The organism is Sphaerisporangium dianthi (genome assembly GCF_042654065.1).
GTDB classification, from domain to species: domain Bacteria; phylum Actinomycetota; class Actinomycetes; order Streptosporangiales; family Streptosporangiaceae; genus Sphaerisporangium; species Sphaerisporangium dianthi.
The window spans coordinates 1-55563 of the sequence record NZ_JBHSFP010000043.1; the positions used below are offsets into that span (position 1 = coordinate 1).

General features: G+C 71.1%; 51 protein-coding genes. 21 read left to right on the forward strand and 30 right to left on the reverse strand.

Going from position 1 to position 55563, the window contains the following annotated elements:
- A partial coding sequence (gene groEL, locus ACFO60_RS36495) for a chaperonin GroEL (RefSeq protein ID WP_380850494.1) occupies positions 1–1204 on the forward strand: 1204 nt, incomplete at its 5' end.
- Between the two features lie 356 nt (positions 1205–1560).
- On the forward strand, positions 1561–1728 hold the full coding sequence (locus ACFO60_RS36500; RefSeq protein WP_380850497.1) for a hypothetical protein: 168 nt from the start codon (positions 1561–1563) through the stop codon (positions 1726–1728).
- Between the two features lie 153 nt (positions 1729–1881).
- Here the strand turns inward: ACFO60_RS36500 and ACFO60_RS36505 are convergent, their stop codons facing one another.
- Positions 1882–2325, reverse strand: a complete 444-nt coding sequence (locus tag ACFO60_RS36505; RefSeq protein WP_380850499.1) for a phage tail protein — start codon at positions 2323–2325, stop codon at positions 1882–1884.
- Between the two features lie 137 nt (positions 2326–2462).
- On the opposite strand from ACFO60_RS36505, the gene ACFO60_RS36510 reads away from it, so the two are divergent.
- Entirely contained in the window at positions 2463–3086 is a 624-nt protein-coding gene (locus ACFO60_RS36510; RefSeq protein ID WP_380850502.1) for a hypothetical protein, read from the forward strand.
- A gap of 121 nt (positions 3087–3207) precedes the next feature.
- Here ACFO60_RS36510 and ACFO60_RS36515 read toward each other — a convergent pair whose 3' ends face one another.
- The 8 genes from ACFO60_RS36515 to prcB form a co-directional block, all read right to left on the reverse strand.
- Entirely contained in the window at positions 3208–4785 is a 1578-nt protein-coding gene (locus ACFO60_RS36515) for an N-acyl-D-amino-acid deacylase family protein (RefSeq protein WP_380850505.1), read from the reverse strand.
- Positions 4785–6038 carry an amino acid deaminase gene (locus tag ACFO60_RS36520; RefSeq protein WP_380850508.1) on the reverse strand — a complete coding sequence of 418 codons (1254 nt, stop codon included), beginning with the start codon at positions 6036–6038 and terminating at the stop codon, positions 4785–4787. The genes ACFO60_RS36515 and ACFO60_RS36520 overlap by 1 nt, the downstream gene beginning before the upstream one ends.
- Before the next feature lie 199 nt (positions 6039–6237).
- A complete protein-coding gene (locus ACFO60_RS36525; protein ID WP_380850511.1) occupies positions 6238–6723 on the reverse strand; it encodes a DUF3291 domain-containing protein in 486 nt (161 codons plus the stop codon).
- A 32-nt stretch (positions 6724–6755) separates the two neighbouring features.
- On the reverse strand, positions 6756–7391 hold the full coding sequence (locus tag ACFO60_RS36530; RefSeq protein ID WP_380850514.1) for a helix-turn-helix transcriptional regulator: 636 nt from the start codon (positions 7389–7391) through the stop codon (positions 6756–6758).
- 131 nt (positions 7392–7522) lie between these two features.
- Positions 7523–8467, reverse strand: a complete 945-nt coding sequence (locus tag ACFO60_RS36535) for an FKBP-type peptidyl-prolyl cis-trans isomerase (protein WP_380850517.1) — start codon at positions 8465–8467, stop codon at positions 7523–7525.
- A 297-nt stretch (positions 8468–8764) separates the two neighbouring features.
- The gene (pafA, locus tag ACFO60_RS36540) at positions 8765–10123 is read right to left on the reverse strand and encodes a Pup--protein ligase (protein WP_380850520.1); all 1359 of its coding nucleotides are present in this window, start codon (positions 10121–10123) and stop codon (positions 8765–8767) included.
- Positions 10124–10325: 202 nt separating this feature from the next.
- Positions 10326–11117: a proteasome subunit alpha gene (prcA, locus tag ACFO60_RS36545; protein WP_380850633.1), complete on the reverse strand. Its 792-nt coding sequence runs from the start codon at positions 11115–11117 to the stop codon at positions 10326–10328.
- Positions 11118–11156: 39 nt separating this feature from the next.
- Positions 11157–11972: a proteasome subunit beta gene (prcB, locus tag ACFO60_RS36550; RefSeq protein ID WP_380850636.1), complete on the reverse strand. Its 816-nt coding sequence runs from the start codon at positions 11970–11972 to the stop codon at positions 11157–11159.
- Positions 11973–12219: 247 nt separating this feature from the next.
- On the opposite strand from prcB, the gene ACFO60_RS36555 reads away from it, so the two are divergent.
- The 6 genes from ACFO60_RS36555 to ACFO60_RS36580 all read left to right on the forward strand — a co-directional run bounded on the left by ACFO60_RS36555 (position 12220) and on the right by ACFO60_RS36580 (position 21311).
- Positions 12220–13605: an extracellular solute-binding protein gene (locus ACFO60_RS36555; protein ID WP_380850523.1), complete on the forward strand. Its 1386-nt coding sequence runs from the start codon at positions 12220–12222 to the stop codon at positions 13603–13605.
- A 406-nt stretch (positions 13606–14011) separates the two neighbouring features.
- Positions 14012–14896: a carbohydrate ABC transporter permease gene (locus ACFO60_RS36560; protein WP_380850526.1), complete on the forward strand. Its 885-nt coding sequence runs from the start codon at positions 14012–14014 to the stop codon at positions 14894–14896.
- Positions 14893–15780, forward strand: a complete 888-nt coding sequence (locus tag ACFO60_RS36565; protein ID WP_380850529.1) for a carbohydrate ABC transporter permease — start codon at positions 14893–14895, stop codon at positions 15778–15780. The genes ACFO60_RS36560 and ACFO60_RS36565 overlap by 4 nt, the downstream gene beginning before the upstream one ends.
- On the forward strand, positions 15777–16841 hold the full coding sequence (locus ACFO60_RS36570; protein WP_380850532.1) for an ABC transporter ATP-binding protein: 1065 nt from the start codon (positions 15777–15779) through the stop codon (positions 16839–16841). The genes ACFO60_RS36565 and ACFO60_RS36570 overlap by 4 nt, the downstream gene beginning before the upstream one ends.
- On the forward strand, positions 16838–18073 hold the full coding sequence (locus tag ACFO60_RS36575) for a CehA/McbA family metallohydrolase (RefSeq protein WP_380850535.1): 1236 nt from the start codon (positions 16838–16840) through the stop codon (positions 18071–18073). The genes ACFO60_RS36570 and ACFO60_RS36575 overlap by 4 nt, the downstream gene beginning before the upstream one ends.
- Positions 18074–18170: 97 nt before the next feature.
- Complete coding sequence (locus ACFO60_RS36580) at positions 18171–21311, forward strand: glycoside hydrolase family 38 N-terminal domain-containing protein (RefSeq protein WP_380850538.1); 3141 nt, start codon at positions 18171–18173, stop codon at positions 21309–21311.
- 13 nt (positions 21312–21324) lie between these two features.
- Here ACFO60_RS36580 and ACFO60_RS36585 read toward each other — a convergent pair whose 3' ends face one another.
- Positions 21325–21783 (reverse strand): MarR family winged helix-turn-helix transcriptional regulator, encoded by a 459-nt coding sequence (locus ACFO60_RS36585; protein WP_380850541.1) that lies wholly within the window; start codon positions 21781–21783, stop codon positions 21325–21327.
- A gap of 159 nt (positions 21784–21942) precedes the next feature.
- Between ACFO60_RS36585 and ACFO60_RS36590 the strand changes: the two genes are divergently transcribed.
- Positions 21943–22707, forward strand: a complete 765-nt coding sequence (locus ACFO60_RS36590; RefSeq protein ID WP_380850544.1) for an SDR family NAD(P)-dependent oxidoreductase — start codon at positions 21943–21945, stop codon at positions 22705–22707.
- 162 nt (positions 22708–22869) lie between these two features.
- Here ACFO60_RS36590 and ACFO60_RS36595 read toward each other — a convergent pair whose 3' ends face one another.
- Positions 22870–23079 (reverse strand): ubiquitin-like protein Pup, encoded by a 210-nt coding sequence (locus ACFO60_RS36595; protein ID WP_189167324.1) that lies wholly within the window; start codon positions 23077–23079, stop codon positions 22870–22872.
- Positions 23080–23470: 391 nt separating this feature from the next.
- Between ACFO60_RS36595 and ACFO60_RS36600 the strand changes: the two genes are divergently transcribed.
- The gene (locus ACFO60_RS36600) at positions 23471–24355 is read left to right on the forward strand and encodes a serine/threonine-protein kinase (RefSeq protein ID WP_380850547.1); all 885 of its coding nucleotides are present in this window, start codon (positions 23471–23473) and stop codon (positions 24353–24355) included.
- 143 nt (positions 24356–24498) lie between these two features.
- Here ACFO60_RS36600 and dop read toward each other — a convergent pair whose 3' ends face one another.
- The 3 genes from dop to ACFO60_RS36615 all read right to left on the reverse strand — a co-directional run bounded on the left by dop (position 24499) and on the right by ACFO60_RS36615 (position 29042).
- Positions 24499–26016 (reverse strand): depupylase/deamidase Dop, encoded by a 1518-nt coding sequence (dop, locus tag ACFO60_RS36605; protein WP_380850550.1) that lies wholly within the window; start codon positions 26014–26016, stop codon positions 24499–24501.
- Between the two features lie 181 nt (positions 26017–26197).
- Complete coding sequence (gene arc, locus ACFO60_RS36610) at positions 26198–27961, reverse strand: proteasome ATPase (protein WP_380850553.1); 1764 nt, start codon at positions 27959–27961, stop codon at positions 26198–26200.
- Between the two features lie 220 nt (positions 27962–28181).
- Entirely contained in the window at positions 28182–29042 is an 861-nt protein-coding gene (locus ACFO60_RS36615; protein WP_380850556.1) for a tRNA (adenine-N1)-methyltransferase, read from the reverse strand.
- A gap of 150 nt (positions 29043–29192) precedes the next feature.
- Here ACFO60_RS36615 and ACFO60_RS36620 point away from each other — a divergent pair, with 150 nt between their 5' ends.
- Positions 29193–30368: a GNAT family N-acetyltransferase gene (locus tag ACFO60_RS36620; protein ID WP_380850559.1), complete on the forward strand. Its 1176-nt coding sequence runs from the start codon at positions 29193–29195 to the stop codon at positions 30366–30368.
- A gap of 52 nt (positions 30369–30420) precedes the next feature.
- On the opposite strand, the gene ACFO60_RS36625 is transcribed toward ACFO60_RS36620, so the two are convergent.
- A complete protein-coding gene (locus ACFO60_RS36625; RefSeq protein WP_380850562.1) occupies positions 30421–31653 on the reverse strand; it encodes an aminotransferase class III-fold pyridoxal phosphate-dependent enzyme in 1233 nt (410 codons plus the stop codon).
- Positions 31654–31659: 6 nt separating this feature from the next.
- Complete coding sequence (locus ACFO60_RS36630; RefSeq protein WP_380850565.1) at positions 31660–32619, reverse strand: carbohydrate kinase family protein; 960 nt, start codon at positions 32617–32619, stop codon at positions 31660–31662.
- Positions 32620–32729: 110 nt separating this feature from the next.
- On the opposite strand from ACFO60_RS36630, the gene ACFO60_RS36635 reads away from it, so the two are divergent.
- The 3 genes from ACFO60_RS36635 to ACFO60_RS36645 all read left to right on the forward strand — a co-directional run bounded on the left by ACFO60_RS36635 (position 32730) and on the right by ACFO60_RS36645 (position 36105).
- Positions 32730–33320 carry a TetR/AcrR family transcriptional regulator gene (locus tag ACFO60_RS36635; protein WP_380850568.1) on the forward strand — a complete coding sequence of 197 codons (591 nt, stop codon included), beginning with the start codon at positions 32730–32732 and terminating at the stop codon, positions 33318–33320.
- A 70-nt stretch (positions 33321–33390) separates the two neighbouring features.
- On the forward strand, positions 33391–34014 hold the full coding sequence (locus tag ACFO60_RS36640; RefSeq protein ID WP_380850571.1) for a class II aldolase/adducin family protein: 624 nt from the start codon (positions 33391–33393) through the stop codon (positions 34012–34014).
- A gap of 132 nt (positions 34015–34146) precedes the next feature.
- The gene (locus ACFO60_RS36645) at positions 34147–36105 is read left to right on the forward strand and encodes a cation:proton antiporter (RefSeq protein WP_380850574.1); all 1959 of its coding nucleotides are present in this window, start codon (positions 34147–34149) and stop codon (positions 36103–36105) included.
- Between the two features lie 90 nt (positions 36106–36195).
- On the opposite strand, the gene ACFO60_RS36650 is transcribed toward ACFO60_RS36645, so the two are convergent.
- The 4 genes from ACFO60_RS36650 to ACFO60_RS36665 form a co-directional block, all read right to left on the reverse strand.
- The gene (locus ACFO60_RS36650; RefSeq protein WP_380850577.1) at positions 36196–37647 is read right to left on the reverse strand and encodes an FHA domain-containing protein; all 1452 of its coding nucleotides are present in this window, start codon (positions 37645–37647) and stop codon (positions 36196–36198) included.
- A complete protein-coding gene (locus tag ACFO60_RS36655; protein ID WP_380850580.1) occupies positions 37644–38087 on the reverse strand; it encodes a hypothetical protein in 444 nt (147 codons plus the stop codon). Before ACFO60_RS36655 ends, ACFO60_RS36650 begins: the two co-directional genes overlap by 4 nt.
- 13 nt (positions 38088–38100) lie before the next feature.
- Positions 38101–39636 carry a hypothetical protein gene (locus ACFO60_RS36660; protein WP_380850583.1) on the reverse strand — a complete coding sequence of 512 codons (1536 nt, stop codon included), beginning with the start codon at positions 39634–39636 and terminating at the stop codon, positions 38101–38103.
- Between the two features lie 196 nt (positions 39637–39832).
- Positions 39833–40969: a site-2 protease family protein gene (locus tag ACFO60_RS36665; protein WP_380850586.1), complete on the reverse strand. Its 1137-nt coding sequence runs from the start codon at positions 40967–40969 to the stop codon at positions 39833–39835.
- A gap of 113 nt (positions 40970–41082) precedes the next feature.
- Between ACFO60_RS36665 and ACFO60_RS36670 the strand changes: the two genes are divergently transcribed.
- A complete protein-coding gene (locus ACFO60_RS36670; protein ID WP_380850589.1) occupies positions 41083–41943 on the forward strand; it encodes a RecB family exonuclease in 861 nt (286 codons plus the stop codon).
- A 114-nt stretch (positions 41944–42057) separates the two neighbouring features.
- Here the strand turns inward: ACFO60_RS36670 and ACFO60_RS36675 are convergent, their stop codons facing one another.
- Positions 42058–42300, reverse strand: a complete 243-nt coding sequence (locus ACFO60_RS36675; RefSeq protein WP_380850592.1) for a hypothetical protein — start codon at positions 42298–42300, stop codon at positions 42058–42060.
- A 240-nt stretch (positions 42301–42540) separates the two neighbouring features.
- Here ACFO60_RS36675 and ACFO60_RS36680 point away from each other — a divergent pair, with 240 nt between their 5' ends.
- From ACFO60_RS36680 to ACFO60_RS36700, 5 genes are all read left to right on the forward strand, one after another.
- On the forward strand, positions 42541–43365 hold the full coding sequence (locus ACFO60_RS36680; protein ID WP_380850595.1) for a helix-turn-helix domain-containing protein: 825 nt from the start codon (positions 42541–42543) through the stop codon (positions 43363–43365).
- On the forward strand, positions 43353–43568 hold the full coding sequence (locus ACFO60_RS36685) for a DUF397 domain-containing protein (RefSeq protein WP_380850598.1): 216 nt from the start codon (positions 43353–43355) through the stop codon (positions 43566–43568). Before ACFO60_RS36680 ends, ACFO60_RS36685 begins: the two co-directional genes overlap by 13 nt.
- 198 nt (positions 43569–43766) lie before the next feature.
- On the forward strand, positions 43767–44618 hold the full coding sequence (locus ACFO60_RS36690) for a sensor histidine kinase (RefSeq protein WP_380850601.1): 852 nt from the start codon (positions 43767–43769) through the stop codon (positions 44616–44618).
- Between the two features lie 149 nt (positions 44619–44767).
- Entirely contained in the window at positions 44768–45982 is a 1215-nt protein-coding gene (locus ACFO60_RS36695; RefSeq protein ID WP_380850604.1) for a sensor histidine kinase, read from the forward strand.
- Positions 45979–46662: a response regulator gene (locus ACFO60_RS36700; protein WP_380850607.1), complete on the forward strand. Its 684-nt coding sequence runs from the start codon at positions 45979–45981 to the stop codon at positions 46660–46662. The genes ACFO60_RS36695 and ACFO60_RS36700 overlap by 4 nt, the downstream gene beginning before the upstream one ends.
- A gap of 47 nt (positions 46663–46709) precedes the next feature.
- On the opposite strand, the gene ACFO60_RS36705 is transcribed toward ACFO60_RS36700, so the two are convergent.
- The 9 genes from ACFO60_RS36705 to ACFO60_RS36745 all read right to left on the reverse strand — a co-directional run.
- Entirely contained in the window at positions 46710–47297 is a 588-nt protein-coding gene (locus ACFO60_RS36705) for a Uma2 family endonuclease (protein WP_380850609.1), read from the reverse strand.
- Positions 47298–47452: 155 nt separating this feature from the next.
- Complete coding sequence (locus ACFO60_RS36710; RefSeq protein WP_380850612.1) at positions 47453–48502, reverse strand: ABC transporter ATP-binding protein; 1050 nt, start codon at positions 48500–48502, stop codon at positions 47453–47455.
- Positions 48499–49524, reverse strand: coding sequence for an ABC transporter ATP-binding protein (locus ACFO60_RS36715; RefSeq protein ID WP_380850615.1), 1026 nt, complete (start codon positions 49522–49524; stop codon positions 48499–48501). Before ACFO60_RS36715 ends, ACFO60_RS36710 begins: the two co-directional genes overlap by 4 nt.
- Entirely contained in the window at positions 49521–50540 is a 1020-nt protein-coding gene (locus ACFO60_RS36720) for an ABC transporter permease (RefSeq protein ID WP_380850618.1), read from the reverse strand. Before ACFO60_RS36720 ends, ACFO60_RS36715 begins: the two co-directional genes overlap by 4 nt.
- 90 nt (positions 50541–50630) lie before the next feature.
- The gene (locus ACFO60_RS36725) at positions 50631–52409 is read right to left on the reverse strand and encodes an ABC transporter substrate-binding protein (protein ID WP_380850621.1); all 1779 of its coding nucleotides are present in this window, start codon (positions 52407–52409) and stop codon (positions 50631–50633) included.
- Between the two features lie 56 nt (positions 52410–52465).
- The gene (locus tag ACFO60_RS36730; protein ID WP_380850624.1) at positions 52466–53458 is read right to left on the reverse strand and encodes an ABC transporter permease; all 993 of its coding nucleotides are present in this window, start codon (positions 53456–53458) and stop codon (positions 52466–52468) included.
- Between the two features lie 626 nt (positions 53459–54084).
- Positions 54085–54585 carry a cellulose synthase gene (locus ACFO60_RS36735; RefSeq protein WP_380850627.1) on the reverse strand — a complete coding sequence of 167 codons (501 nt, stop codon included), beginning with the start codon at positions 54583–54585 and terminating at the stop codon, positions 54085–54087.
- Between the two features lie 125 nt (positions 54586–54710).
- The gene (locus ACFO60_RS36740) at positions 54711–55358 is read right to left on the reverse strand and encodes an HAD family hydrolase (protein WP_380850630.1); all 648 of its coding nucleotides are present in this window, start codon (positions 55356–55358) and stop codon (positions 54711–54713) included.
- 76 nt (positions 55359–55434) lie between these two features.
- Positions 55435–55563 (reverse strand): vitamin B12 dependent-methionine synthase activation domain-containing protein (locus ACFO60_RS36745; RefSeq protein WP_380850352.1); only part of this gene is annotated, 129 nt, incomplete at its 5' end.

Consider the following 55563-nt stretch of genomic DNA (forward strand, 5'->3'; position numbering starts at 1 on the left):
GGAGCAGATCGCTTCCACCGCCTCCATCTCCGCCGGCGACACCCAGATCGGCGAGATGATCGCCGAGGCCATGGACAAGGTCGGCAAGGAAGGCGTCATCACCGTCGAGGAGAGCAACGCCTTCGGCCTGGAGCTCGAGCTCACCGAGGGCATGCGCTTCGACAAGGGCTACATCGCGCCGCACTTCGTCACCGATACCGACCGGTTCGAAGCGGTCCTGGACGACCCGTATCTCCTGATCGCCGACTCCAAGATCTCCTCCAACAAGGACCTTCTCCCCATCCTCGACAAGATCGTGCAGGCCGGCAGGCCGATCCTGGTCATCGCCGAGGACGTCGAGGCGGAGGCCCTGACCACCCTGATCTTGAACAAGCTGAAGGGACTGCTGAGGACGGTCGCCGTCAAGGCCCCCGGCTTCGGCGACCGCCGCAAGGCCATGCTCGCCGACATCGCGACGCTCACCGGCGGCCAGGTCATCTCCGAGGACCTCGGCCTGCGGCTGGAGAACACCACGCTGGACCTGCTGGGCCGGGCCAAGCGGGTCGTGGTGACCAAGGACGAGACGACCATCGTCGACGGCTACGGTGACTCCGAGCAGATCGCCGGCCGGGTCGGCCAGATCCGCGCCGAGATCGAGAGCACCGACTCCGACTACGACCGCGAGAAGCTCCAGGAGCGCCTCGCCAAGCTGGCCGGCGGCGTCGCCGTCATCAAGGCCGGCGCGGCGACCGAGGTCGAGCTCAAGGAGCGCAAGCACCGCATCGAGGACGCCGTCCGCAACGCCAAGGCCGCCGTCGAAGAGGGCATCGTCCCCGGCGGAGGCGTCGCCCTGCTGCAGGCCGGGGCCCGGGTGTTCGACGGCCTCGACCTGCCCGGCGACGAGGCCACCGGCGCGTCCATCGTCCGCAAGGCCCTAGCGGAGCCGCTCAAGCAGATCGCGGTCAACGCCGGCCTGGAGGGCGGCGTCGTGGTCGAGCGGGTCCGCAACCTTCCCCCTGGCGAGGGCCTCAACGCGGTCACCGGCGACTACGTCGACATGTTCGGCGCCGGCATCATCGACCCGGCCAAGGTCACCCGCTCGGCACTGCGGAACGCCGCGTCCATCGCGGCGCTGTTCCTCACCACCGAGGCGGTCATCGCCGAGAAGCCCGAGAAGACCCCTGCCGCTCCCGCCATGCCCGGCGGCGGCGACATGGACTTCTGAGCCTCGAAGGAAACGATCAGAACCGCCTTCGGGAACCGCCCTGAGGCGAGGGAGACAGGGGCAGCAGGGCGCGGTCGTACCGCGATCGAGGACGGAGGAGCGGGCGCGGCTGTTCGCGCTGCTCCGCGGCCCGGACGAGGAGTGCGGAGACGAGGGCTGGGTGGAGTTGTACGGGCCGGAGTCGCCCGATGGTTCGGCGGCGACGATCACCGTGAACGGCCGGCCTCACGGAAGCCGGACGAACTGCGAGCGAGTGGCCGACCGGCTCGGCCTGCACCTGGTCTGACTCGACCCCGAGCCGGACTTCTGACACCGGTGGCCGGGCCCGCGCCCCGGCTGCCGTCGTCGCGGGCGCCATGGCCTTCGCGCCTCGAACCGTCGGCCGTCCTGTCCGGGGACGATCCGCCGCGCTCGGCCGCCACCTGCTCGCCAACGTCTTCGAAGCCGGGTTCGAGCCCCGTTCGGAGGGCATCGTCCTGATCGACGTCCCCGCGCTGAAGGCGCGCTTCGTCCGCATCGAGTAGGCGCTGATCACGGTCGGCGGCTTCCAGTGGAGCAACGCGGGGGTCGGTGTGGTCGATCTCAAAGGGAAGGCCGTCGAGCCGCTGATCAAAGCCGACGTCGAGCACGGCTTCATGCCCTGTCTCACCGCTCGCGCGATCAGGGTTGACCTGTCGCTACTCCACCTCCATCCGCTCGTAGGCGACGACGAGTTTCTCGGTGAGGACGCTCGTGTCACCGGACTTCGAGGAGGTGATCTCCAGACTCTTCGGCCGGACGCCGACCAGGTTGTAACGCCTGATCGGCGCGCCCTCGGCGTCGAAGACGATGAGCGCCCCGTTCTCACGGGCGTCGCCCGCCCGGCCGGAGTGGGATTCCTTCATCCATTCGCCGAAGCTGTCATCCGAGGTGAGGCCTCGGGTGAGGGTCACCTCGCCGGCCTTCGGGCGTCCGGGGAGCTTCTTGACGACGACCTTGCCGTCGGGCGTGTTCTCCTTCACCTCGATGACGTCGTGCTCCATCTTCAGACCGGAGATCTCGCCGATTCGCTTGATGACGATCTCGCCCACCTCCAGACCGAAGGAGTGACCGGTCGAACCATCTGAATCCGGCAATGCCATGCTCGGTCTCCTTTACCGCAGAAACGCCCGCGACGAACCTAGTACCGCGCCGAGCTTTCGCCGTGCACCACCTATCGGTCATTCACTGAGATCACGTCAGTACAGTGAAGACCCGGCACCGGCGACAGCGAGGCGACATGAAGACTCCCAAGGCGGCCAGGTCATTGTGGGCATCCCTGACGAGTATTTTCGATCCCACCGAAAAGAACAAGCATCTTGTCGCGATTCTCGGCGTGGTGGTCGCCGTCGCAGCCGGAGTTGCGGCTATTTTAGCTCAGAACGATGACCCGATCGACGGGGCGTGGGTCGAGAGCGTCGAGAAGGCATGCGTCGTCGCCGACAAGAGGATCGACGCGGGACACGAATTGATAGTGGACATCAGCACCATGGGGCCGGGGAACCTTCCCGCGGACCAGACTCAATTGTTCGCATTGCTGCGCCGCAGTTCCGATGGGCTGAAGATTCCGGCCGAAGCGGCCAGGACCTTCGCTTACAACGTCGCGAAGGTCACGCACGCAGAGATGCACGACCGGATCGCCCCATATATCGAGAAGCTTAATTCCAGTAGCACCAAGATCGACCTGTTCACCCAGAGTGGGGACAAATACGATCCCGCGAATCCGGCATCCCTGGCGCTCATCATGGAACAGATATCCGGGGTGGGCGCCGCCATCAGCGACATGAGGAGCGCCTTCCAATCAATCGGCCTGCTGGGACCGGACACGTGCAAAGAGATCTTCCACGACACGGAGATCGGCTAGCCTCGGCATTCCTCTATCGTGACGTCGCCGGCCGGCTGGTTCCCGCTGAGGGCCGATCTCCCGGCTCGGACGGCGCGGGTGCCCGGCCGTCGCGCAGAGCGGGCTCCGGGCACACCACGCGCTATCGTCGCGGCGCCGTCGTCCCATGAGGGGTGCGGCGGAGGGCTCTGCCGGGGAGGGCGCCGGTGGGGTGGCCGTGCTCGATGACCGGGACGCCGGCGACGAGCACGTGGGAGATGCCCTCCGCCTGACGGCGGGGGTCGTCGAAGGTGGCGGCGTCGCGCACCGTCTCGGGGTCGAAGAGCACCAGGTCGGCGTGGTAGCCGGACCGGATCAGCCCGCGGCCGGCGAGCTTGAGCCGCCGGGCCGGGCGGGCGGTGAGATGCGCGACGCACTCCTGCAGGGAGAGGACGCCGAGTTCGCGGACATAGCGGGCGAGGTAGCGGGGAAAGGTGCCCCACGCGCGAGGATGCGGCCGGGCGCCGGTCAGCAGGCCGTCGCTGCCGCCGGTGTGCGCCGGGTGGCGCATGATCGCCTGGACGTTGTCCTCGTCCCCCGCGTGGTGCAGGATCGTGGGCCCGAGGTCGTCGTCGATGAGCAGCCGGCGGAAGTCCTCGAAGTCGCGCACCCTGTCGCCCACGCGAGCGGCGAGCGCGGCGGTGCGGGTGCCGGCGATCTGCACCGTCCTCCAGTCCACGGGAACGCCGTGGCAGCCGTCGCAGCCCTCGACCTCCATGGCGTGCCGGACGCGTTCGGCGGTCGCCGGGTCGCGCAGGCGCGCGAGCGCGTGGGAGGGCCCGCCCTCGGAGGCCCAGCCCGGCAGCAGCGACGCCAGTGTGGTGGAGGCGGGCAGGTAGGGATAGGTGTCCAGGCTGACATCGCAGCCGCCGGCGGCGGCCTCGTCCAGCAGGGCCAGCAGTTCCCCGGCCCGGCCCCTGTTGACCTCGAAGTTCATGGTGGCGTGGGCCAGGTGCAAAGGACAGCCGGAGCGGCGGGAGACCTCGACCATCTCGGCGTAGCCGGCCAGGGCGCCCGCGCCGTAGGAGCGGTGGTGCGGCGCGTAGAACCCGCCGAGCGCGCCGACGACCTCGCACAGCGCGACCAGCTCGTCGGTGCCGGCGTACATGCCGGGACTGTAGGTGAGGCCGGAGGACATGCCGACGGCGCCCTGCTCCATGGCCTCGGCGACCATGCGGCGCTGCTCGGCGATCTCGCCCGCGGTGGCGGGACGGTCGTCCCAGCCGATGACGAGCATGCGCACCGACCCCTGCGGGACCAGGTAGCAGGCGTTGACCGCGATGCCCTGGTCGAGCCGGTCGAGGTACTCCCCCACCGTGCGCCAGTTCCAGTCGAAGCCCTCGGGGTCGCCGTTCCATCCGGCGATCTGCCGGCGGATCTGGGTGAGCGTGGTGTCGTCGACCGGGGCGTAGGACAGGCCGTCCTGGCCGAGCACCTCGCAGGTCACTCCCTGGCTCACCTTGGCCAGGTGGCCGGGTTCGGCCAGCAGCCGCAGGTCGGAGTGGGCGTGCATATCGATGAACCCGGGGGCCAGCGCGAGCCCGTCGCCGTCGACCACGGGGCCGCCGGCGTCGGCGGCGGCTGGGCCGATCTCGGCGATCCGGCCGTCCCTGACGGCCACATGGGCGACGTACGGTTCGGCTCCGGTGCCGTCGACGACGGTGACGTTTCGAAAGAGCATCAGAAGAAGGTCCTCAGCAGGCCGACGATCGTGCCCGCGTCGTCGACGACGGGGATGAGCTTCCACTTGTCCATCGCGGTGCAGGGGTGGGACAGGCCGAGGCGGACGACGTCGCCGCAGGCCAGGTCGCAGGCGGGGTCGACGGCGAGGTAGGCGTGCTGGTCGTTGAGCGCGGTGACGCGGGCGCCCTCCAGCGGGCCCTTGCCGCGCACGTGCTGCGGCTCGGGCAGTCCCTCGTCGAAGGGCAGGTCGCGCTTTCCGGCGTCGAGCAGGGCCAGCCGGGGCTCGGGACGGGAGATGACCCGCGCCCATCCGTGCATGGCCGCGCGGAACGGTTCGCGGGCAGGCGTCCCCGGCCGGGCGGGCTCCCGAGGGCGGAGCGGCGAGATCGCCCGGTAGAAGCCGTCGTCGTGGATGACGTAGGCCCCCGGCCGCAGCACCAGCCGCGCGTCGAGCCCGCCGAGCACGTCCACCACCTGGTCGAAGTACGCGCTGCCGCCGGCCGTCACGATGGGCTCGCCGATCTCGAAGTCCAGGCCCTTGAACAGCTCGCCCAGCCCGCGCAGGTAGCCGCGCACCGCCGCGAGGCCGGCCGTCGAAGCGTCGTGGGCGAAGGATCCCTCGTAGCCGGCGACGCCGGCCAGACGCAGCGTCGGGGCGGCGCGCACCGCCTGGGCGACCTCCCGCGCGGCGGCCGGGCCGCGGGCACCGGTGCGGCCGCCCGGCGCGCCCAGTTCCACGCACACCTCCACCGGCCGCCGCGTCCCGCGCAGGGCGGCGTCCATGATCCGTACAGCTTCCACCGAGTCGGCCCAGCAGATGAAGCGGAACCCGGGATCGCGGTCGATCTCCCGGGCGATCCAGGCTAGCCCGGCCGGGTCCAGCAGCGCGGAGGCGAGCATGAGCCGCGCCACGCCGAATGCCCGGGCGACGCGCAGTTGCGGGAGGTTGGCCAGGGTGATGCCCCAGGCGCCCGCGGCGAGCTGCCGCCGCCACAGCTCGGGGGCCATCGTGCTCTTGCCGTGCGGCATCAGGGTGACGCCGGCCTCGGCCGTCCAGCGGGCCATGAGCGTGATGTTGTGTTCCAGGGCGGTCTCGTCGAGGGTCAGCAGCGGTGTGCCGAAGTCCCGCAGGGCCGGGCCGCCGGCCAGGTAGTCCGCCACCGTGCCGCCGGCGCCGGGGGGCAATGCCTTGTACCGCCAGTCGAGAGGCTCGTCACCGAGCGCGCGGATCATCTCCTCGTCGATGCTCAATCACACCTACCCGATCGCGTTGCGTGGTTTGCAACGTTTGTGCGTTATGTGATGTTGTTCTAGCATCGAGATCATGTGACGGTCAATGTCGGAGTCAAGAAGTGGACGCCGCGCACGATACCGGGCGCGGCGTCGATGAACTCTTGATGACGGGCGGCGCCGCCATACCCCGACAGGGGCTCCCGAAGGGCTCGCCGGCCTATCGCACCAGGCCGTGCTCGCGGTGATCGGCCCCCTCGACGGCGTCGGCCGGGGGCGCGTGGAAGTCGTTGAAGGTGAAGGCCTCGGGGCCCGGCCCGTCCGCCCTGAGGCGTTCGAGCCTGGCCATGCCCTCCCCCAGGGAGGGCGTGTACCCCTGGGGAATCCACCACATGACGGTGTACGGCTCGGCCGCCCGGGTGAACCAGTCGCGGCGGCGGCGCAGCACCTCAAGGTGCGGGCTGCGGTAGACGAAGTTCCACAGCGTCTCGCGGGACTCCCAGACCGAGAAGTTGATCAGCAGCATGTCACCGTAGTCGTGCTGGACGGTGTCAGTGGGGTCCTCCCCTCCCTTCAGACGCCAGACGAACCCGGGGGCCGCGTCGGCGAGCGCGTTGACCGGCTCAAGGCCGGCCACGAAGCCGGCGAGCCGGGGGGCGTCGAGGGGCTCGAGCAGATGGGCGACGTTCAGCTGGGCCAGATGCATGCGCCCAGCAGACCACGCCGCCACCTGTAAAGTCAATCTCCATTGTTTTTAGAGAAGGCGACGCAGCACTCCCCCGGCCGCGGATCCAGCCGGGCGCTCAACCCACCGTCCCCGAGAGCGGACAGCATGCCCTGGCACAGCGCGAGGTTGATCGAGCAGACCAGCAGGGGACGCTCCTCGGCGAGCACGTGGAAGGGGCAGTTGCGCAGGCGGACCGCCCCGTCCTCCTCGTAGGGCTCATAGCCCCGCTCCAGCAGCGCCTCGCGCAGGCCGGCGGCGCCCACCCGCTCCCCGGCCCTGCGGGCGGCGGCCTCCGCGGCCCCCTCTCCGCCGAGCGCGTCCACCGTCTCGGCGAGCACGAGCGCCAGCGTGCGGTAGTCCCGCGGCGGGACGCTGACCTGGCGCTCCCCCTCGGCACGGCGGTACACCTTGGCGGGACGGCCGCTCCCCGGGCCGGTGCGCCCGCTCAGCCGGCGAAACCCCGACTCCAGCAGACCGCTGTCGACCAGCTTGTCCAGATGGAAGGCCGCCAGGGTGCGCCCGACGCCCGCGGCGCGCGCGGCCTCGTCCCGCCCGACGTCCTGCCTCCGCGCCGCCACGTAGTCGTACAGCGCCCGCCGCACGGGATCATGCAGGACGGCGAGAACGTCGAGGTCGTCGTGGCTCACAGCGGCGAGTCTAGGCGTCTTCGACCCATGGAAGCGGCGAGGCCACCGGCGGGACCCCGCCGGTGGCCTTTACAAAGTAGATTCGGTCGGCGCCGAGATCGGCGCCCGCCCGGAACGGCGGACGCCGCGGGTCAGTAGGCGCCGAGGACGTCGACGACGAAGACGAGGGTGTCGGTGCCCTTGATCTTGTCGCCGGAGCCGGCCTTGCCGTAGCCCAGGTCCGGCGGGATGGTGACCAGCACCCGGCTGCCGATCGGGAGCCCGACCAGGCTCTGGTCCCAGCCCTTGATGACCTTGCCGACGCCGATCGGGAACATCACCGGCTCGCCCCGGCCCCAGCTGCTGTCGAACTCCTTGTCGGTGCCCCAGATCTTGCCGGTGTAGTGGACCAGGATCGTCTGACCGGACTTGACCGCCGGGCCGGAGCCCTTGATCACGGTCTTGGTGACCAGACCCTTGGGCGCCGCCTCGCCGGTCTTGGTGGTGAGCTTGGGCGCCTGGTCGCCGCCGGGGTTCTCCAGCTTGACCCCTGAGACCCCGGGGTCGGTCGCGGTGCCCTGGGCGGCCTTGGCGGTGGGCACGCCCATCACGTCGACGACGTAGACACTGGCGATGGAGGTGTTGGCGCCCTGCGACTTGGCCTGCTCGGCCTGGTCCGGGGTCAGGCTGTCCTTGGCGACGACGGCGAGGAACCGCCCGCCGGGCTTGCTGTCCTGGAACGCCTTGTAGACCACGGCGGGGAGCTTCGGATCGACCTTGATGAGCTGCGGCGCGCCGTCGTCGTAGGTGGAGCCGGAGGCGGCGTTGGTCTTGCCGTCCCAGCTGTAGGCGGTGAGGTTGGCGACCACCGAGTCGCCGTCCTTGACCTGCGCGCCCTGGCCGGCGCTGATCGTCTGCGATGACGACGTCGCGGGAGGGGTGCCCTTGGGGAAGGTCACCTGCGGTTTCTTGCCGAACGCGCCCGCCACCTTCACGCCGCTCGTGGACGTGCCGGTCTTGGCGGTGACCTCACCCCCGCTGCCGCAGGCGGCGGCGAACAGCAACGGCAGAGCGGCGAGAAGGGCCAGTCGGCGCATGGGTATCCCTCGGAGAGACGTCACGTTCGCGTCACACTACCCGACACCCATGACCGCACGAGTCGACGCGGCTCGATCTTGCCTAAGCGTGACCCGGCTTTCGGATTGGTTTCGCCCAGGGCCGTCACCGAGCTGGGAAGACGCCCGCCGGGGGCGCGAGGCCGGACGCCGCCGCGCACCCGTTCCCGCGGCTTCGCCGCCGCTGGACGCCCGGTGGCCCGAAACTTTCACGGCCGGTCGGCCCGGCCGCGGGGCCCCGGCGCGTCCGGAGGACGGGCGCGCCGGAGCCCTGGCCGCTCACATGCCGGCGATGAGCTTGTCCACCCGCTCGTCCACGCTGCGGAACGGGTCCTTGCACAGGACGGTGCGCTGGGCCTGGTCGTTCAGCTTCAGGTGCACCCAGTCGACGGTGAAGTCCCTGCGCTTCTCCTGCGCCTTGCGGATGAACTCGCCGCGCAGCCGGGCGCGGGTCGTCTGCGGCGGCACCGACTTGGCCTCGAAGATCTTCAGGTCGGACGCCACGCGCTCGACGGCGCCGCGCCTCTGCAGAAGGTAGAACAGCCCTCTCTTCCGGTGCACGTCGTGGTAGGCGAGGTCGAGCTGGGCCACCCTCGGGGAGGACAGCGGCAGGTCGTACTTGTTGCGGTAGCGCTCGATGAGCTGGTACTTCGTCACCCAGTCGATCTCGCGCGACACCATGTCGAGATCGCCGGTCTCGACGGCCCGCAAAGTGCGCTCCCACAGCTCGAGGACCCTCTGCGTGATGGCGTCCCCGCCGCGGCGGTCGACGAAGTCACGGGCCTTCGAGAGGTACTCCTGCTGGATCTCCAGCGAGGAGGCCTCGCGGCCGTTGGCCAGGCGCACGCGCCTGCGGCCGGTCATGTCATGCGACACCTCGCGGATCGCCCTTATCGGGTTCTCCAGGCTGAGGTCGCGCATGACCGTGCCGGCCTCCACCATGCGCAGCACCAGGTCGGTCGCCCCGACCTTGAGCAGCATCGTGGCCTCGCTCATGTTGGAGTCGCCGACGATGACGTGCAGCCGGCGGAAGCGCTCGGCGTCGGCGTGCGGCTCGTCGCGGGTGTTGATGATCGGGCGCGACCGGGTGGTGGCGCTGGAGACCCCTTCCCAGATGTGCTCGGCGCGCTGGGAGACGCAGTAGACCGCGCCGCGGGGCGTCTGCAGCACCTTGCCCGCCCCGCAGATGATCTGCCGGGTGACGAGGAAGGGGATCAGGACGTCGGCGAGCCGGCCGAACTCGCCGTGCCTGCCCACCAGGTAGTTCTCGTGGCAACCATAGGAGTTGCCCGCCGAGTCGGTGTTGTTCTTGAAAAGGTAGATGTCACCGGCGATGCCCTCTTCGCGTAGCCGCTTCTCGGCGTCGACGAGCAGGCCTTCGAGGATGCGCTCCCCCGCCTTGTCATGGGTGACGAGCTCCACGACGTTGTCACACTCGGGGGTGGCGTACTCAGGATGGCTGCCCACGTCGAGGTACAGGCGGGCGCCGTTGCGGAGGAAGACATTGCTCGATCGGCCCCAGGACACGACTCTGCGGAAAAGGTAGCGCGCCACCTCGTCGGGCGACAGCCTGCGCTGCCCCCTGAACGTGCAGGTGACGCCGTACTCGTTCTCCAAGCCGAAGATGCGACGATCCATCACATCACACTATGTCCCCCGGACGCCGGAGGGGAGAGATCTTCGCCGGGTTTCGGGGCGAGGAACCCCTACCGTGACCTCCGGTAAGCGCAGATCTCCACCATTTCATCCGATCTTGCCCCGCTCGTGGGGTCACGAACGGCCGCGTCCCGGCGCCTCCGGGCGGGAGGAGCCGGGACGCGGCCGGACACGAGGCGAGAGCTCAGTCGCCCGAGCCGGTGTCGATCTCGCCTTCGGGGGCGGTGGCCGGGCTGGTGCCCGTGCCGGGCTCCTCGGCCTCGCCGGCGGGCGGCACGGACTCGGCGGGCGGCGCGGCGGCGCCGATGAGCCGTTCGAGGCGGGCGCCCGTCAGCCGCTGGAACTTGCGGTGCTCACGGGTGCGGTCGAGGACCGCGACCTCCAGCTGGGACACGGGCGGACGCTCGCCGCCGGGCTCGGTCAGCGCGGCCAGGCCGGCGTCCAGGGCCTCCGAAAGCGGCATGCCCTGGCGGAAGTGGTCCTTCAGGCGGCCGGCGACCGTGTCCGCCACGCCGCCCATCACCACGAACCCGTGCTCGTCGGTGACCGAGCCGTCGAAGGTGAGGCGGTAGATCTGGTCGTCCTCGGGGGCGTCCCCGATCTCGGCGACGACGAGCTCGACCTCGTACGGCTTGCGCGACTCGGTGAACACCATGCCGAGAGACTGGGCGTACAGGTTGGCCAGGCCCCGGGCGGTGACGTCGCTGCGGTCGTAGGTGTAGCCGTTGATGTCGGCGTAGCGGATGCCGCCCAGGCGCAGGGCCTCGAACTCGTTGTACTTGCCGACCGCGGCGAAGCCGATGCGGTCGTAGATCTCACTGATCTTGTGCAGCGCCCGGGAGGCGTTCGGGGCGACGAACAGAATGCCGTTCTCGTACTGCAGCACCACGACGCTGCGACCGCGCGCGATGCCCTTCCGCGCGAAATCGGCCTTGTCCCGCATCTCCTGTTCGGGGGACACATATCCAAAGGGCATGGACACCGGTGGTGATCCTCTCGTGGCCGTGAGTGGTGATTAGCGCAGCGGGGCGGTCGGGCCGTCGGGGTCGCTCATGCGGCGGTCCAGCACCTGCCGGACGTAGCCCTCGACCTCCTCGTCGGACAGGCGGCGGTAGCCGTCCTCGGTGATCACCGAGATCAGCGGCCAGATCCTGCGGGTGACGTCGGGACCGCCGGTCGCCGAGTCGTCGTCCGCGGCGTCGTAGAGCGACTCGACGCAGGCGAGCACGGTGTCCTCCAGGGAGGCGCTCTCGCGGTAGAGCTTCTTCAGAGCTCCGCGCGCGAACAGCGAGCCCGAGCCGATCGAGGCGTAGTTGGTCTGCTCGTACGGGCCGCCGCCCACGTCGTAGGAGAAGATGCGGCCGGTTCCGGTGTCCTCGTCGTAGGCCGCGAACAGCGGCACCACGACCATGCCCTGCATCGCCATCGGCAGGTTCGCGCGGATCATCGCGCCGAGCCGGTTGGCCTTGCCCTCGACCGACAGCATGCGGCCTTCGCGCTTCTCGTAGTGCTCCAGTTCGACCAGGTAGAGCCGGGCGAGCTCGATGCCGGTGCTGGCCGCGCCCGCGATGCCCACGCACGAGTAGTCGTCGGTGCGGAAGACCTTCTGCATGTCCTTCTGGGAGATGTAGTTGCCGGAGGTCGCCCGCCGGTCGCCCGCCATGACGACACCCCCCGCGAACGCCGCCGCGACGATGGTCGTGGCATGCGGGATCTGGTCGCCCACGGAAGCCGCCAGGGACTCGAATCTCCCCGGGAGGAGCCCCGGAGCATAGGACCCGACGAACTCGGTGAACGACGTCGACCCGGTGTCCAGGAACAGGTTGTTCATCCAGCCCCGCTGTGCCGCCACGCGACTCCCTCCCAAGCGCCTTACAACTCCTACGCCGACCCTACTCGTGGTGCTGTCGTGGATGCACTTCCCACGATCAGCTCACGGCGAACCGCTTTCGCCCATCCAGCCTCATCTTCCCCAAAAATATCCTTTACGGATCAGACCGGGCATGCAATTGTCGAGTTGTCGTGACATGACAACAGGCAAACCCCCACCCCCTCGTCCCCAAGGGGAGGTCCTTCCGTTGAGACTCGCACGATCCCTCGCCGTGATGACCGCCACCGCCACCGCCACCGCCCTCTCCCTCACCGCGTGCGGCTCGGGAGGATCCTCCGGAGGCGATGAGACCACCGTGACGATCACGGCCAACGCCATCTCGGGCGGCAAGAACGCCGCCACCGCCGACTGGACCAAGGACTGGCTGATCCCCAAGTTCGAAGAGGCCCAGAAGGCCAAGGGCAAGACCGTCCACGTGCTGTTCCAGCCGAACGGCGTCGACGACGAGCAGTACAAGACGAAGATCGCGCTCGACCTGAAGTCAGGGGCCGGGGCCGACGTGATCGACATGGACGGCATCTGGATCGGCGAGTTCGCCCAGGCCGGGTACATCAAGCCGCTGGCGGAGTCGGCCGGGCCCGAGGTCGACCAGTGGGAGGGCTGGAGCCGGATCCCCGAGGCGGTGCAGGGCCTCGGCATCTTCGAGGGCAGGAAGTACGGCCTGCCGCAGGGCACCGACGCGCGCGTCCTGTTCTACAACAAGACCCTGTTCGCCAAGGCCGGCCTGCCCGCCGACTGGCAGCCCAAGAGCTGGCAGGAGATCATCGACGCCGGGACCGCGCTGAAGAAGGCCGGCGTCCCCACGCCCCTGCAGATCAACGCCGGCACCGCGATGGGCGAGGCCACCAGCATGCAGGGCGCGCTGCCGCTGCTCGCCGGCACGGGCACCGAGATCCTCTCCGGCGGCAAGTGGACCGGCGCCTCGCAGGGGCTCAAGGACGTCCTCGGCTTCTACCGGCAGATCTACACCACCGGCCTCGGCGATCCCCGCCTCCAGCAGGAGGCCAAGGGCCGCGACAAGTCCTTCCAGGAGTTCGCCGACGGCAAGATCGGTGTCCTGGCCGAGGGCGACTACTTCTGGCGCTCGGTCGTCGAGCCCAAGGCCGGCGTCGCGCCCATGCCGGACCGCGACAAGACCGTCGGCTATGCGATGATCCCCGCCAAGCAGCCCGGGGCCGGGATCCGCGGCCAGGACTTCGTCAGCATGTCCGGCGGCGCCGCGCGCGTGCTCAACCCCAAGTCGAAGAACATCAAGCTCGCCTGGGAACTGCTGTCGTTCATGCACTCGGCCGAGGCCACCAAGGCCGGACTGGCGGGCGAGGCCCGGATCACCTCCCGCACCGACGTGAACGACGAGGTGCTGGCCCCTGACCCGATGCTCGGCTTCGTCGCCCAGAAGGTCCTGCCGCTCACCAGCTACCGCCCCGGCCTCGCCGTCTACCCGCAGGTCTCGGTCGCCCTCCAGGAGGCGACGGCCGACGTCGTCTCCGGCAAGACCGTCGACGAGGCCGCCGCCGCCTACCAGAAGAAACTCGAATCCCTGGTCGGCGGCCCCGCCAACATCTCCCAGTGATCGGGGACCCCCCGGTGATCGTCGACCAGTCCCCCAAGCGCCCGAACCCGTCCGGACGCGCCGGTGTCGTGCCCCAAGGGCACCGGCTCAAGGGCGCCCGAACGCCGCGCGAGCGAAGCGAGCGCCATGAACACAGCGTTCGGGCGCGCCGGTGTCGTGACGAGGAGAGAGCGAGTGCGAGGAACGAGCGCTCGTGAACGACGAGGAAGGACGCCGGCTCAAGGGCGCCCGAACGCCGCGCGAGCGAAGCGAGCGCCATGAACACAGCGTTCGGGCGCGCCGGTGTCGTGACGAGGAGAGAGCGAGTGCGAGGAACGAGCGCTCGTGAACGACGAGGAAGGACGCCGGCTCAAGGGCGCCCGAACGCCGCGCGAGCGAAGCGAGCGCCATGAACACAGCGAGCGCCATGAGCACTGACGCGGCCGGGCTGGGTAAGGGCAGGGCGGTGGGGTTCGTTCTGCCCGCTCTGGTCCTCATCGGAGTGTTCCTGATCTTCCCCGCCCTCTGGACGATCTATCTCGGGCTCACCGACTACAGGCTCACCGGCCTCGCGGCCGCCGATCCGCGGGTCGTGGGCCTTTCCAACTACACCGAGGCGCTCGGAGACGAGCGGTTCCGCACCTCGCTGTGGCTGACGACGCAGTTCGTGCTCGGCTCGGCGATCATCGGGCAGGCGGGGCTGGGCTTCGCGATCGCCTGGGCGCTGCGCAACCGCGCGGGCCCGGTGAAGCGGGTGGTCGAGGGCCTGGTGCTGCTGGCGTGGATCCTGCCCTCGTCGGTGGTGGCGTTCCTGTGGATCGCCCTGCTGGACCGGGACCAGGGCACGCTGAACGCCCTGCTGCACACGCCCGGGTTCGCCTGGCTGCTGGACCACCCGATGCTGTCGATCATCGTCTTCAACACCTGGCGGGGCACCGCGTTCTCGATGATGCTGTACGGGGCGGCGCTTTCGAACGTGCCGCCTTCGCATCTGGAGACGGCCCGGCTGGCGGGGGCCTCCACCTTCCAGCAGTTGCGCGACGTGGTGTTCCCCAGGATCAGGGGGCACATGCTGACCAACCTGCTGCTGATCAGCCTGTGGACGTTCAACGACTTCACGAGCTTCCAGATCACGGCGGGCGGCCCGGAGGGCCGGTCGGAGATCCTGCCGGTCTACATCTACAACGTCGCCCTCAGCGGCGGCAGGCTCGGCTTCGGCGCCGCGGTGTCCTTCCTGGTCCTGATCATCAACCTGGTGCTGGCGCTGGTGTATCTCCGGCTGCTGCGCGGCCGGCGGGGGGTGGCGGCGTGACCGTACGAGAGGACCGCCGGGCCGGAGGGCCGGCCACCGCCCCGGCGGCGCGGGCGGACACCGCGCGGGTGCGCCACGCGCTGGCGGTGATCGGGCGGGCCACGTTCCTGGCGGCCGTCGCCGGGTTCTTCGCGCTGCCGCTGCTGTGGCTGGCGACCGCCCCGTTCGACGCCCACCCGACGATCACCGCGTCGGTGCCGGAGTTCACGCTGGGCAACTTCCGGTCGCTGCTCGACAATCCGTACGTGCTCACCTCGCTCGGCAACTCGGTGCTCCAGTCGGCGGGCAGCGCGGTGCTGGTCGTGGTGCTGGCGGCGCTGGCGGCGTACGCGTTGTCGCGGGTGCGCATCCCCGGCAGGGACGCCCTGCTGTACGTGCTGCTGCTGCTGTCGTCGGTGGTCACCGGCACCGCGGCCATGGTGCCGATCTTCGAGCTGGCCACCCGGCTCAACCTGGTCGACACCCACCTCGGCGTCGTGCTGACGCTGTCGGGCGGGCTGCTCCCGGCGGCGATCTTCATCCTGAAGGACTTCATGGACGGCACGCCGACCTCCTACGAGGAGTCGGCGCGGGTGTTCGGCGCGAGCCCGCTGCAGATCCTTTGGCACATCGTGGTGCCGGTGGTCAGGCCGGGGCTGGCGACGATCGCGGTGTGGGCGGTGGCCTCGGTGTGGGGCAGCTTCCTGACGCCGTTCATCCTGCTGCGCGACCCGGAGAAGTCCCCCGGCGCGGTGATCCTCTACACGCTCTACACCGAGGGCGGCTCGCCACGCCTGGACCTGATCTCGACGTTCGCGCTGCTGTACTCCCTCCCTGTCGTCCTCATGTACGTGTTCGTCAGCCGCAAGTACGGCTTCCGCTTCCACGGAGGGATCAAACGGTGATCTCGCTGCACGGCCTGACCAAGGAGTTCCCCGGCGGGGTCCGGGCGGTCGACGCCCTGGACCTGGAGATCGCCGACGGGGAGTTCTTCGCGCTGCTCGGCCCCTCCGGGTGCGGCAAGACGACCCTGCTGCGCACGATCGCGGGGCTGGAGACCCCCACCTCGGGCCGGATCACGATCGGCTCGGCCGACGTGACGGCCCTGCCGCCCGGACGGCGGGACGTGGCCATGGTCTTCCAGGACTACGCCCTGTTCCCGCACATGGACGTCACCGCCAACATCGCCTACCCGCTGCGGATCAAGAAGGTGCCCCGCGCCGAGCGGGAGGCGAAGGCGGCGGAGACGGCCGCGCGGCTGAGCCTGTCGGAGCTGCTCGCCCGGCGGCCGGGCCAGTTGTCGGGCGGCCAGCAGCAGCGGGTGGCGCTGGCGCGGGCCATCGCCTGCCACCCCACGGTGTTCCTGTTCGACGAGCCGCTGTCCAACCTCGACGCCCGGATGCGCCTCGAGGCCAGGACGTTCCTCAAGCGCCTCCAGCGTGAGCTGGCCGTCACCACGGTGTTCGTGACCCACGACCAGAGCGAGGCGCTGGCCATGGCCGACCGCATCGCGGTCATGTCCGCCGGGCGGATCATGCAGGTGGGCACGCCGTCGGAGGTGTTCCAGCGGCCCTCCAGCACGTTCGTGGCCTCCTTCATCGGCTCGACGCCGATGAACCTGCTGCCCGGCGTGGTCAAGGACGGCGCGCTGCGGGTGGCCGGGGCCGTCCTCCCGCTGCCCGCGGGGCTCGCCGGCGGCGAGGAGATCGTGTACGGGCTGCGCCCGGAGTACATGGACCTGTCGGCCTCAGCGCGCGAGGACGCCTTCGCCGGCCGGGTCTCGGTGGTGGAGAACCTGGGCACGTCCTTCCTGGTGACGCTCGAAGTGACGGAAGGCTCCGGCGAGCACCTGGTCCAGGCTGTGGTCCCCGAGGACGCCGAACCCGCGCCCGGCGACGCCGCCTGGGCCGTCCCGCGCCATCCGCGCGCCCTGATGTACCGCGACGGAGAGCTGGTGGCCTCGTGACCGCCCTCCCCGCGATCAGGCTCAGCGGCCGGTGGACGCTGGACGACCGGCTGGTCAAGCAGGTGTGGGGCGTGCCGTTCGAGCTGCCGGCCGGCGCGCGCGCGTTCACGGTGGAGCTGTCCTACGACCGCTCCGCCGCCGTGCTCGACCTCGGCTGCGAGGGTCCCGGCCGCTTCCGGGGCTGGTCGGGCGGCGCCCGCTCGCGCTACACGATCGCGCCCTCGTGGGCGACGCCGGGTTACCTGCCAGGCGAGCCCGAGCCTGGCGCCTGGCAGGTGCTGGTCGGCCTGTACCGCGTCCCGCTGGACGGGGTGGCCTACGAGGTCACCGTGACGCCGTACGCCGTGCCGCCCGCGCCGCCGGAGCCGCCCGCCGCTCCCCCACCGTCCCCGGTGGCGCCCGCCTCGGCGCGCCGGGGACTGCCGGCGCTGGACGGGCTGCGGTGGCAGGCCGGCGAGCTGCACGCCCACACCGTGCACTCCGACGGCGTCCTCACCATCGATGAGCTCGCGGCGCTCGCCCGTTCGGAAGGGCTGGACTTCCTGGCGGTCACCGACCACAACACCGTCAGCCACCACGCCGCGCTGCCCGGGGCACAGGCGCGAGCCGGGATCACGCTCATCCCCGGCCAGGAGGTCACCACCGACCTCGGCCACGCCAACGCCTTCGGCGACATCGGCTGGATCGACTTCCGGCGACCCGCCGACGACTGGGCGCGGGAGGTGCGCGACCAGGACGGGCTGCTGTCGGTCAATCACCCGCTGGGCGCCGACTGCGCGTGGCGCCACCCGTTCACCGAGCGGCCCCGCACCGCCGAGGTCTGGCACTCGGGGTGGTGGGACCGCACGTGGGGAGCCCCGCTGTCCTGGGCGCAGGCGTGGCGCGACGACGTGGTCTACATCGGGGGCGGCGACTTCCACCGTCCCGAGGAGAACCACCCGCCCGGCGCGCCGTCCACGTGGGTGCTGGCGGAGCCGTCCGCGGGCGGCTCGGCGGGCGCGGCGATCGTGGAGGGCATCCGCGCGGGCCGCACGGCGGTCTCGGCCGGCCCCGGCGGGCCGCTGCTGCTGCGGCACGGCGCGGAGTTCCTGGTGCTGGACGCCGACGGGCTGGTGCTGTGGGGGCCCGAACACCGGGCGGTGATCCGCGGCGACCGCGTCACGCTCCCTGCCCGCCCGGGGCCGCACCGCCTGGAGACCACCCGCAACGAGGTCATGGCCCTGTGCACCTGACCCTCCGCGCTCCCACGCCGCCACCGGACGGGCGGGCGCGCGCCCTCGCCAGAAGCTCCCATCGTCGCCAGACGCACGTCCCGGCCGGAGGCACGCCGTGAACGAGATCGTCGTCGTCCCGCACACCCACTGGGACCGCGAGTGGTACCTGCCGTTCCAGCGCTTCCGCATGGGCCTGGTACGGATGCTGGACGAGGTCCTCGACACCATGGCGGCCGACCCGGCCTACCGGTTCACGATGGACGGCCAGCTCGCCGCGGTCGAGGACTACCTGGAGATCCGTCCCGAGCGCCGGGACGAACTCGCACGGTTCGTCCGCGAGGGACGTTTCGGCGCCGGCCCCTGGACGATCCTCGCCGACGAGTTCCTGTGCTCGGGCGAGACGCTGATCCGCAACCTCGAGTACGGGCTGCGCGGCGCCCGCGAGCTCGGCGGGGCCATGGAGGTCGGGTACCTCCCCGACCAGTTCGGGCACTGCGCGCAGATGCCGCAGATCCTGGCCCTGGCGGGGCTGCCGGTCGCCTGCCTGTGGCGGGGGGTGCCCGCCGGGGTCGGACGCGACGTGTTCGCCTGGGAGGGCGCCGACGGCACGGTGATCCGCACCCAGTACATGCCCGGCGGCTACGGGAACGCGGTGGCCCTGTTCACCGGCCCGGAGGAGGGGCTCGGCGACCGGGTGGCCGTATTCGCCGACACGATGCGTCCCTGGCGCGCCGAGGGACCGCTGCTGGCCATGTACGGCGCCGACCATTCGGCGCCGGCGGCCGGCATCACCGGGGCCGGGCTGCGCCTGGCCACCCTCGGCGAGTACCTGGCCTCGGCGGGCGCGTTCGAGGGCGCCGAACGGCCGCCGGTCGTCCGGGGCGAGCTGCGCTCCCACGCCCGCGCCAACATCCTGCCCGGCGTGATCTCCGCCCGCGTCCACCTCAAGCAGGCCATGGGCCGCGCCGAACGCGTCGTCATCCGCTACGCCGAACCGCTGTCCGCCCTCTGGCTCGGCGAGCCGGCGGTCACGAGCGGCCGCGTCGGCCCAGGCCGGACTGATGAGCGCGGCGGCCCAGACGAGCGCGGCGGACCGGGCGAGCACAGCGGACGGGGCGAGCGCGGCGCACCGGGCGAGCACAGCGCAGGCGAGCACGGCGGACCGGGCGAAGGCGGGCGCGGTGGGCGGGACAGGCGCGGCGAGGGCGAGCGCTCGGCGAGCCGGCGGCTGATCGAGCTGGCCTGGCGCGGGCTGGTCGCCTGCAGCGGCCACGACTCCATCACCGGGTGCGGCGCGGACGAGACCGCCCAGCAGGTCGGGGCGCGGATCGCCGAGGCCGAGCAGATCGGGCAGGCGGTGGTCGACCTGGTGAGCGCCTCGCTCGCCGCGACCGCGCGGCGCGACCAGCTCGTGGTCGTCAACCCTTCCCCGTTCGCGCGCACCGCGCTGGTACTGGCCGACCTGCCTGCGCATCGGTCCGGGCTCGCCGCCCACGACGGCTCGGCGGTGGAGGTGCAGCGGCTGGAGGAGGCCCCGACTCTGCTCGACGAGTCGGCCATGGACGATCTGGACGCGCTGCTCGGGCGCGTTCACGAGCGGGAGCTGTTCGGCCACGAGATCGTCTCCTGGTCGGCCGGCGACGGGGTGTTCACGATCGTGGTGGGCCGGCACGCCTCCACCCCCTACCGTCACGCCGACCTGAAGGCCGCCGTCAAGGCGGCGTCCGCCGCCCGCCCGGGCCCGTGGCTGGTCCGCACGGTCGCCGAGCCGGTCGTCACCGTGGCCGCCCGCGTCCACGTCCCGGCCCTCGGCCGCACGACCCTCACCTCCGTCCCCGCCCCGGAACCCCCCGGCCTGGAAACCCCCGGCCCGGAAACCGTCCTCACCGGGGAGACCTCCGGCCCCGGATCCGGTCGCGTGCCCGTGCCCGGCCCGCAGGACCCTGGAGGGCGAGGGGGCGCGCCGGCCGGCGGCGGCGCCCCGGGGGCGCGGGGGGCCGGGCTCCGCGCGCTGGACAACGGGCTGCTGCGCGTGGAGGCCGAGGATGACGGCACGCTGACGCTCAGCACGCCGTCCGGCCTGGTCGCCCGGGGTGTCGGCCGGGTCGTCGACGGCGGGGACGCGGGCGACACCTACAACCACGCCCCGCCGGCGGGCGACCGCCTCGTGGACGTCCCGGCGTGGGTCACGGTCACGCCGGTGTGCTCGGGCCCGCTGGTGTCGGTGATGGAGATCGCCCGCGGATACCGCTGGCCGGCCGGGGTGGCGGGCGCGGCCCGCTCGGCGGAGGAAGCCGAGGTCGCCGTCACCACCCGCGTGGAACTGCGGGCCGGTGAACCGTACGCGAGGATCGCCGTCTCCTTCGACAACCCGTGCCGCGACCACCGCGTGCGCTGGCACGCGTCCCTTCCCTGCCCGGCCGCCGAGTCGTTCGCCGGCGGCCAGTACGCCGTCGTGCGGCGCGGGCTGACCGCGGAGGGGGGCGGCGGGGAGGAGCCGCTGCCCACCTTCCCCGCCTCGGGCTTCGTCGCCGCCGGAGGCCTGGCCGTGTTCCTCGCGCACGTCAGCGAGTACGAGCTCCTCCCGTCGCGATCCGGGCGCCCGGACGCCGGCGCCGGAACGGCGGCGGGTGAGATGGCGGTGACGATGGTGCGGGCGGTGGGGTTCCTGTCGCGCAACGACAACGCCTACCGCGATGAACCGGCCGGCCCGCAGATCGCCACACCGGCGGCCCAGTGCCCGGGCCCGGTCACGGCCCGCTTCGCGGTGCACCTGTACGAGGGCGCCTGGGATCAGGCCGGCCTTCCCCGCCTCGCCGAGGAGCACGACCTCGACCTGCTGGCCGTGCCCGGCTCGGCGCCCGCCGGCTCCCCCTCGGGCGCCGGCGCCGCTGCCGGCTCGAACGCGAGCGGGCCGGGCGCGGACGGGCCGCGTTCGCCCGGCGCCGCCACGGCGGGGACGGTTCCGGCGGGTTCCGGGGCCGGCGGCGCCGGGAACGGCACGGCGCCTGTGTCCCGGCTGGAGGTGACCGGTGACGGCGTGACGCTCGGGGCGCTGCGCGAGCGCGACGGCCGGCTGGAGGCCCGCCTGGTGGCCCTGCATCCGGCGGCGACGGAGGCGGTGATCACAGGCGCGTTCACCTCCGCCTGGCTGGCGGACGCCCTGGGCCGGCCGATCGGCCCGCTGGAGACCGCAGGGGGCGTCCTGCGGCTCCCCCTGCGCGCCTTCGAGATCGCGACGGTGCACCTGGCCTGAACGGGGGCCCGCGTCAGTCGTCGCTCGCGACGCGCTGGATCGCATGGGCGAGCCGGGCCAGATCGATGCCTTCGAGGTGGTCGAGGAAGTGCCGGCGCACGCTGGCCAGGTTGTCGGGCCATGCTCGTTCCAGGCGGGTGAGGCCGGCGTCGGTGAGGACGGCGTTCCACCCGCGGGCGTCGTCGTCGCATCTGACCCGTTCGATCAGGCCCTGACCCGCGAGGCGGGTGACGATGCGGGTCATCCCGCTCAGCGAGAGCTCGCAGGCGGCCGCGAGGTCTCCCATGCGCATCCGCCGATGCGGCGCCTCGGACAGCCGCATCAGGGTGATGAACTCGATGAGCGGCAAGCGCTGCCCGCGCATCATGTCGGCGTCGATCGCGCGCGGCAGCGCGTACATCACTCGAGTCAGCGCCCGGAGCAGCGCGTTCTCATCGGGGGTCAGCGGCCGCGGCGGCCGGGCTGTGGTCATGGACCAGGATTTTACTTGCTTCACGAAGAAACTACTCTATATTACTTGCTTGACGAAACAAGGATTTAGCCGGAGGCCGCCGGGCTCGCCGGTGGCGGCGCGGCCGCCCGCACGAGCCCGGACGCCATCGACGCCGATCACGCACCAAAGGAGCGCCCCATGGGAACGCTTGACGGGAAAGTAGTGCTCATCACCGGCACCGCGGGAGGCATGGGCCGCGTCGCGTCGCTGGTCTTCGCGCGAGAGGGCGCGAAGGTCGTCGGATGCGACATCCAGGCCGACCTCAACGACGAGACGGTCGAACTCGTGCGCCGCGGCGGCGGTGAGATGACGGGCGTCGCGCCCATCGACCTCACCGACCCGGATCAGGCGCGGCGGGTCGTCGAGGAAGCCGTGACCGCCTACGGCGGGCTCGACGTGGTCTACAACAACGCGGCCTATGTGCGCTTCGGCCCGATGCCCGACCTCTCCGTCGACGACTGGAAGGCGACCGTGGCCGGCGAGCTCGACATGCCCTTCCTGGTGTCGAAGTTCGCGTGGCCCCACCTGGTCCGGCGCGGCGGCGGCGTCATCATCAACGTCGCGTCCATGGCCGGCATGATCGCCGGCAGAGTTCCCCCGATGGTCGCGCACAGTGCGGCCAACGCCGGTGTCATCGGCATGACGCGGCAGTTCGCGCTCGAAGGCGCGCGCCATGGGATCCGTGCGGTGGCGATCAGCCCCGGGCCCGTCCTGAGCCCGGCCAGCGAACGCGATCTCGGCGACGACAAGGCGGCCCGGGACGCGATCACCGGTAAGACGCTTCTCGGGCGCTTCGCCCGGCCTGAGGAGATCGTGGAGGTGGCGGCCTTCCTCGCGTCCGACCGGGCGTCCTACATCACAGGGGCCAACGTCCCGGTCGACGGCGGCGCGACCGCCTGGTAGCGCCGGCGGGAGCCGGGCCGGGCCGCCCTCTGGGGCGGGAGGGCCGGCGGCGGGGGCCGTCCGGCCGTGAGGCCGCGCCGCCCCCGGGGGACGGCGCGGGGCTCATGGTGCCCGAACGCCCTCCGGGGGCCGCGTACGCCTCTGGGTGGCGCGGGCCGGCCCCTACTGGCCGCCCTTCTGCACGTAGCTGCGGACGAACTCCTCGGCGTTCTCCTCGAGAACCTCGTCGATCTCGTCGAGGATCGCGTCGACGTCGTCAGTGAGCTTTTCCTGACGCTCCTGGACGTCCGGAGACGCCTGTGCCTCGGTCTCCTCGACCTCGGTCTCCTGCCGGCCGGTCTGCTTCTGGCCGCCGGTGTCCTTCGTCGCCATGTGGTACCTCCGCTTGGGGGACGCATCTGATTCATATCTTCCCCGAACCGGACGACATTTCGCGCGGATCGTCCCGTGATCCACGCCAGAAGCCCGCAGGAAGACCGTCCCGTCAGACAACCTCCCCGGAACAGGCCGCCGTAAATCTGCTGACTTGCCACGATTTATCCGCCCGGAAGGTCCACGATCCGCCCGCCGAGGGCCGCATCGCCGGGATCGAACCCGACGGGCCGCATGCACCCGCCCGGCCGCCACGCTCATGCCGGACTGAGATAAATCAGATCGTCACCCCCGCTCATATGGCATTCTGTGAAGATCCGCCCATAGGCATCCCGCTCCGAACGGAGCGGCCGTGGGGGCAGGGTCACGATGCCGGATATGAACGGGTGAAATGAAAGCGGACCACGCACAGCTGCTCGGAGATCGCTACCGGCTGACCTCGCCGCTGGGCCAAGGTGGCATGGGAATCGTCTGGCGCGCGCACGACAGGCGCCTGGCCCGCGACGTGGCGATCAAGGAACTGCGCCCGTCGCAGCACGGCGACCGGTTCGACGTGCACACGGCGAGGCGCCACGCGCTGCGCGAGGCCCGCTCGGCCGCCCGGCTCAGCCATCCGGCCATCGTCACCGTCCACGACCTGCTGGAGGAGGACGGCCGCCTCTGGATCGTCATGGAGCTGGTGGAGGCGCTGACCCTGCAGGCGACGGCCTGGCACCTCGGCCGCCTGCCGGTCCACTGGACGGCGTGGATCGGCTTCCACCTGCTGAGCGGCCTGCGGCACGCCCACGCGGCCGGCGTCCTGCACCGCGACATCAAGCCCGGGAACGTGCTACTGACCGGCGAGCGGGTCGTGCTCAGCGACTTCGGCATCGCGGTGCTCCAGGACGAGACCCCCCACACCACCACCATGCCGATCGTCGGCTCCCCCGGCTACATCGCCCCCGAGCGCCTGAACGGCCACCCGGCGACGCAGGCGGCCGACCTGTGGTCGTTCGGCGCCACGCTGTACTTCGCGGTCGAGGGCAGGCCGCCGGCCGGCGGCGCGGGGGGCGACATTCTCGCCACCCGCCCGCCCGAGCAGTCGCGCCCGCCCCGGCGGGCCGGCGCCCTGCGCAGGCTGCTGGAAGGGCTGCTGGAGCCCGACCCGGCCGAGCGGCTCACCAGCGACCAGGCCGCGCTGCTGCTGTCGGAGATCCTGCGCAAGGAGGGCATCGCGGTGCCGCCCATGCGCCTGACCGGAAGCGGGATCTTCCCGCCCGGCGCCTTTACGATGTAGATCTGCACCGGGCGGCGGCATCGGCCTCGCCGATCACGACGAAGGCGCGCCGCCCACCGGAATGCCCAGGCCCTGCCGGGCGGCGGCCGCTTCGCGCGCCGGGCGCTCCCGCCCGGCGCGAGGCCGGGCGGGAGCGCGGCGGCTCAGCGCTCGCCGGTGAGAGCGCTCACCAGGTCGGCGGCGGTGCGGCAGCGGTCGAGCAGCTCTCCCACGTGGGCCTTGGTGCCGCGCAGCGGCTCCAAGGTGGGCACGCGTTGCAGGGACTCGCGGCCGGGGATGTCGAAGATCACAGAGTCCCACGAGGCGGCCGCCACCGACTCGCTGTACTGGCGCAGGCATCGGCCGCGGAAGTAGGCCCGGGTGTCGTTGGGCGGCAGCTCGATCGCCCGCTGGACGTCGTCCTCGGTGACCAGGCGCTGCATGCGCTCGCGGGCGACCAGGCGGTTGTACAGGCCCCGCTCGGGGCGGATGTCGGAGTACTGCAGGTCGACCAGCTGCAGCCGCGGGTGCGACCAGGGCAGCCCGTCGCGCGAGCGGTACCCCTCGAGGATCTCGAGCTTGGCCACCCAGTCGAGCTCTCTGGACAGCTGCATGGGGTCCTCGGCGAGGCGGGTGAGCACCGACTCCCAGCGGTTGAGCACGTCCTTGGTCATGTCGTCGACGGCCGCGCCGAAGCGGTCCTCGACGTACTTGCGGGCCTGCTCGAGATACTCCATCTGGAGCTGGACGGCGGTCATCTTGCGCCCGTCGCGCAGGGTGATCTCGTGCTTGCACGTCGGGTCGTGGGAGACCGCGCGCAGGGCCGCCACGGGGCTCTCGACCGACAGGTCGCCGGTGAGGAAGCCGTCCTCGATCATCGCCAGCACCAGGGCGGTGGAGCCCAGCTTGAGGTAGGTGGAGATCTCGGACATGTTGGCGTCGCCGATGATGACGTGCAGGCGGCGGTACTTCTCGGGATCGGCGTGCGGCTCGTCGCGGGTGTTGATGATCGGCCGCTTCAGGGTGGTCTCGAGCCCGACCTCGACCTCGAAGAAGTCGGCCCGCTGGCTGATCTGGAAGCCCTCGCCGCGGGAGTCCTGCCCGATGCCGACCCGCCCGGCGCCGCAGACCACCTGCCGGGACACGAAGAACGGGGTCAGGTGGCGCACGATGTCGGCGAAAGGCGTGGCGCGCCGCATGAGGTAGTTCTCGTGACAGCCGTAGGAGGCGCCCTTGTTGTCGGTGTTGTTCTTGTAGAGCTGGATGGGAGCGTTCCCCGGCATGGCGGAGGCGCGGACGGCGGCGTCGTGCATGACGCGCTCGCCGGCCTTGTCCCAGATCACCGCCGCGCGGGGGTTGGTGCACTCGGGGGTGGAGTACTCGGGGTGGGCGTGGTCGACGTAGAGCCGGGCCCCGTTGGTCAAGATGACGTTGGCCAGCCCGAGATCCTCGTCGGTGAGCTGGGTGGGGTCGGCGATCTCGCGGGCCAGGTCGAAGCCGCGGGCGTCGCGAAGTGGATTCTCCTCCTCGAAGTCCCATCTGGCCCGGCGCGCCCGGGCGGCAGAGGCCGCCAGATAGGCGTTGACCACCTGTGAGGAGGTCACCATCGCGTTCGCGCCCGGCTGCCCGGGTACGGAAATGCCGTACTCGGTCTCGATGCCCATCACCCGCCGTACCGTCACGCTCTCAGCCCTTCATCTGTGCTCTCTCGCACCCGGACCGCCACCGTCACGCCGTCCGTAACCACGAGCCTAGACCGTCGCCCGCGCAACCAGACCCTCTGGCTCGCTGCCCGTTTCGCCGGGGCGGAAACAGCGACGGCGCGGCTCCGGGAGGAACCACGCCGTCGCATGCCGGTGTCAATCAGAGGTACTGGCCGGTGTTGGCGACCGTGTCGATGGACCGGCCGGCTTCCGTGCCCTGCTTCCCGGACACCAGGGTGCGGATGTAGACGATGCGCTCGCCCTTCTTGCCGGAGATGCGCGCCCAGTCGTCGGGGTTGGTGGTGTTGGGAAGGTCTTCGTTCTCGCTGAACTCGTCGACGCAGGCGGCGAGCAGGTGCGAGATGCGCAGGCCCTTCTGGCCGGTCTCCAGGAACGCCTTGATGGCCATCTTCTTGCCGCGGTCCACGATGTTCTGGATCATGGCCCCGGAGTTGAAGTCCTTGAAGTACAGGACTTCCTTGTCGCCGTTGGCGTAGGTCACCTCGAGGAAGCGGTTCTCCTCGCTCTCGGTGTACATGCGCTCGACGACCCGCTGGATCATGCCGGCGACGGTCGCCTCGCGCGACTTGCTGTGCTCGCCGAGGTCCTCCTCGTGGAGCGGCAGCTCGGTGGTGATGTACTTCGAGAAGATGTCCTTGGCCGCCTCGGCGTCCGGCCGCTCGATCTTGATCTTGACGTCCAGGCGGCCGGGCCGCAGGATCGCCGGGTCGATCATGTCCTCGCGGTTGGACGCGCCGATGACGATGACGTTCTCCAGGCCCTCGACGCCGTCGATCTCCGACAGCAGCTGAGGGACGATGGTGTTCTCGACGTCGGAGGAGACGCCGGAACCGCGGGTGCGGAAGATCGAGTCCATCTCGTCGAAGAACACGATCACCGGGGTGCCCTCGGAGGCCTTCTCGCGGGCCCGCTGGAAGACCAGGCGGATGTGCCGCTCGGTCTCGCCGACGTACTTGTTCAGCAGCTCGGGACCCTTGATGTTGAGGAAGAAGCTCTTGCCGGACTGGCCGGTCTTCTCGGCGACCTGCTTGGCCAGCGAGTTGGCCACCGCCTTGGCGATGAGCGTCTTGCCGCAACCGGGCGGGCCGTAGAGCAGCACGCCCTTCGGGGGACGCAGCTTGTGCTCGCGGAACAGGTCGGCGTGCAGGTAGGGCAGCTCGATGGCGTCCCTGATCTGCTCGATCTGCCGCGAGAGCCCGCCGATCTCCTCGTAGGAGATGTCGGGGACCTCTTCGAGCACGAGCTCCTCGACCTCGGACTTGGGGATGCGCTCGTAGACGTAGCCGGAGCGCGGCTCGAGCAGCAGGGAGTCGCCGGCCCTGATGGGCTGGTCGAACAGCGACTCGGCGAGGCGGACCACGCGCTCCTCGTCGGCGTGGGAGATGACCAGCGCGCGCTGGCCGTCCTCGAGAAGCTCCTTGAGCATCACGATCTCGCCGACGCTCTCGTAGCCGAGCGCCTCGACCACGTTGAGCGCCTCGTTGAGCATGACCTCCTGGCCGCGCTTGAGGGTGTCGACGTCCACCGCGGGGCTGACGTTCACCCGGAGCTTGCGCCCACCGGTGAACACCTCGACGGTGCCGTCGTCACGGGCCTCCAGGAAGACACCGAAGCCGGAGGGCGGCTGGGCCAGCCGGTCGACCTCCTCCTTGAGCGCCACGATCTGGTCCCGGGCCTCCTTGAGCGTGGCCACCAGACGTTCGTTCTGTCCGGTGACCGCGGCCAGATTGGCCTGCAACTCATGGAGACGTTCCTCGAGGACCCGGGCTTGCCGTGGAGACTCGGCGAGCTTCCGGCGCAAAGCGGTGATCTCCTCCTGGAGGAAGGAGACCTGAGTTGTGAGGTCGGCGACCTCCCGTTCGCGCTGGGCGGCTCGAGCCTCAGCGTCATCGCGAGCTGCCACAGTCACCTCCTTCCCAGTCGAGGGCGACTACTCAAGACCCTACCTATCTCGGGGGCATCCGTAACCTGGCCAGGGAGTGTTCGTGTCATTACATCCAGTGTTCAGTGTTAAAAGCCTTATAGGCGACTATTGCTTGTAAGCAGCGTCACACAGGTTTCTGTTCCCATGGTGCGCGAGCGGGCATGATTGTTTACCGAAACGCCACAGCCGGCTTCGGAGCTCACGTACTCGACTCCTCCCCGTACGCGCCCTTGGCGGGGCGCCGGCGCCTGGGCGGGGGCGTGACGCCGTCCGCCATGCGACGGGCCATGACGAGGAAGCCCGTGTGCCCGACCATCCTGTGACCCGGGCGTACGGCGAGACCTTCGACATGCCAGTCGCGGACCAAGGTTTCCCACGAATGCGGCTCAGTGAAACTTCCGTGATCGCGGAGGCTTTCCACCGTACGCGACAACTGTGTCGTTGTCGCTACATAACAGCAGATAACACCACCAGGAGTCAGGGACTTGGCCGCCGCGTCCACGCATTCCCACGGCGCGAGCATGTCGAGGATCACCCGGTCGACGTCGGTCTCGTCGAGGGAGGCCACCAGGTCGCCCACCACCAAGCGCCACTGCTGCATGGGGCCGCCGTAGAACTTCTCGACGTTCCTGCGCGCCACCTCGGCGAAGTCCTCGCGCCGCTCGTAGGAGGTGACCTGCCCGCTCTCTCCCACCGCGCGCAGCAGGAAGCAGGTGAGCGCCCCCGACCCGACGCCGGCCTCCACGACCTTCGCGCCGGGGAAGACGTCGGCCATGGCCACGATCTGCGCGGCGTCCTTGGGGTAGACGACCGCCGCGCCGCGCGGCATCGACACCGCGTAGTCCTGCAGGAGATGGCGGAAGGCCAGGTAAGGCGTGCCTCCCGAGGAGCGCACCACCGAGCCCTCGGGAAGCCCGATCAGGTCGTCGTGCGGGATGGAGCCCTTGTGCGTATGAAAGACGCCGCCCTCTTTGAGCGTCACGGTGTGACGCTTGTCCTTGGGGTCGGTCAGTTGTACCTGATCACCGGGCCGGAACGGCCCGTGCCTGCGGAAACCCATGCGCGCAAGGCTATATCCGCCCGCCGCCCGCTCGCGCGGGCGCAACCGGGCACAGGGGTGACCGCTATGAGGTCGAACGCGGCTTCTGGGGTGGCGGATCCCGCTGAGAAAGGATTGGCCCTCCGCGCCCGTTCCTGGTACCTCTTTGCCATGCTTCCCCGGTTTCCCCATGACGCCGTCCCGGCGGGCCCGTTCCTCCTGCGCCCGGCCACCGAGGACGACGTCGACGCCATCGCGCGGGCCTGCGCCGATCCCGAGATCGCCAGGTTCATCCCGGCCATCCCCGTGCCCTACACCGCCGGCGACGCGCGCGACTACGTCACCGAGATCGCCCCTGAGCTGTGGAGGACGGGTGGCGCGGCCCTCGCCGTCACCGACCCGGCCGCGGGCGGCGCCTGGCTCGGCAACTTCTCGCTCAAGCCGCCGGACGTCCGCGGGAACACCGAGATCGGCTACCTGGTCGCCCCCTGGGCGCGCAGGCGGGGCGTGGCCACCGTCGCGGCCCGCGCCCTCACCGAGTGGGCCTTCCAGCACGGCGCGCACCGGGTGGAGCTGCTCGCCGACCTTTCCAACACCCCGAGCCAGCGCGTGGCGATGGCCGCCGGCTACCGCCGCGAGGGCGTCCAGCGCGGCGCCATGCCCCGCAGGGACGGCGGCCGCGACGACCTGGTGATGTTCGCGCGCCTTGCCACCGACCCCGGGACGCCGCAGCGGTCCTACCTGCCCGACCTGCCCGGCGGGGCGCTGTCGGACGGCGTGGTGCGGCTGGAGCCGATCACCCCGGACGACGCCGACGCCTACCAGGCCATGATGAGCGAGCCGGACGTGCTCGCCCGCAGCGTCCCCCCGCAGGCCCCCGACCCCGAGGAGACCCTGTACCGGTCGCACTGCACGGGCACCTGGTGGCTGGCGGGCGAGCGGGCCGAGCTCGGCGTCCGCGACGCCGCCACCGGCGAGTTCGCCGGCCACATCCAGCTCATGCAGGTCAACCCGCTGCTCGGCCAGGCCATGATCGGCTACAGCCTGGCGGGGCGCTTCCGCGGCCGGGGGTTCATGACCCGGGCGGTGAACCTGCTGTGCGAGTGGGCGTTCACGCACACCTCCCTGCACCGCATCGTGGCCGGCACCGCACCGGACAACATCCCCTCCCACCGCGTGCTGCGGCGTGCCGGTTTCGAGCAGGAGGCCCTGTTCAAGGAGCTGTTGCAGCAGCTCGACGGCACCCGGCACGACGACCTGCAGTGGGTGCGCATGCGCGAGGTCGCCCCCACGTCCTCACCCGGCGCCCTCACGGGACACCGCCCGCGCGTCCCCGGCGACCGGTAGCGTCCTGCCGGCCGGTCACGACCGGTGCGGTGTCCCCTTCGGCCGGCGCCGATCAGTCGGCGCCGAACTCGGCGCGCAGCGCCGCGAAGGCGGCGTCGGTGCCGGCCAGCGCCCGGTCGATGTCGGCGTCGGTGTGCGCCGCCGACAGGAACCAGTTGTGCCACGGGTGCAGGTAGACCCCCTCCTTCAGGCACGCGCCCGACCAGTACATGCCCTTCTCCAGGGTCGTGTCGCCCTCGAACGACAGCCAGGGGATCTGCACAGGGCCGGTCTGCTTGACCACGAACCCGTGGGAGGCCGCCTGCGCCGCCAGGCCCTCGCGCAGCCGCGTCCCCGCCCGCTCCATCAAGGCGGGGCCGTCGACGTCGCGCAGCGTCTCGATGGTGGCCTTCGCCGCCGCCATGGCCACCGCCGAGAACCAGAACGACCCGGTGGAGTACAGCGTCTGCGCGGGGCCGCGCAGCGCGTCCGTGCCGGTGACCGCGGCGATGGCGTACCCGTTGGCCATGGCCTTGCTCCAGGCCGTCAGGTCGGGCCGCACGCCGAACGGCTCCCAGGAGCCGCGCAGGTCCAGCCTGAAGCCGGCGCGCACGTCGTCGATCACCAGGGCGGCGCCGATGCGGTCGGCCAGCGCGCGCACCCCTTGGGCGAAGGCGGGGTCGACGGCCTCCTGGTCCTCGAAGGAGTCGTGCTTGAACGGCGTGACGATGATCGCGGCCACGTCGCCCTCGGCCTGGGCGGCGGCGGCCTGCGCGCCCGCCAGGTCGTTGTAGGGGTACTCGATCAGGTCGGCCCGCTCGTTCGGGGTGGTGCCGGCCAGGCTCGGCGTGCACCAGGGGTCGGCCCCGTGGTAGGCGCCGTGGGCGACCAGCACCTTGGTGCGTCCCGTCGCGGCGCGGGCGACCATGAGCGCCTGGGTGGTGGCGTCGGTGCCGTTCTTCGAGAACATCACCCAGTCGGCCGAGGGGATCAGGTCGACCATCAGCTCGGCGAGCTCGACCATGACCGGGCCGGGCCCGTTCAGGCAGTCGCCGGCGGCCTGCTGGGCGGCCGCCGCCCGCTCGACGCGCGGATGCCGGTGGCCGAGGATGACCGGCCCCCAGCTGCACATCAGGTCGACGTACTCCCGCCCGTCGGCGTCCCACTGGCGGCAGCCGTCGCCCCGGACGAAGAACTGGGGGTAGCCGGGGGCGAAGATGGCGGCGTTGAGATGGCCGTACATGCCGCCGGGGACGACCTTGGCGGCCCTGTCGCGCAGTTCGGCGTCGGACGCTCTCTCGGACATGATCGCTCAGATCCCTTCTGTGGCGTGGGGGTCCTGGACGCCCTCGCGGGCGAGGTGGCCGAGGTGGTCGAGGGTCAGGCCGTCCAGGCCGGCGTCGGAGCCGAGGCCTCCGGCGACCCGGGCGGCCAGAGCGGTGCCGAGGCGGGCCGCGTCGGTGATCTCGCGGCCGTCGAGCAGGCCGGCGATGAACCCGGCGCAGTAGGCGTCGCCGCACCCGGTGGTGTCCACGACGGCCGCCCGCAGGGCGGGCACGCGGACCGTGCCGGCGGCCGTGGCGACCAGGCTGCCCTCGGCGCCGAGGGTGATCAGCACGCCCGCCGGGCCTTCGGCGAGCAGCCGGGCCGCCGCCTCCTCCACACCGGTGGCACCGGTGATCATCAGCGCCTGTTCCTCGTTCGGGAGGAAGTGGTCGACGTAGGGCAGGAAGGCGCGGGCGCCCTGCACGAGGTCGGGCATGTTGGACAGCAGGTCCATTGTGACCAGCGTCCCGCCCTGCCGGGCGGCGCCGAGCATCTCGAAGAAGACCGGGTCGTGCAGCCCCCAGGTGACGTCCATGCCGCCGAGGTGGACCACCCGCGCCCCGGTCACCTGGCCGGGGTCGAGATCGGCGGTCGCGAAGGTCAGGTTGGCGCCGGGCACGTGGAAGGAGGGCCGGCCGCCGTCGGGGCGGATGGGCAGGATCGACGCGGCCGTCTGCTCGCCGGCCTTGCGCACGACGCCCCGCACGTCCACGCCGTGCCGTTCCATGAGCGTCAGGAGCAGATCGCCCAATTCGTCCTGGCCGACCGCCCCGGCGGAGGCGACGGGCACTCCGATCCTGGCGAGGTCGACGGCGGTGCCGGCGGCGGCTCCCGCCGCCGTGACCCTGATCTGTTCCAGCAGGTGGGTGTCCTGACCCTGCGGTATGGACTCGACGGGCCTGGCGAGCACGTCGACGATGTGCACCCCGAGCGTGAGGACGGTCATGGCGGTTCCTTCGTCGGAGACGGCGGATAACGAGGATTGCCGGATAATAGACGGGCGTCCGACTAAAATGTCAAGGCATCGACATCGGGTCTCCGGGCGAAGGGACGGGAATGCCGAAGATCGTCAACCACCAGGAGCGCCGCGAGGAGGTCGTCGACGCCGCCCGCAGGGTCATCCTCCGCGAGGGCATCGACGCCGCGACCACCCGGGCCATCGCCAAGGAGGCCGGCTACTCCAACGGCGTGCTCACCCACTACTTCGCCGACAAGGACGACATCCTGCTGTCGGCGCTCAGGTCCTCCCACCGGCGCATCGTGCGGCGGCTGAAGGACAAGCTCACCGGGCGCTCGGGGCTTTCGGCCCTTCGCGAGGTGCTGTGGGACAACCTCCCCCTTGACGAGGAACGCGAGCAGGAGACCGCCCTCGAGGTCGGGTTCTGGGGCCGCAGCCTGGCAGGCGGCAGGCTGCTGGAGGTGCAGCGCGAGGAGGCGGGCGAGCTGCGCTATCTCGTGCGCACCCTGCTCGACGCCGCCGCGGCGGCGGGCGAGATCGTCACCGGCGAGGACCTCGACGACGTCACCGAGCGCCTGCTCGCCCTCATGGACGGGCTGAGCCTGCACCGGCTCCTGTACCCCGACCGTCTCGCCTCCGACGCCCTCGCGCGCCTCATGGGCGCCGAACTGGACCGCCTGACCCCGTGAGCGGGCGAGGCACGCCCGTGCGTCATGATCGGGCCAGGACACCGACGGCGATCCGGCAGGAAGGAACCAGATGAGGCTGGCGCGAGAGCGGGAACAGTTGTGCGACACCGGCCGCCGCATGGTGGAGACCGGGCTGGTGCTCGGCACCTCGGGCAACATCAGCGTCCGCGCCGGCGACCTGGTGGCGGTCTCCCCTGGCGGGGTGGCCCTGGACCGGCTCACCCCCGACGACTGCCCCGTCCTGGACATGTCGGGCCAGGTGGTGGAGGGCGGGCTCAAGCCGTCCTCCGAGGTGCCGATGCACCTGGCGATCTACCAGAGCACCGGCGCCTCGGCGATCGTGCACACCCACTCCACGCAAGCCGTGGTGGTGTCGGCCACGATGAGCGAGCTGCCGGCGATCCACTACAACGTGATGCTGCTCGGCGGCCCCATCCGCGTGGCGCCGTACGCCACCTACGGCACCCCTGAGCTCGCCGAGCACGTCCGCGCGGCCCTGGAAGGCCGGCTGGCGGCCCTGATGGCCAACCACGGCGCCGTCGCCGTCGGCGCCGGCCTTCCGCAGGCGCTTGCGGCCGCCCGCCTGCTGGAGTGGCTCTGCGCCGTCTACGTCCAGGCCAGGACCATCGGCGACCCGCGCGTCCTCACCGGCGCCGAGCTCACCGCCGTCGTCGAACGCGCCGCCCGCGCCTGAGGGGCGCCCGGGCGCCGGCCACCCGACGGCGGCGCCGGCTCTCGCGACGCCGGGCCCGGTCGCGATAGCGTCGCGTCGACCATCGTCGGGGGCTTCGATCAGACTTTCCGGTTATCTGCGGGGACGGGTTCGATGCTGCGCGTCGAAGTGCTGCTGCTTGACCTTGTGATCGTGCTCGCCGCCGCGCGACTGCTCGGCGCCCTGGCCAGGCGCATCGGCCAGCCACCGGTGATCGGCGAGATCGTCGCGGGCGTCCTGCTCGGCCCCACGCTGCTCGGCCCATGGATCGGCGGCGAGCTGTTCGGGGCCGACATGCGGCCCGCGCTGACCGCCCTGGCCGATGTGGGCCTGGTGCTGTTCATGTTCGTGGTCGGCCTCGAACTGGACCAGGAGCTCGTGCGCGGCAAGGGCAAGGTCGCGGCGAGCATCGCGATCGGCTCCACCACCGTGCCGTTCGCGCTCGGGGCGGCGCTCGCGCTGTTTTTGGCGGCCGGGCACGCGCAGGGCAAGACCCTGCCGTTCGTGCTGTTCATGGGCGCCGCGATGTCGGCGACCGCCTTCCCGGTGCTCGCGCGGGTGCTGACCGACCGCGAGATGCACCGCACCACTCTCGGCGGGCTCGCGCTGGCCTCCGCCGCGATCATCGACGTGCTGGCCTGGACGGTCCTTGCCGTCGTCGTCGGCATCGCGGGCGCCGAGGCGGCGAGCGGCCAGTGGCAGGTCCTGCTCGCCGTGCCGTACGCGGCGGTGATGTTCCTGGTGGTGCGGCCCCTGCTGGCCAGGCTCGTGCCGGCCTTCGAGCGGGCCGGGCGGCTGACCCCCGGGCTGCTGTCGGTGGTGCTGCTGGGCCTGCTCGCCTCGGCGTGGGCGACCGAGTGGATGCACGTGCACTTCATCTTCGGCGCGTTCCTGTTCGGCGCGGTGATGCCCCGGGAAGGCGCCGAGCGGCTCAGCCACCTGATCCTGGAACGGCTGGAGCAGCTCGCGGTCCTGCTCCTGCTGCCGATGTTCTTCGTGGTGTCGGGGCTGAACGTCAACCTGCGCACGATGACGGTCACCAGCCTCGGGGTTCTCGCCGCCATCCTCGCGGTGGCCATCGGCGGCAAGCTGCTCGGCACCTACTTCGGAGCGCGGCTGCAGCGCGTGCCCGCGCGCCAGGCGGCCGCCCTCGCGACGCTGCTGAACACCCGCGGCCTCACCGAGATCGTCATCTTGTCGGTCGGCCTGCAGAAGGGCGTGCTCGACGGTGAGCTGTACTCGCTCATGGTGCTCATGGCGCTGCTCACCACCGCGATGACCGGGCCGCTGCTGCGCCGCGTCTACCCCGACCGGCGGATCGCCCGGGACATCGCCGAGGCCGAGCGCACGGCGCTGGGGGTGAGCGCCGCCTTCCGGGTGCTGACCGTGATACCCGGGCCGCCCGGGGACGCCGGGCCGCTCGCCGGGCTGGCCGCGTCGCTGGCGAGCGCGCGCACCCCCTCGGAGGTGCTGCTCGCGCACCTGCAGCCCTACCCTCGGGGACGGCCGGAGGTGGGCACCGGCCTGTCCTTCGAGCTGGCCCAGATGACCGAGACGCTGGGCGCTCTGGAGGCCCTCGCCTCCGTGGTGCGCGGGCACGGCGTGGAGGCGCGGGTGGTGAGCCGGTTCTCGGCGGACGTGGCGGGCGAGCTGCCGGCGCTGGTCACGGGCGCGCACCCCGACCTGGTGGTGGTGCCCTGGGACACCCCCGGGTACGAGCGGATCGCCGGGGAGGCGACCTGCCGGTTCATCACGGTGATGCCCGGCGCGGACGCCTCCGACGGGCCCGTGGCGGTGCATCACGAGCAGGGCGACGCCGCCGCCCATGTCGCGCTGCAGCTCGCCCTGGCCATGGGCCGCCCCCTGCTGGTGCTCGGCGGGGTCAAGGGCGCTTCCCTGGCCCAGCGCCTGGGCCGGCTCGGAGTGGACGCCGCCACGGCCGCCGAGCCGCCGGACGGCGCGCTGGTGGTCGCCGCGGAGGGCACCGACCCGCCCGCCGCGCACCTGCTGGTGCGCGCCGAGCAGGACGCCGACCCGATGGACTGGGCGACGGCCGTCCCCGCACGTCCCTGACCCCCGGCGCACCCGCCGGCGGCCCCGCACCCCGATGGGCGGCTCGCCCCACGAGGGGAGCCGCCCGGGTGAGGGCCGGGCCGCCGGCGGTCAGGCCTTGCGGTGGGACTCGTAGCGCATCGTGCGGGACACGCCGATGCGGACGGTGGTGCCCGGCAGGATGGGCACCGGCTCGTTCGGCGGGATGTCGTAGAAGTTCGGGTCCCCCGGCGGCTGCACCTGGGTGCCGTTGACCGAGCCGAGGTCGATCAGGTTGACGTCCCACCCGTCGAGCCGCACCCGCAGGTGGCGGCGCGAGACCGAGCCGTCGGGGCTGGTCACCCTGGCCGGGCGCGCCTCGCCGGAGGTGACCTCCGGCGCCCGCTCGGGGTCGCGCCCGAGCAGGTAGTCGCTGTCGAGGCTCAGCGTCAGGCCGTCGTCCAGCAGGAGCACCCCGAGCGGCGGCCGCTCCCCCTTGTAGGGCACCAGCGTGCGCTGCACCAGAGCGATGCCGCACACCGCGCAGTAGGGGACGCGGGGGTCGTTGAAGTGGTCGTTCTTGCAGTCGACGCCGTAGACCATCGGACGGCTGAGCGGCTCGGGGGCCGGGCCCGACTCGGTGGGCTCCAGCAGCGCGCCGGCCGTCTCGGACCGCTCTTCGCCTCCCTCGCCGAGCAGGAACGACTCGAAGTCGGGCGACTCGCCGTGGCCGGGACCGCCGGGGTCGACGGCGGCCATCTCGGGATCGGTGAGCAAGGACGGCGACGACTCGTGCTCGGGCGCCGGGGCCGGCTCGGGGATGACGGGAGGAGGAGGCGGCGGGGCGGACTCGGCCGGGGCGGGCCCGGGCGTGGACGCCAAGCCCATGTTGTAGGGCGCGGACCCGGGCGTGGACGCCGGACCCATGCCGTACGGCGCGGACGCGCCGGGCCGGGGACGGGACGACTCGGGCTCGGGGTCGGGCTCGACCGGCCCCGCCGCGGCGGACGGGCCGGACGTCATCGCGGGCCCGGGCCCCGGGAAAGGCTCGGCTGCCATTCCTTGGCGGACGGCGCCGGACCCGCCGGCGGGCGCCGCCTCCTGGTCGTCGCCCTCGGTGAAGGAGCAGCTGACGCCGCCGCCGGGGATCACGCCCGAGTCAAGGCGCGCCCGCCTGATCGGGGGCCCGGCGTCGGGCAGGCGCAGCTCGACGGCCGACACCGGCCCGGCGACCAGCCGGTCGGTCCAGGTCAGGGCATCCTTGCCGTCCAGCCGCACCTCGGTGCCCGGCCCGGTGACGGACGCCTGGGCGTCGCCGCTGACCAGCACCGCGATGCCGCCGCCCACGCGGCCGGCGAGGGCGCAGGCGATCGGCTCGGCCGTCATCGACCGCGCGAGGACCTGGGCGGCGCGCCGGGCCAGGGCCCTGCCGTCGCCGCCGGACGCGGCGGTCTCACGGACCGCGGCGAGCAGCTCCTCGGCGACGGCGTCGGCCGCGTCGCATACCAGCAGCAGGCCGCCCACATGGGCGATCAACCCGTTGCCGGGAAGCGGACGCACCACCCCCACGCCTTGCTCCGTCACAGAACTCTCCCTCCCCGAAAACGCCACCGGATGAACGGCACCCGCATCGGGCCGTTGGCCACCAGCCAAACACAGATCCAGACGACGGCGAACTGCGTCCAGAAGGCGGCGGCGGGCGGAACCGGGTCGATGAGGCTACCGATGGCACCGGACCGTAGCAAAAAGAACAGCAGAAGTCCTTCTGGGATCAGAGTGAGCAGCCCGAACAGACTCGGCCAATCCTTCTCCCAGCGGAACTGCATGAGGAAGTGGTAGATCAGCTCCCACACCACGCCGAGCACCGCGACCGCCGCGAGCACCGCGTATGCGACACGGTAGTCCCGCGTCGGCGGGCCGGACATGCCGGGTAGCAGAGGCACCATCAGCGCCGTCACCACCACGCCCACGGTGGCGAGAAGGAACAGCCGCGTCTGGATGCGGCCGGACAACGTTGGAACCACGGGGGCAGTCTCCTTAGACCGGCTTGTTGAGGGCCCACTTGAACCACTGCGAGGTCGAGCGCATCGGGCCCATCCTGCGGCAGAAGCCGCGGCCGGCCAGGTCGTCGGCGATCTCCTGGGCCGCGATCTGCAGGCCGAGGAAGGTGTCGACGCCGGGGAAGTACCCGCCGAGGGTGGCCGAGCCGGAGGCGTACAGCGCCCCGTCACCGCTCGCGGTGCCCTTCACCTCGAAGTGGCGCTCGACCTCCAGGCGGCCGACCGGGTTGCGGCAGGCCCCGCCGTGCCGCAGCAGGTCGGCGAAGACGCGGTGCTCGGCGATGTCGGCCTCGAGCCCGGTGCAGTCGATGATGTAGTCGGAGACCGGCTCGCGGACGGTGCCGTCCTTGCTGCGCACGTAGCTCATCATGCGGCCGTCGGGGGCCGGCTCGACGCGCTCGACGGTGCCCTGGACGGCGTGGTAGTAGCCGCCGCGGCGGCCCTCGCGCATCTGCTCCTGCCAGCGCCGGCGCCTGGGGGTGTTGGTGCCGCCCATCTCCTTGTACTTTCGGGCGCGCTCGGCGCCCTCCAGCTTGCGCATCTCCGCCTTGAGCTGGCCGCCCCACACCGACTTCGGGTAGTTGAAGCCCTGGTAGGCCCAGCCGTCCCCGCCCTTGCGCCGGGACCAGAGGTTCGGGCCGTGCGCGCCGGTGACGAACGTGCGGAAGATGTGGATGATCTGCGTCTGCAGGCCGAGCCGCTCGCGGTCGTCGAACAGGCGCTGGAGCACGCGGGAGGCGACGATGCCGCCGCCGCGGATCACCACCGTGCCGGGGCGGGTCTTGAGGAACTCGTAGACCTGCTCGTGCGGCTCGTAGGCGTTGACCACGTGCTGGTAGTCGCCGTACTTCTGCCGGAACTCCTGCAGGTCGGGCAGGAACTTCAGGCCGGGGTAGCCGATCGCGAGGTGCACGAACCGGGAGCGGAAGACGATGCGCTTGGTGGGGGCGGCGCCCTCCGGCGGGGTCACGACGGTGAAGTAGCCTCCGCCCTCCCTGCGGCGCACCATGCGGACCTGCCCCTTGACCAGCATGTCCCAGTAGCCGATGCGCCTGGCCTCGCGTTCGAGGTTGCGGAAGACCGTGCCCGCCCTCGGCGTCCAGTAGTCGTTGAAGACGGGCTCGGTCGCGATCTGCCACAGGTAGGACGGCCTCTTCTCGCGCCAGGCCTCCTCCAGGGCGTACGACGGGAAGCCCCACAGGTTGTCGGGCCGCGAGGAGGAGTCGGAGCGGATGCGCTCGGACCTCGGGATCTGGGAGCACCTGGTCAGGAACTCGTAGGTCTGCCATGGATGGTCGATGTTGGACACCACGCGCATCTGCGATGCCGGCACGCCGTACACGCGCAGGTAGTCGAGCGTGACGAACGACCCGATGCCGCCCCCGACGGTGAGGAAGGGGATGTCGTACATGGGGATGCCCGCGGCGGCGACCAGCCGGTCGCTCCAGACGGGCGCGCCCAGCAGCTCCGGCGTCAGATCACCGCTGGCGGGGGGTGTGCGAGGCGTGGCCAATCGAGGTTTCCTAACCTGCTCGCCGAACGGATCGGCTGATCGGGACGGTAGCCGTGCCGCACGCCGGGAGACCAGGGAGTGATCCGGCGACCTCCGCCCCCGTGACCCCGCCGCGCGTACCTAAGATCAGACGCCTGAACGGCGCCGGAGGTTTTCGCGCCCGCGGGCCGGGCTCAGGGGAGAGGCGATCTTCGGGTCAGACCCCGATGAAGACGCGGTTGACGTCGGCGGTGACCAGCACGCCGTAGACGTCCCCGCCCCGCTCGACCAGCAGGTACTCCCCTGACGGGGTCTCGCGCATGGCGTCGATCAGCGACTCGCCCGACAGGTCGGCGGGCAGGACCAGCGACGGCTCGAGGCTGCGCGCCAGCGAGCCGACGTTCACCCACGGGCGCCGCTGCTCGGGTGTGGCGGCGACGGCGGCCTCGTTCACGATGGCGATGGGGTGCCCGTCGTGGTCGACGACGACCATGGCGCCGGCCTGCGCCTCGCCGGCGCGGCGCATGGCCTCGGCCAGCGGCACCTCGGCGGTGACCGCGATGGCGCGCCTGGCGAGCGTGCGGGCCTGCAGCTGCGGCATGCGGGCGCGCACCTTGGCGACCTGGAGGGACTGGCTGGCGCCCATCCAGATGAACGAGGAGAGGAGCACCGCCCACAGCAGCTGGCCCCAGTCGGGCTCCTGCTGGGCGACCAAGGAGGAGCCGAGGACCATCACCACCAGGGCGACGGCCAGTCCGCGCCCGAACCAGGCGGCGGCCTTGGTGCCGGTGACGGAGTTGCGGGTGACCTTCCACACGCCGGCGCGCAGCATGCGCCCGCCGTCGAGCGGCAGGCCGGGCAGCAGGTTGAACACCCCGACGATGGCGTTGGAGAACCACAGCTGCCAGATCAGCACGTGCGGGATGGTCTCGACCGGGATGACCTGGCTGACGGCGTAGCCGATGCCGGCGAGGCCCAGCGACGCCAGCGGGCCGACGAAGGCGACGAGGAACTCGCGGGAGGGCGTCTCGGGCTCTCGTTCGATCTCGGAGACCCCGCCGAGCAGGTAGAGCGTGATGCGCCGCACCGGGAGCCCGAAGTAGCGGGCCATCACGCAGTGCGCCAGCTCGTGCAGCAGCACCGAGGCGTAGAGGAAGACGGCGAACGCGAAGGCGACCACGTAGGTGGTGAGCGTGCTCCTGCCCGGCAGGTCGCTCGCCACCACGGGCTGGAAGCTGTAGGTGATGAACGCCGCGACGATCAACCACGTCGGGGACACGTAGACGGGGATGCCGAAAGGGCTTCCCATGCGCAGCCCCGGAGACGCAGGGCGTTGCGGGGTCTGAGTGCTCATGATTGTCGTCTTCCCTCCTTGTGCCTCGATGCTACGCGCCTTCAGGTACAGAAAGACCTACCGGAGCGGCGCCTTGGGCCTGAAGTGTCGGCGAGCTGACCTACAGTTCCGGCATGAGCATTTCGGAGCCGTCCGCGATCATCGGCAGTCTCTCCCCCTCCCGCGCGGGTGACTTCATGACATGTCCGCTGCTCTACCGCTTCCGGGTGATCGACCGGCTTCCCGAGCGGCCCTCCCCCGCCGCCGTGCGCGGCACGCTGGTCCACGCGGTCCTCGAACGGCTGTACGACCTGCCGGCCGCCGAGCGCGACGTCGCGGCGGCGCAGGCCCTGCTCGACCCGCAGTGGGCCCGCCTGCTCGAACGGTCTCCCGAGTACTCCACCCTGTTCGAGGACGACGCCGAGCACGAGCGCTGGGTCGCGCAGGCGCGCCAGATGCTCGAACGCTATTTCGCCCTTGAAGATCCGCGCCGCCTCGAGCCGGCCGAGCGCGAGCTGTACGTGGAGGCGGTGCTCGACAGCGGGCTGATGCTGCGCGGCTACATCGACCGCGTCGACGTCGCCCCCACCGGCGACGTGCGGGTGGTCGACTACAAGACCGGCAGCGCGCCGGGCCGCGACTTCGAGGCCAAGGCGCTGTTCCAGATGAAGTTCTACGCCCTGGTGCTGTGGCGGCTGCGCGGCACGGTGCCCCGGCTGCTCCAGCTGATGTACCTCGGCAACGGCGAGATCGTCCGCTACGCCCCCGACGAGGCCGACCTGCTGGCGACCGAGCGCAAGGTGCAGGCGCTGTGGGAGGCCATCGAGCGCTCGCTCACCACCCGCGAGTGGCGGGCCCGCCGCAGCCGGCTGTGCGACTGGTGCGACTACCAGGCCCTGTGCCCGGAGTTCGGCGGCACTCCCCCGCCGGTGCCCGACCGGCGCCCCGGCGACACGATCAGGGGCGCCGGCCGCGCCGCCACCGACGAGCTGTGAGCGCCGGCCGCGGCACGGGCGCGGCCGGCGGCGCCTGATCCGGGCCTCCGGCCTTGCGGGCGGCCCCGGCCCTCCGGCCTTACGGGCGGCCCCGCCCCGGCACGCCGTGGGGGGTCAGCCGCCGTTGACGGCGTCCCACTCTTCGTCGAGCAGGGGTGGCAGCCCCAGGGCCGCCGCCGCCTCGTCCAGCCGGCGGCGGTCCAGGTCCCGTGAGACCATCAGGCCCTCGGCCTGCCTGCGGCGGCGCTCGGCGCCCACCAGCTCGGCGACCGTCTCGCGTACGCGCCGCACGGTCTCGAGGTTGGCGTGCCGCTGCGACTCGGCGATGTCAGGGCCGCCGTAGCCGGGATGCATCATCGGCCCTCCTCAGCCCGGCGCCGCTCTGGACTCCGTCCCCCCGCTCGCTCACGATGAAGCTGTGGCATGTTCGTCATCGCCTCCGCCGTTCACTCAGCCGCCGGCCGCTCCCCCTCACCAGAATGCCGCCCGGCGACTACGCACGGTACCCATGGGCATCCATTGCGTATTCGACACTTTGTGTGTAAAGACTTGTGGAAGGCGTCAGGAGAGCCGTAAGAACCGACGAACGGAGCCGGGATGCCCGCCCCCCGAGAACTCGACCCGGCCGCCTCCGCTCAGGCCCTTTTCGGCTACGAGCTGCGGCGGCACCGCACGGCGGCCGGCTGGACCATGGACCAGCTCGCGCAGAAGATCTGCTTCTCGGTGGCCCTGGTCGGCATGGTGGAGAACGCCAGGCGCACCCCTTCGCGCGACTTCGCCGAGCGCTGTGACAAGGCCCTGCAACTCGACGGCGCGCTGCTGCGGTTGTGGCCGTTCATCAACCGCGCCTCCACCCCGTCCTGGTTCCGTCCGTGGCTGGAGGTCGAGCGCGAGGCGGGCACGCTGCGCACCTGGGAGCCGCTGGTGGTGCCGGGGCTGCTCCAGACCGAGGAGTACGCGCGGGCGATCCTGCTCGGCGAGCCCCGCGTCACTCCTGAGGACGTCGAGGAGCAGGTGGCGGCCCGCATGGAGCGCCAGCGCATCTTCGACCGCCCGGAGCCGCCCATGCTCTGGGCGGTCCTTGACGAGGCGGTGCTGCACCGGCCGATCGGCAGCTCGCAGATAATGGCCGCCCAACTGCGCCGCCTGCTGGAGGCCGGCGCGCTGCCGTATGTGACGATCCAGATAGTGCCCCTCAGCGCGTACTCCACCACAGGGCTCGAAGGGGGGTTCATCCTCGCCCAGACGCGCGGCCTGCCCGATACCGTTTACCTGGAGTCCGCAGGCCACGGCCAGGTCGTCGAGCGGGCGGCGGAGGTCGAAGAGCTCACCGTTCGGTACGAAGTCATCCGCGCCGAGGCGCTCCCTCGGCGTGCGTCCCTCGAGTTGATCAGGGAGACGATTCAGCGATGGACCACCTGAAGGACGAGCTGCGCGAGGCGACCTGGTTCAGGTCCGCCTACTCCGGCAGCAGCGGCGGCAACTGCGTCGAGGTCGCCCGCCTGTCCGGCGGCCGCGTCGGCGTGCGCGACAGCAAACGCCCGTCCGGCCCCCCGCTGGTCTTCGCGGCCAGCGAGTGGACCGTGTTCAGCCATGGCGTGAAAGCGGGACACTTCGGCGGTTGACCGGTCGCCCGGTCCGCGTGCGCCGTCACCGGCGTGACCACCCGCCCCCCTTAGCCTGGTACTGATGGACCCGGTCTGGAGAGTGCCAGGTCAAGACGCTTTTTCCGCCCTCCGGCATGCTTCCCTGGAAGTGCATCGCAGATGAAGGGGACTTCGGCACCGGACGTCGCATCCCGGACGGCCGGAAGGGAGGGCGGCATGACCGACCCGATCGTCAAGGCGAAACTCGCACGGCTCGACCAGGCCAGCAGGCAGGCCGAACTGGCCAGAGACGAGGCGGACCAGGCAGGTCGGCAGGCCGAGCTCGCGAGAGAGCGGGCCGAGTGCGCCATGAGGCGGGCCGCCTCCGCCCTTGAGGAGCAGCGCCGCTTCGCCGCCGATGCCGCACACGAACTGCGCACCACCGTCGCCGGACTGCGCGCCGAGCTGGAGGAGGCGCGGATGCACCCGGACCAGACCGACCTGGACGGTCTGCTGGCACGGACGCTCAACGGCGTCGGCCGGTTGCAGGCGGCCATCGGCGACCTGCTGCTGCTCGCCCGCCCCTACGCCGGGGAGCCCACCCGGCACGAGCCGGTCGACCTCGCCAGACTCGCCGCCGAGGCGATCTCCACGGGAGCCGGCTCGGCCTCCTCTCCCAGCCGCGGGATCACCGTCAAGGCGGTGCGGTCCGAGCTGGCCAAGGCCCTGGCCATCCTGCTGGGCGAGGCACGCCGCCAGAACCGCGGCGCGGTCTCCGTGCGGGTGCGCCGCGACGGCGACGTCGCCGAACTGGTGGTGTCGGGCGGCGACGGGGCCACGGCCGCGGGCGGCGAGCGGATGGAGCGCTTCACGCGCCTCGACACCTTCACCTGGGGCGAGCAGGGCGGCCTCGGCCTGGCGATCGCCCGTGGCATCGCTCACGCCCACCACGGCACGCTGTGGGCCTATCTGCGGCCGTGCGGCGCCAGGAGCTTCGTACTCCGGCTTCCCATGGTCCCCGCCGGTGACGGGGAAGGCGGAGAGCCGGGACGGCGCAAGCGCTCCGCGGAGCCCGTCCACGCCGCCTGAGAGCCACGGCCCCCGGCGCGGGACCGCCGGGGAACGCGGGGACGCCGGAGCCGGAGCCGGGACGTGGAAGCCCGGATCCTTCCGGGGGATGAGGAGGATATCCGTCCTCAGCAGGGTGGCGGGCAACGCAGACGTCCTAAATTGAGAGGGTGCGCACGACCCTCGGCAGCCCGCGAGCCTGGCTGAGAGCCCATCCCCTGATCGGCGACTCGGCCCTCGCTCTGGTCCTCGCCGGACTGTCGGTCACGACGGCCGTGCTCATCGGCACCAGCGACCCCACGGGCGCCTCCGGCCCCGTCGACGCCCCGGACGCCCTGAGCCTCACCCTGATCGCGCTGTGCTGCGTGCCGCTCGCGCTGCGCAGGCGCTGGCCGTTCGTGCTGCTCTGCGCGGCCGAGGTGGCGCAGATCGTCCTCGCCGCCCTGCATTACGACGACGGGCTCACCGGGCTGGTCTCGCTCATTCTGCTCTACACCGTGGCCGCCTACCGGGGGCTGGCGCTCAGCCTGGTGGCCGCCACCGTCGCCTCCGTCTCCTACGTCATCTCGACGCTCCTCGGCGACGACGTGGGCGGATGGATGCAGCAGACGTTCGTCGCGGTCGTGGCGCTGACCGTATGGGTGGTGGGCCGCTCGATCCGGCTGCGCCGGGCCTACCTGGCCGAGCTGGTCGACCGCGCCGAACGGCTTGAGCGGGCGCGGGAGGCCGACACCCGCGCCGCCCGCGCCGAGGAGCGTTCGCGCATCGCCCGCGAGCTGCACGACGTGGTGGCCCACCACGTGAGCGTGATGACCGTCCAGGCCGCCGCGGCCCGCAAGGTGCTGGACACCCGCCCAGAGGCCGCCAAGGACGCCCTGATGGCCATCGAGGAGATGGGAAGGACCGCCATGCGCGAGATGCGGGGCATCGTCGGGGTGCTGCGCACCGACGGCGAGGCCGGCGAGCTGGCGCCCCAACCGGGCATGGTCGATCTGCCCGGGCTGGTCGACCAGATGCGCGAGGCGGGACTGCGGGCCCAGCTCTGGGTCGAGGGCGAGCGGCGGGCGCTCCCGCCGGGCATCGACCTCGCCGCCTACCGCCTGATCCAGGAGGCCCTGACCAACAGCCTGCGGCACGCCGGGCCGGCCGCGCGGGCGTGGGTGACCGTCCGCCACGACCCCGGCGAGCTGCTGGTGCAGGTCGAGGACGACGGGACGGGCGCCGGCGGCAGGCTCGCGCGCGGGCCGGAGGACCGTCCTGGGCACGGTTTGGTGGGCATACGCGAGCGTGTCGCGCTCTATGGTGGAATCCTGCGAATCGGCCCGCGCCAGGGGGGCGGGTTCGAGGTACGGGCCCGCTTCCCCCTCAAGGACTCACACATATGACTATCAGGGTGCTGCTGGTCGACGACCAGCCGCTTCTGCGCACCGGCTTCCGGCTGATCCTGGAGGCCGAGCCCGACATCACCGTGGTCGGCGAGGCGGGCAACGGCTCCACCGCGCAGGACCAGTCACGGGCGTTGCTGCCCGACGTGGTGCTCATGGACATCCGCATGCCGGGAGTGGACGGCATCGACGCCACCCGGCGCATCGTCCGCGACGCCGCGCCGGGCGCCCACGTGCCCCGCGTCCTGGTGCTGACGACCTTCGACCTGGACGAGTACATCGTCGAGGCCCTGCGCGCGGGCGCGAGCGGCTTCCTGCTGAAGGACGTGCCGCCCGACGAGCTGGTGCAGGCCATCCGGGTCGTGGCCGCCGGGGACGCCATCGTCGCGCCGAGCGTGACCCGGCGGCTGCTGGACAAGTTCGCCACCCGGCTGCCCTCGGCCCACCAGCAGGCCACTCCGGCCCGCGTCCACCGACTGACCGAGCGCGAGCTGGAGGTGCTGCGCCTGATCGCCAAGGGCATGTCCAACGCCGAGATCGCCACCGAGCTCGTGGTCAGCGAGACCACCGTCAAGACCCACGTGGGCAACGTGCTGACCAAGCTGGCGCTGCGCGACCGGGTACAGGCGGTGGTCCTGGCCTACGAGACCGGCCTCATCACCCCCGGCGCCATCCCCTGATCACCAATGTGACCTCCGGCTTCGACGTCACCCTGACCCGGCCTCCGTCAGAGTGACGTCAGCGCCTCGAACGATATGTCGACCGAGATCGGGTCGTCGAAAGACAGACGCCGGGTGTGCCCGCACCCCAGCTCGTATCTCTCTTCGGACAGCCGATGCTCCTCGATGAGTTCCACCTCATCGCCCGCTTGGTTGAGGAAGACGATGAGATAGACCGGAATCCCGGCCGCGGCATAGGCGGCCTTCTTCTCGACGGTGTCGGTGCGGAACGAACTCTCCGGTGAGACGATCTCCACCACGAGTACGGCGTCCGTCGCGTACAGGCGCCGGTCGCCGGGCAGGCAGCGGAACACCGTGACATCAGGTCGCCGGAGATTGAGTGGAACATCGCTGATCCGGACGTCGATATCGGTCTCCACCAGCAGGCACGGCTCCGGCTTCCGCGCCTGCTCCAGTGCCGCGGCCAGCCGTCTTCCCACACGGTTGTGCATGCGCGAAGGACTCTCGCACTTGACGATATGACCGTCGATCACCTCGATCGTGCGGCAGAAGTCCTCGGGCAGCGCCCTGTAGTCCTCCGCCGTGATCTGGTCGGGAATCCAGCGGTACCAGTCACCGGGCACGCGACTCGTCATGGCCATACCTTAACGACCACCCTTCGCTCCCTCTTGTCCATGCCCACCCAGAGTGAGGACATGGACACTCTAAAAAGTCGCCAAGGGTGCGCGCAGCCGAACGGAGGGGGTGATCGGGAAAGGTGAACCCCGCCGCCGCGGAGATCGGGCAGGTGCTACCCCATGGGCAGGCCGGGTGCGGCGGGGACGGCGTCGGCCGGGGGCGGGGCGTCGGAGGGCTGGTTCTCGGGGAAGTGGCAGGCGACCTGGTGGCCTGGCGCCAGCAGGGCGAGCGGCGGCTCCACGGTCTTGCAGATCTCCTGGGCCTTCCAGCAGCGCGTGTGGAAGCGGCAGGCCGGCGGCGGGTTGATCGGGCTCGGCACGTCGCCCTGCAGGCGGATGCGCTCGCGCTGCCCGCGCCCCTTGACGTCCGGCACCGGCACGGCCGACAGCAGCGCCGTGGTGTAGGGGTGCATGGGCGTCTCGTACAGGTCCTTGCGGTCGGCGATCTCGACGATCTTGCCGAGGTACATGACCGCGACCCGGTCGCTGATGTGCCGGACCACCGACAGGTCGTGGGCGATCACGACGTAGGTGAGGTCCAGCTCGTTCTGCAGGTCCTCCAGCAGGTTGACGACCTGGGCCTGGATGGAGACGTCCAGGGCCGACACCGGCTCGTCGGCGATGATGAGCTTGGGCTTCAGGGCGAGCGTCCTCGCGATGCCGATGCGCTGGCGCTGGCCGCCGGAGAACTCGTGCGGATAGCGGTTGTAGTGCTCGGGGTTGAGCCCCACCAGCTCCAGGATGTCCTGGACGGCCTTCTTGGTGCCGTGCTCGGTCTTGACGCCCTGGATGCGGAACGGCGCGCCCACGATCGCGCCGACGGTGTGGCGCGGGTTGAGCGAGCTGTAGGGGTCCTGGAAGATCATCTGCATGTCGCGGCGGAGCGGGCGCAGCGCGCCCTGCGACATGTGCGTGATGTCGTTGCCCTCGAACAGGATCTTCCCGCCGGTGGGCTCGATCAGCCGGGTGATGAGCCGCCCGGTCGTGGTCTTGCCACAGCCGGACTCTCCCACCAGGCCCAGCGTCTCGCCCTTGCGCACGTCGAACGTCAGGCCGTCCACGGCCTGGACCGCGCCGACCTGGCGCTTGATCAGGCCCTTGGTGATCGGGAAGTGCTTCTCCAGCCCGTCGACGGACAGCAGGGGCTCGGGCGTCTCGCTCACACCGACTCCAGGTTGGGCTTGATCTCGTTCTCCCAGATGGCGCGCCGCTCCTCGGCGGGCATGTGGCAGCGCACCAGGTGGCCGCCCTCGGTCTCGAGGAGCTGCGGCACCTCGGTCTTCGCCTTGCCGTCCGTGCGGCCCTCGAAGGTGCAGCGCGGGTGGAAGGCGCAGCCCGGCGGAACGTTGATCAGGGACGGCGGAGTGCCCTTGATCGGCATCAGGCGCTCGGTGCGCTCGCGGTCGAGCCTCGGCATCGAGCCGAGCAGTCCCCAGGTGTAGGGGTGCTCGGGACGCTCGAAGATGTCCTCGGCGGAGCCGTACTCGATGCACTTGCCGCCGTACATCACCAGGATGTCGTCCGACAGCTCGGCCACGACGCCGAGGTCGTGCGTGATGACGATCAGCGCGGAGTTGAACTCCTGCTGCAGGTCGCGCATCAGGTCGAGGATCTGCGCCTGGACGGTGACGTCGAGGGCGGTCGTCGGCTCGTCGGCGATCAGCAGCTCGGGGTCGCACGAGAGCGCCATGGCGATCATGGCGCGCTGGCGCATGCCGCCGGAGAACTCGTGGGGGTAGCTGTCGACGCGGCGGTCCGGCTGCGGGATGCCCACCCGGCCGAGCATGTCGATCGCGTGCTTGCGCGCCACCGCCTTGGTCACCTTGTTGTGGATGCGGTACGCCTCGATGATCTGCGCGCCCACGGTGTAGTAGGGGTGCATGGCCGACAGCGGATCCTGGAAGATCATCGCCATCTTCTTGCCGCGCAGCGCCCGGACGTGCTCGGAGGTGGCGGAGACCAGTTCGTCCCCGTCCAGCCAGATCTCACCGCCGAGCCTGGCGGAGCCGCCCTTGTGCAGGCCGAGGATGCCGAGGCTCGTGACGCTCTTGCCCGAGCCGGACTCGCCCACGATGCCGAGGGTCCTGCCGCGCTCAAGCTTGAACGACAGCCCGTCGACCGACTTGACCAGGCCGTCATCGGTCGGGAAGTGGACGCGGAAGTCCTTCAGTTCGAGAAAACTCATGAGAGCCTCACTCTCGGGTCGACCACCGCGTAGAGCAGGTCGACCACCAGGTTCGCCAGGACGACGAAGAAGGCGGCCACCAGCACCACGCCCATGACCTTCGGCAGGTCCTGGTTGGTGATCGCGTCGATGGCGTACTTGCCGATGCCCGGCAGCGAGAAGGTGCTCTCGGTGAGCACGGCGCCGCCCATCAGCAGACCGAGGTCGAGGCCGAAGATGGTCAGGATGGGGGTGAGCGCCCCGCGCAGGCCGTGTTTGAAGACGACGACGCGCTCGGTGAGCCCCTTGGCCCTGGCCGTGCGGATGTAGTCCTCGTTCATCGTCTCAAGCATGCCCGATCGCGTGAGCCGCGCGTACCCGGCGGCGTACAGGAAGGCCAGGGTGACCCACGGCAGGATCAGGCTGTATGCCCACTGGGCGGGGTTGACGAAGAAGGGGGTGAAGCTGCCGCCGGGAGCGGTGATCGCGAGCGGCCGGCCGTAGCTGAAGAGCACGAGGGACACGATGCCGGTGAAGAAGATCGGCAGCGACACTCCGGCCAGGGCGATGCCCATCGCGGCCCGGTCGAAGACGCTGCCGCGTCTCAGCGCGGACACCACGCCGGTGGCGACGCCGGCGATGAGCCACAGCACCGCCGCGCCGAGGGCCAGCGAGATGGTGACCGGCAGCCGGAGGGTCAGGTCGGGCCACACCGGCTGATCGGTGATGAACGAGTAGCCGAGGCACGGCGCGGGGCAGTGCTCAACGCCGGGACCGTAGTTGTACTCGGCGCCGGCGACGATGCCCTTGGCGAACCGGCCGTACTGCACGATCAGCGGATCGTTGAAGCCGAGACGCTCCGCCGCGATCTTCACCTGCTCGGCGGTCGCGGTGCGGCCGACGTACCGCGTCGCGAGGCTCTCCGAGGTGGCGCCCGCCAGGCGCGGCACCAGGAAGAAGATGGCGAATGTGATCATGCTCACGATGGCGAGCATGACGACACCCCAGATCAGGCGCCGGATGATGTATGTGACCACAGTCCCCCCGGCTCCGGGGGCCGGCCGCTCGGCCGGCCCCCTGCCGCGTTCACGTGTCTATCGGATCTTTCGGAAAGGGTGCGGGCTCTGCTACTGCAGGCCCATGTTCAGGTAGTCGTACATGCCGAACGCCTCGCTGTAGTAGACGTTCGTCAGGCCCTTGCCGCGGATCAGCAGGCTCTTGGCCCAGATGCCCGGAAGGATGAACGCGTCGTCCATGACCTTCTGGTCGATCTGGCCCCAGATCGCCTCGCGCTTGGCGACGTCGGTCTCCAGCGTCGCCTGGTCGAGCATCTTGTCGACCTCGGGGTCGCGGACGCTGATGTTGGAGGAGCCGCCGGTCTCGCGGATGACGCGGCTGTCGACGACCTGCTGGAGGAAGCCGTAGCCGTCGGGCCAGTCGGCACCCCAGCCGTTGACGGCCAGGCCGAGCTTGTTCTCCTTGGCGTAGCCGGGCTTGCCCGCGTACAGGGCGAAGTAGTCGGCCTGCGGGAACGGCTTCAGCGTGAGCTTGATGCCGGCCTTGCCCAGGGACTGCTGCAGCGCCTCGGCGGCGGCCTTCTCCTTCGGGCGCTCGGCGCGGTAGGAGATGTTGGTCTCGAAGCCGTTGGGCTGGCCGCAGGCGGTCAGGTGCTCCTTGGCCTTGGCCACGTCGCCGTGGTTGTCGGCGCCGGCCGGGTAGGGGTTGATGTCCTTGTGGCCGGGGATGCCCGGGGGCAGCAGGCTGGTGGCGATCTGGCCGCCGGAGAACTCGCCTCCGTAGGCGGTCTGGTAGGCGACCTTGTCCGCGGCGTACTCGACGGCCTTACGGCAGTCGAGGTTGTCCAGCGGCTTCACGTTGCCGTTGATCGACGTGTACCACAGACGGGTGATCGTCGGGTTGTCGGTGCCGGCCTTGAGGTTCGGGTCGGTCAGCACGCGGCCGAGGGTGGCCGGCTGGGCGCCGGTGCCGGCGATGTCGATGTGCAGGTCACCCGACAGCAGGCGGTTGTCGATGTCGTCGGCGTTGACGTTCGTGGTGACCTCGTAGCCGTCGGGCAGCGCCTTGCGGTTCGGGTCGGTGGCCGGGTCCCAGTTCTCGTTGCGGACCAGGTTGAAGCCCTTGCCGATCTCGTTCTTGTCGAACTTGTACGGCCCGGAGGAGATCACGTGCTCCTGGTACTTGGCGCCGGTGTCCTTGGCCTTGGGGACCGGGATCGTCGCCGGGAGCTGCGCGAAGTAGTCGAAGCCGCTGTAGGGCTGCTTGAGGTGGAAGACGATCGTCTGGTCGTCGGGGGTCTCGATCGCGCTGTCGGTGTCGGCGTCCTTGGACTTGTAGGCGCCCTTGTAGTCCTTGGGCCAGGCCAGCGTGTCGTTGAAGTAGGTGTACCCGTCGGGGAACACCTCCTTGTCGAACGACCGCTCGACGGCGTACTTGACGTCCTTGGAGGTGATCGGCGAGCCGTCCTCGAACTTGAGGCCCTGCTTGAGCTTGTAGGTCCAGGTCTTGGCGTTGTCGCTCGGGACGCCCAGGCTCTCGGCGAGGTCGGGGATGAGCTCGGCGCTCTCCTTGCCGGGGGCCGGCTTGAACATCACCAGCGCGCGGCCGTAGAGCCGGATGAAGTCCCAGGAGTAGCCGTAGTAGGTGTCGGCCGGGTCGAGGGAGTCCCAGTCACCCGCGTTGGCGAGCTTGATGACTCCCCCCTTCTTGTCGGAAGGGTTGAACACCTGCGTGAGGGCGGCGTTGAACTCCGCCTTCGCGCCATCACCGGCGGGCGCCGCGCCCGACTGGCTCGGCGACGTCGCCGTGCCGCCGCCACCGCAGGCGGACAGCCCCAGGGCGAGAACCGCACCCAGGGCGGTCACCCCCAGTGTGGTTTTTCTCTTCATCTACAAAACCCCTTGTTGTCGGAGCCAGGGAACTTGCGGGGGGAATCAGATCGAGCTCATCGGGCCCTCGGGTCGAGGGCGTCGCGGAGACCGTCACCGAACAGGTTGAAGGCGAGCACCGTGATGAAGATCGCCATGCCGGGGAAGAACATGAAGTGCGGGATCGTGTAGAAGCGCACGGCGTCCGACAGCATGCCGCCCCAGGTGGGGGTGGGCGGGCGCACGCCCACACCGAGGAACGACAGCGCCGCCTCGAACAGGATGTTGGTCGGGATCAGCAGCGTGGCGTAGATCAGGATCGGCGCCATCAGGTTCGGCAGCATCTCACGGAAGATGATGTACGGCCCCCGGGCGCCGAGGCTGCGGGCCGCGTCGACGAACTCCCGCTCGCGCAGCGACAGCGTCTGGCCGCGCATGATGCGGCCGATGTAGGGCCAGTTGAAGAAGCCGATGATGAAGACGAGCAGCGAGACGCGCAGCGCGTCGCCCGAGAGGCCGAACGCCGAGTCGGGCACGATGCCCGCCAGGGCGATGGCGAAGACCAGCAGCGGGAAGGCGAGGAAGATGTCCATCGCCTTGCTGATCACCGAGTCGACCCAGCCGCCGAAGTAGCCGGCGACGATGCCGAGGGTGGTGCCGATCACCACCGACAGCAGCGTGGCGAGGAAGGCGATGAGCAGCGAGATGCGGGCGCCGTAGATCACGCGGCTGAAGAGGTCGCGGCCGTTGACCGGCTCGACCCCGAACAGGTGGTCCCCGCTGATGCCGGTGCCGTCCTTGGGCGCGAGCGTCTCGGAGCTGATGAGGTCCTGGTTGAAGTCGTTCGGGGGGTGTCCCAGCCAGGCGACGATCAGAGGGGCGAAGATCGCCACGAGGATCAGGAAGATCACCACGCCGGCGCCGACGAGCGCCACCTTGTCCCGCTTGAGGCGCGTCCACGCGATCTGGCCGAGCGATCGGCCCTCGATCGCTTTGCCCTGCGCCCCCTCGAGCACGGCTTCCGGCACGGCCTGAAGCTCCGCGCCGGAGACGTCGAGCGGTGAGGTCATAGTTGTCGGCCCCCTGGATCCCAGACGACTGTGGCTGTCCGATGGCGCAACCCGCCGCCGGGTGGCCGCGGGCTTCGCCCATCTTTCGGGCAGGCCGCAGGTGTACGACCCCCGGACGCAGAATCTACGTGCTGAGCTGCACTGACCAGTACCCGAGCACGCTATGTGGCTCAACTGTGATTCATGCGAAATTCATTCGTGTTGATCTTGAAGCGAATGTCCGGAGGGCGTGCGGGTTGTGTCCCGGAACCGTGACACTGTGCGGGAAGCCCGCTGGCACAGGAGGTTCGGCGCCGGAGGGCCTCCTGCCGGCGCGCCGCGACGCCGGAAAATCACGGCCGATCGCCCCGGCTGGTGACCCTATCGCGGGGTCGTGGGGCACCAGTGAAAGATCTTGACACCGGCGACCTCATTACCTGATCGTTACCTTCCGTCCACCTGCCGAACAGCCCGGACGACGCCCGGCGGGTGTGCCCGGAGCCGGGACGGGCGTCCCCGGGCCGCGTCTGGCGCGCGGCACGTGCCGGGGCGCGCGGGCGTGGCGGGGCCGGGGCGCGCGGGGCGTGGCAGGGCAGGGCAGGGGGGCGGGCGCGGCGAGGCCGGGGCGCTCGGGCGCGGCGGGGGCGCTAGCTGATGCCGCGGCGCTTGAGGATCTCTTCGACGTCGGACAGGTCGTCGTCGGCGGCCGGGGCGGCGGGCTTGCGGGGCAGTGGCCGGCGGATCGGCTGGGTGGCGCCGCCCCCCTTGGGCGCCGGCCCGGCTCCCGCGACCGCGGGAGGCCCGGCCGGGCGGTCGTTCGCGCCCGCGGCGGCGCCTGCGCCGCGGCGGCGCTTGCGCAGGACGCCGGAGACCAGGAACAGCAGCGCCGACAGCCCGGCCACGATGACTCCGGCCCAGACCAGCGGCGAGAAGACCAGGCCGGTCACGAAACCGGCGACGGCCGTGCCGGCCTGCCACAGGGCGGGCAGCGCGCCGGTGAGGTAGGCGGCGATCGGGATCAGGGACCAGGCGGCGCCGCGCAGGCCGGCGGCCGCGCCGCGCCGCCGAAGTGCCAGGAAGCTAAGTAGCAGCCCGGCCGCGCTCACCCCGGCGCACAACGGCAGCCAGGCGATCTGGTCAAAGGACATAACGGCTCGCCCCCTTGTCACGGCTCACCCTTCCATCCTGGCACGCGCGCGGGCGCCGGCCCCTCCTCCTTGCGGATGGCCTGGTCCCCCGCCCACGGAGGATGCCGGCGACCCGCCGGGGGGGCTCAGGAGCCGGCGAGGCTGCGCAGGGCGGCGACGTCGACCACCTTGAGGGACTCGACGACGAGCCGGCGGGGCGCGGGCGGGATGGGCAGCAGGCTGGGCACGGCGACGACGGCGCACCCCGCGGCCGTGGCCGAGGCGACCCCGGCCGGGGAGTCCTCCAGGGCGGCGCACCGGGTGGGGTCGGCGCCGAGGGCGGCGGCGGCCATGAGGTAGGGGAAGGGGTCGGGCTTGAAGCGCTCGACGTCGTCTCCGGTGACCACCACGCCGAACTCGCCGCCCCCGGGGAAGCCGGCCAGCACGGCCTCGGCCATGAGGCGGGAGGAGGAGGTGACCAGGCCGGTGGGCAGGCCCGCCGCGTGGACCTCGGCCAGCAGCTCGGCCGCCCCCGGCATGGGCTCGAAGCCGTCGGCGAGCAGTCCGAGCACGGTGTCGATCATCCACGCCGTCACCTCGCCGGGGTCACGGTCGGAGCCGCTCTTGGCGAGCATGTAGGCCACGGTCGCCGGCATGGAACCGCCGACCAGGCTCTCCTGGTCGGCGGCGGTCCAGCCCGCGCCGAGACGTCGCATCACCGACCGCTCGGCCTGGAACCAGAGCTTCTCGGTGTCGACGAGCGTCCCGTCCATGTCGAAGAAGACCGCGTCCACTGTTCGAACCCCCGCACCGGTGCCCTGACGTACACCGACGACCGTACCGGAGGCCGTTCCGTGCCCTCGGAGGTGGTCAGACGTTGAAGTATTTGGCTTCGGGGTGGTGGACGATGAGGGCGGAGGTGGCCTGTTCGGGATGCAGCTGGAACTCCTCCGACAGGGTGACCCCGATCCGGGCCGGGTCCAGCAGTTCGAACAGCTG

Excerpts from the sequence above, each read along its gene's own strand:
- ACFO60_RS36590 (WP_380850544.1), top strand. The coding sequence starts at position 21,943 with ATGGGAACGCTTGACGGGAAAGTAGTGCTCATCACCGGCACCGCGGGA.
- ACFO60_RS36615 (WP_380850556.1), bottom strand. The coding sequence starts at position 29,042 with ATGGGTTTCCGCAGGCACGGGCCGTTCCGGCCCGGTGATCAGGTACAA.
- ACFO60_RS36500 (WP_380850497.1), top strand. The coding sequence starts at position 1,561 with ATGGCCTTCGCGCCTCGAACCGTCGGCCGTCCTGTCCGGGGACGATCC.
- ACFO60_RS36645 (WP_380850574.1), top strand. The coding sequence starts at position 34,147 with ATGCTGCGCGTCGAAGTGCTGCTGCTTGACCTTGTGATCGTGCTCGCC.
- ACFO60_RS36700 (WP_380850607.1), top strand. The coding sequence starts at position 45,979 with ATGACTATCAGGGTGCTGCTGGTCGACGACCAGCCGCTTCTGCGCACC.
- ACFO60_RS36635 (WP_380850568.1), top strand. The coding sequence starts at position 32,730 with ATGCCGAAGATCGTCAACCACCAGGAGCGCCGCGAGGAGGTCGTCGAC.
- ACFO60_RS36595 (WP_189167324.1), bottom strand. The coding sequence starts at position 23,079 with ATGGCGACGAAGGACACCGGCGGCCAGAAGCAGACCGGCCGGCAGGAG.
- ACFO60_RS36585 (WP_380850541.1), bottom strand. The coding sequence starts at position 21,783 with ATGACCACAGCCCGGCCGCCGCGGCCGCTGACCCCCGATGAGAACGCG.
- ACFO60_RS36670 (WP_380850589.1), top strand. The coding sequence starts at position 41,083 with ATGAGCATTTCGGAGCCGTCCGCGATCATCGGCAGTCTCTCCCCCTCC.
- ACFO60_RS36505 (WP_380850499.1), bottom strand. The coding sequence starts at position 2,325 with ATGGCATTGCCGGATTCAGATGGTTCGACCGGTCACTCCTTCGGTCTG.
- ACFO60_RS36675 (WP_380850592.1), bottom strand. The coding sequence starts at position 42,300 with ATGATGCATCCCGGCTACGGCGGCCCTGACATCGCCGAGTCGCAGCGG.
- ACFO60_RS36620 (WP_380850559.1), top strand. The coding sequence starts at position 29,193 with ATGCTTCCCCGGTTTCCCCATGACGCCGTCCCGGCGGGCCCGTTCCTC.
- ACFO60_RS36625 (WP_380850562.1), bottom strand. The coding sequence starts at position 31,653 with ATGTCCGAGAGAGCGTCCGACGCCGAACTGCGCGACAGGGCCGCCAAG.
- ACFO60_RS36685 (WP_380850598.1), top strand. The coding sequence starts at position 43,353 with ATGGACCACCTGAAGGACGAGCTGCGCGAGGCGACCTGGTTCAGGTCC.
- prcB (WP_380850636.1), bottom strand. The coding sequence starts at position 11,972 with ATGAACAACCTGTTCCTGGACACCGGGTCGACGTCGTTCACCGAGTTC.
- ACFO60_RS36640 (WP_380850571.1), top strand. The coding sequence starts at position 33,391 with ATGAGGCTGGCGCGAGAGCGGGAACAGTTGTGCGACACCGGCCGCCGC.
- pafA (WP_380850520.1), bottom strand. The coding sequence starts at position 10,123 with ATGGATCGTCGCATCTTCGGCTTGGAGAACGAGTACGGCGTCACCTGC.
- ACFO60_RS36535 (WP_380850517.1), bottom strand. The coding sequence starts at position 8,467 with ATGCGCCGACTGGCCCTTCTCGCCGCTCTGCCGTTGCTGTTCGCCGCC.
- ACFO60_RS36690 (WP_380850601.1), top strand. The coding sequence starts at position 43,767 with ATGACCGACCCGATCGTCAAGGCGAAACTCGCACGGCTCGACCAGGCC.
- ACFO60_RS36525 (WP_380850511.1), bottom strand. The coding sequence starts at position 6,723 with ATGCATCTGGCCCAGCTGAACGTCGCCCATCTGCTCGAGCCCCTCGAC.
- ACFO60_RS36680 (WP_380850595.1), top strand. The coding sequence starts at position 42,541 with ATGCCCGCCCCCCGAGAACTCGACCCGGCCGCCTCCGCTCAGGCCCTT.
- ACFO60_RS36725 (WP_380850621.1), bottom strand. The coding sequence starts at position 52,409 with ATGAAGAGAAAAACCACACTGGGGGTGACCGCCCTGGGTGCGGTTCTC.
- prcA (WP_380850633.1), bottom strand. The coding sequence starts at position 11,117 with ATGCCCTTTGGATATGTGTCCCCCGAACAGGAGATGCGGGACAAGGCC.
- ACFO60_RS36510 (WP_380850502.1), top strand. The coding sequence starts at position 2,463 with ATGAAGACTCCCAAGGCGGCCAGGTCATTGTGGGCATCCCTGACGAGT.
- ACFO60_RS36560 (WP_380850526.1), top strand. The coding sequence starts at position 14,012 with ATGAGCACTGACGCGGCCGGGCTGGGTAAGGGCAGGGCGGTGGGGTTC.
- ACFO60_RS36730 (WP_380850624.1), bottom strand. The coding sequence starts at position 53,458 with ATGACCTCACCGCTCGACGTCTCCGGCGCGGAGCTTCAGGCCGTGCCG.
- ACFO60_RS36705 (WP_380850609.1), bottom strand. The coding sequence starts at position 47,297 with ATGACGAGTCGCGTGCCCGGTGACTGGTACCGCTGGATTCCCGACCAG.
- ACFO60_RS36600 (WP_380850547.1), top strand. The coding sequence starts at position 23,471 with ATGAAAGCGGACCACGCACAGCTGCTCGGAGATCGCTACCGGCTGACC.
- ACFO60_RS36715 (WP_380850615.1), bottom strand. The coding sequence starts at position 49,524 with ATGAGTTTTCTCGAACTGAAGGACTTCCGCGTCCACTTCCCGACCGAT.
- ACFO60_RS36515 (WP_380850505.1), bottom strand. The coding sequence starts at position 4,785 with ATGCTCTTTCGAAACGTCACCGTCGTCGACGGCACCGGAGCCGAACCG.
- ACFO60_RS36630 (WP_380850565.1), bottom strand. The coding sequence starts at position 32,619 with ATGACCGTCCTCACGCTCGGGGTGCACATCGTCGACGTGCTCGCCAGG.
- ACFO60_RS36735 (WP_380850627.1), bottom strand. The coding sequence starts at position 54,585 with ATGTCCTTTGACCAGATCGCCTGGCTGCCGTTGTGCGCCGGGGTGAGC.
- ACFO60_RS36665 (WP_380850586.1), bottom strand. The coding sequence starts at position 40,969 with ATGAGCACTCAGACCCCGCAACGCCCTGCGTCTCCGGGGCTGCGCATG.